This window comes from Desulfovibrio psychrotolerans (assembly GCF_013340305.1).
GTDB lineage: Bacteria > Desulfobacterota > Desulfovibrionia > Desulfovibrionales > Desulfovibrionaceae > Halodesulfovibrio > Halodesulfovibrio psychrotolerans.
On the sequence record NZ_BLVP01000043.1, the window covers coordinates 172,633 to 219,394 of the forward strand.

Annotated in this window: 39 protein-coding genes, 1 tRNA gene and 1 pseudogene (1 of these 41 cut by a window edge); 27 read left to right on the forward strand and 14 right to left on the reverse strand. The window is 59.0% G+C overall.

Going from position 1 to position 46,762, the window contains the following annotated elements:
- A protein-coding gene (locus tag HUV26_RS16420; RefSeq protein WP_174411216.1) for a type II toxin-antitoxin system HipA family toxin crosses the window boundary here: on the forward strand, positions 1–228 show its end. 1,071 nt of this gene lie to the left of the window's left edge; only the last 228 of its 1,299 coding nucleotides appear in the window; its start codon lies beyond the left edge, outside the window; its stop codon occupies positions 226–228.
- On the opposite strand, the gene HUV26_RS17030 is transcribed toward HUV26_RS16420, so the two are convergent.
- The 4 genes from HUV26_RS17030 to HUV26_RS16440 all read right to left on the reverse strand — a co-directional run bounded on the left by HUV26_RS17030 (position 209) and on the right by HUV26_RS16440 (position 6,897).
- Entirely contained in the window at positions 209–1,207 is a 999-nt protein-coding gene (locus HUV26_RS17030) for an ATP-binding protein (RefSeq protein ID WP_174411217.1), read from the reverse strand. The genes HUV26_RS16420 and HUV26_RS17030 overlap by 20 nt on opposite strands.
- Positions 1,208–1,439: 232 nt before the next feature.
- Complete coding sequence (cooS, locus tag HUV26_RS16430; RefSeq protein WP_174411218.1) at positions 1,440–3,335, reverse strand: anaerobic carbon-monoxide dehydrogenase catalytic subunit; 1,896 nt, start codon at positions 3,333–3,335, stop codon at positions 1,440–1,442.
- Positions 3,336–3,872: 537 nt separating this feature from the next.
- Positions 3,873–4,661 carry a Crp/Fnr family transcriptional regulator gene (locus tag HUV26_RS16435; RefSeq protein WP_174411219.1) on the reverse strand — a complete coding sequence of 263 codons (789 nt, stop codon included), beginning with the start codon at positions 4,659–4,661 and terminating at the stop codon, positions 3,873–3,875.
- Between the two features lie 229 nt (positions 4,662–4,890).
- Positions 4,891–6,897 carry a bifunctional lysophospholipid acyltransferase family protein/GNAT family N-acetyltransferase gene (locus HUV26_RS16440; protein ID WP_243451426.1) on the reverse strand — a complete coding sequence of 669 codons (2,007 nt, stop codon included), beginning with the start codon at positions 6,895–6,897 and terminating at the stop codon, positions 4,891–4,893.
- A gap of 263 nt (positions 6,898–7,160) precedes the next feature.
- On the opposite strand from HUV26_RS16440, the gene HUV26_RS16445 reads away from it, so the two are divergent.
- The 3 genes from HUV26_RS16445 (at position 7,161) to HUV26_RS16455 (ending at position 12,397) form a co-directional block, all read left to right on the forward strand.
- Complete coding sequence (locus HUV26_RS16445; RefSeq protein ID WP_174411220.1) at positions 7,161–7,538, forward strand: TraR/DksA family transcriptional regulator; 378 nt, start codon at positions 7,161–7,163, stop codon at positions 7,536–7,538.
- 567 nt (positions 7,539–8,105) lie between these two features.
- Positions 8,106–9,173, forward strand: coding sequence for an ABC transporter substrate-binding protein (locus HUV26_RS16450; RefSeq protein WP_174411221.1), 1,068 nt, complete (start codon positions 8,106–8,108; stop codon positions 9,171–9,173).
- A 20-nt stretch (positions 9,174–9,193) separates the two neighbouring features.
- Entirely contained in the window at positions 9,194–12,397 is a 3,204-nt protein-coding gene (locus HUV26_RS16455) for a hybrid sensor histidine kinase/response regulator (RefSeq protein ID WP_174411222.1), read from the forward strand.
- A 33-nt stretch (positions 12,398–12,430) separates the two neighbouring features.
- On the opposite strand, the gene HUV26_RS16460 is transcribed toward HUV26_RS16455, so the two are convergent.
- Positions 12,431–12,946: a C40 family peptidase gene (locus HUV26_RS16460; protein WP_174411223.1), complete on the reverse strand. Its 516-nt coding sequence runs from the start codon at positions 12,944–12,946 to the stop codon at positions 12,431–12,433.
- A 236-nt stretch (positions 12,947–13,182) separates the two neighbouring features.
- Here HUV26_RS16460 and cysQ point away from each other — a divergent pair, with 236 nt between their 5' ends.
- From cysQ to HUV26_RS16495, 7 genes are all read left to right on the forward strand, one after another.
- On the forward strand, positions 13,183–14,046 hold the full coding sequence (gene cysQ / locus HUV26_RS16465) for a 3'(2'),5'-bisphosphate nucleotidase CysQ (RefSeq protein WP_243451427.1): 864 nt from the start codon (positions 13,183–13,185) through the stop codon (positions 14,044–14,046).
- A gap of 14 nt (positions 14,047–14,060) precedes the next feature.
- Positions 14,061–15,308 carry a MalY/PatB family protein gene (locus HUV26_RS16470; protein ID WP_174411224.1) on the forward strand — a complete coding sequence of 416 codons (1,248 nt, stop codon included), beginning with the start codon at positions 14,061–14,063 and terminating at the stop codon, positions 15,306–15,308.
- 599 nt (positions 15,309–15,907) lie between these two features.
- Positions 15,908–17,458, forward strand: coding sequence for an ABC transporter substrate-binding protein (locus HUV26_RS16475; RefSeq protein WP_174411225.1), 1,551 nt, complete (start codon positions 15,908–15,910; stop codon positions 17,456–17,458).
- Positions 17,459–17,740: 282 nt separating this feature from the next.
- Complete coding sequence (locus HUV26_RS16480) at positions 17,741–18,718, forward strand: ABC transporter permease (RefSeq protein ID WP_174411226.1); 978 nt, start codon at positions 17,741–17,743, stop codon at positions 18,716–18,718.
- A 3-nt stretch (positions 18,719–18,721) separates the two neighbouring features.
- Positions 18,722–19,630, forward strand: a complete 909-nt coding sequence (locus HUV26_RS16485) for an ABC transporter permease (protein WP_174411227.1) — start codon at positions 18,722–18,724, stop codon at positions 19,628–19,630.
- 6 nt (positions 19,631–19,636) lie between these two features.
- Positions 19,637–20,596, forward strand: a complete 960-nt coding sequence (locus HUV26_RS16490) for an ABC transporter ATP-binding protein (protein WP_174411228.1) — start codon at positions 19,637–19,639, stop codon at positions 20,594–20,596.
- 2 nt (positions 20,597–20,598) lie between these two features.
- The gene (locus tag HUV26_RS16495) at positions 20,599–21,609 is read left to right on the forward strand and encodes an ABC transporter ATP-binding protein (protein WP_174411229.1); all 1,011 of its coding nucleotides are present in this window, start codon (positions 20,599–20,601) and stop codon (positions 21,607–21,609) included.
- 72 nt (positions 21,610–21,681) lie between these two features.
- Here the strand turns inward: HUV26_RS16495 and HUV26_RS16500 are convergent, their stop codons facing one another.
- The 6 genes from HUV26_RS16500 to HUV26_RS16525 all read right to left on the reverse strand — a co-directional run bounded on the left by HUV26_RS16500 (position 21,682) and on the right by HUV26_RS16525 (position 29,681).
- Complete coding sequence (locus tag HUV26_RS16500) at positions 21,682–23,052, reverse strand: amidohydrolase family protein (RefSeq protein WP_243451428.1); 1,371 nt, start codon at positions 23,050–23,052, stop codon at positions 21,682–21,684.
- Positions 23,053–23,072: 20 nt separating this feature from the next.
- Positions 23,073–24,014 carry an ABC transporter permease gene (locus HUV26_RS16505; RefSeq protein ID WP_205245170.1) on the reverse strand — a complete coding sequence of 314 codons (942 nt, stop codon included), beginning with the start codon at positions 24,012–24,014 and terminating at the stop codon, positions 23,073–23,075.
- 4 nt (positions 24,015–24,018) lie between these two features.
- Entirely contained in the window at positions 24,019–25,068 is a 1,050-nt protein-coding gene (locus HUV26_RS16510; RefSeq protein ID WP_174411230.1) for an ABC transporter permease, read from the reverse strand.
- The gene (locus HUV26_RS16515) at positions 25,065–26,597 is read right to left on the reverse strand and encodes an ABC transporter ATP-binding protein (RefSeq protein WP_174411231.1); all 1,533 of its coding nucleotides are present in this window, start codon (positions 26,595–26,597) and stop codon (positions 25,065–25,067) included. The genes HUV26_RS16510 and HUV26_RS16515 overlap by 4 nt, the downstream gene beginning before the upstream one ends.
- 200 nt (positions 26,598–26,797) lie before the next feature.
- Entirely contained in the window at positions 26,798–27,787 is a 990-nt protein-coding gene (locus HUV26_RS16520; protein ID WP_174411232.1) for a BMP family protein, read from the reverse strand.
- 529 nt (positions 27,788–28,316) lie between these two features.
- The gene (locus HUV26_RS16525; protein ID WP_205245171.1) at positions 28,317–29,681 is read right to left on the reverse strand and encodes a baeRF3 domain-containing protein; all 1,365 of its coding nucleotides are present in this window, start codon (positions 29,679–29,681) and stop codon (positions 28,317–28,319) included.
- Positions 29,682–29,915: 234 nt separating this feature from the next.
- Between HUV26_RS16525 and HUV26_RS16530 the strand changes: the two genes are divergently transcribed.
- The 10 genes from HUV26_RS16530 (at position 29,916) to HUV26_RS16575 (ending at position 38,333) form a co-directional block, all read left to right on the forward strand.
- Complete coding sequence (locus tag HUV26_RS16530) at positions 29,916–30,212, forward strand: ArsR/SmtB family transcription factor (protein WP_243451429.1); 297 nt, start codon at positions 29,916–29,918, stop codon at positions 30,210–30,212.
- 54 nt (positions 30,213–30,266) lie between these two features.
- Positions 30,267–31,568 (forward strand): permease, encoded by a 1,302-nt coding sequence (locus HUV26_RS16535; protein WP_174411234.1) that lies wholly within the window; start codon positions 30,267–30,269, stop codon positions 31,566–31,568.
- 151 nt (positions 31,569–31,719) lie between these two features.
- On the forward strand, positions 31,720–31,953 hold the full coding sequence (locus tag HUV26_RS16540; RefSeq protein WP_174411235.1) for a thioredoxin family protein: 234 nt from the start codon (positions 31,720–31,722) through the stop codon (positions 31,951–31,953).
- A gap of 22 nt (positions 31,954–31,975) precedes the next feature.
- A complete protein-coding gene (locus tag HUV26_RS16545; RefSeq protein ID WP_174411236.1) occupies positions 31,976–32,350 on the forward strand; it encodes a putative zinc-binding protein in 375 nt (124 codons plus the stop codon).
- Positions 32,351–32,404: 54 nt separating this feature from the next.
- Positions 32,405–32,767, forward strand: coding sequence for a thioredoxin family protein (locus HUV26_RS16550; RefSeq protein WP_205245172.1), 363 nt, complete (start codon positions 32,405–32,407; stop codon positions 32,765–32,767).
- A gap of 135 nt (positions 32,768–32,902) precedes the next feature.
- Positions 32,903–33,604, forward strand: coding sequence for a cytochrome c biogenesis CcdA family protein (locus HUV26_RS16555; RefSeq protein ID WP_174411237.1), 702 nt, complete (start codon positions 32,903–32,905; stop codon positions 33,602–33,604).
- A 138-nt stretch (positions 33,605–33,742) separates the two neighbouring features.
- Positions 33,743–35,266, forward strand: a complete 1,524-nt coding sequence (locus HUV26_RS16560; RefSeq protein WP_174411238.1) for a D-alanyl-D-alanine carboxypeptidase family protein — start codon at positions 33,743–33,745, stop codon at positions 35,264–35,266.
- A 620-nt stretch (positions 35,267–35,886) separates the two neighbouring features.
- Positions 35,887–36,480 (forward strand): hypothetical protein, encoded by a 594-nt coding sequence (locus tag HUV26_RS16565; protein ID WP_174411239.1) that lies wholly within the window; start codon positions 35,887–35,889, stop codon positions 36,478–36,480.
- Between the two features lie 417 nt (positions 36,481–36,897).
- Positions 36,898–38,190 (forward strand): serine--tRNA ligase, encoded by a 1,293-nt coding sequence (serS, locus tag HUV26_RS16570; protein WP_174411240.1) that lies wholly within the window; start codon positions 36,898–36,900, stop codon positions 38,188–38,190.
- 67 nt (positions 38,191–38,257) lie between these two features.
- Positions 38,258–38,333: transfer RNA gene (locus HUV26_RS16575), tRNA-Lys, on the forward strand.
- A 133-nt stretch (positions 38,334–38,466) separates the two neighbouring features.
- Here HUV26_RS16575 and HUV26_RS16580 read toward each other — a convergent pair.
- On the reverse strand, positions 38,467–39,945 hold the full coding sequence (locus HUV26_RS16580) for a hypothetical protein (protein WP_174411241.1): 1,479 nt from the start codon (positions 39,943–39,945) through the stop codon (positions 38,467–38,469).
- Between the two features lie 230 nt (positions 39,946–40,175).
- On the opposite strand from HUV26_RS16580, the gene HUV26_RS17035 reads away from it, so the two are divergent.
- From HUV26_RS17035 to HUV26_RS16605, 5 genes are all read left to right on the forward strand, one after another.
- Positions 40,176–40,421 carry a helix-turn-helix domain-containing protein gene (locus HUV26_RS17035; protein ID WP_174411242.1) on the forward strand — a complete coding sequence of 82 codons (246 nt, stop codon included), beginning with the start codon at positions 40,176–40,178 and terminating at the stop codon, positions 40,419–40,421.
- A 116-nt stretch (positions 40,422–40,537) separates the two neighbouring features.
- Positions 40,538–40,741, forward strand: a complete 204-nt coding sequence (locus HUV26_RS16590; protein ID WP_174411243.1) for a hypothetical protein — start codon at positions 40,538–40,540, stop codon at positions 40,739–40,741.
- A 561-nt stretch (positions 40,742–41,302) separates the two neighbouring features.
- The gene (locus HUV26_RS16595; RefSeq protein ID WP_174411244.1) at positions 41,303–43,219 is read left to right on the forward strand and encodes an AAA family ATPase; all 1,917 of its coding nucleotides are present in this window, start codon (positions 41,303–41,305) and stop codon (positions 43,217–43,219) included.
- 507 nt (positions 43,220–43,726) lie between these two features.
- A complete protein-coding gene (locus HUV26_RS16600) occupies positions 43,727–44,491 on the forward strand; it encodes an ERF family protein (protein ID WP_174411245.1) in 765 nt (254 codons plus the stop codon).
- 80 nt (positions 44,492–44,571) lie between these two features.
- The gene (locus HUV26_RS16605) at positions 44,572–45,831 is read left to right on the forward strand and encodes a hypothetical protein (protein ID WP_174411246.1); all 1,260 of its coding nucleotides are present in this window, start codon (positions 44,572–44,574) and stop codon (positions 45,829–45,831) included.
- A gap of 14 nt (positions 45,832–45,845) precedes the next feature.
- On the opposite strand, the gene HUV26_RS16610 is transcribed toward HUV26_RS16605, so the two are convergent.
- Both HUV26_RS16610 and HUV26_RS16615 read right to left on the reverse strand, forming a co-directional pair.
- The gene (locus tag HUV26_RS16610) at positions 45,846–46,151 is read right to left on the reverse strand and encodes a type II toxin-antitoxin system RelE/ParE family toxin (RefSeq protein ID WP_174411247.1); all 306 of its coding nucleotides are present in this window, start codon (positions 46,149–46,151) and stop codon (positions 45,846–45,848) included.
- Positions 46,148–46,435, reverse strand: coding sequence for a CopG family ribbon-helix-helix protein (locus HUV26_RS16615; protein ID WP_174411248.1), 288 nt, complete (start codon positions 46,433–46,435; stop codon positions 46,148–46,150). The genes HUV26_RS16610 and HUV26_RS16615 overlap by 4 nt, the downstream gene beginning before the upstream one ends.
- A gap of 87 nt (positions 46,436–46,522) precedes the next feature.
- Here HUV26_RS16615 and HUV26_RS16620 point away from each other — a divergent pair.
- Positions 46,523–46,762, forward strand: a pseudogene (locus HUV26_RS16620) (AAA family ATPase); the annotation flags it as partial.

Consider the following 46,762-nt stretch of genomic DNA (forward strand, 5'->3'; position numbering starts at 1 on the left):
GCCCTGGAGGTTGCTCAAGATTTCGGACTTGATCTGAACACTGCCCGGGGAATTGCCAAAGAGGTAGCCAAGGCAACATCCCGCTGGAATGTCTTGGCATCCAGATGCGGGATAACGCCTAACGAGATTGAGTTCATGCGTTCTGCTTTTGTGCACGATGATCTGCGTCTGGGACTCGCGGGCGGAAAAAGCTCCCCGGCCCCATGTTCTACCCCTCCTGCGGTCTGAAGTGAGCGAGGATGCGGGCCAGTATCGCGTCCACATCCGTAGGCGCGCCCGCATGCCCGCCTGAGCCTGAATCGGGGCCTGCTCCGGCGTGCTCATTCCGGTACGGCGCACCAGTCTCCAGCCCCAGAACGCAGGGGGTCTGCAACTGCCGTGCGACAAGGGCGGGCACCACGGGCAGGGCCACATGTGATTGTGGGAGGCCGGGGATGCCGGGAAGCCCGGGAATAGCGGGAAGGCTGTGCAGATTCTGCCGGCCGTGCAGACTGTCCTGCCCGTGCAAGTTGTTCTGCCTGTGTAAGCTGTTCTGCCCGTCTGGATTGCCCGGAGAGGACGGCGGTGCCGCATCATGCTCATCCAGAAACGCCGCCGGTGCCCTGTTCAGCACCAGCAGCTGCTGTTCAAGCCCCAGCCCGGCGGCCATGCGGCCCACCTCGGCGGCGGTTTCCAGTCCGCGGTAGCTCGGCTCGGAAACAACAATCACACCATCGGCATGGGCCACGGTGCCGCGTCCCAGATGTTCCACTCCGGCCTCAAGGTCCACCAGCACCCATTCCCTGCGTTCCAGCACCAGATGCGCCAGCAGTGCCTTGAGCAGGGCGTTTGCCTCGCACGCGCATCCGCCGCCCGCTGCCGTAAGGCCCCCCATGACCAGAAGCCGCTTTTCGCCCGCCGTGCAGCCGGGAAGCGCGGGGCCTCCCAGCGGCACGGGAACAAACAGTGATTCAGGCAGGTCGCCCACGTCCGGATTCAGGTTCAGCATGGTGCCGCCCGCGCGTATGCGCTGCTCAATCAGATCGCGGCGGCCCGCCAGCGGCTCCGGCAACTGGTCGCGTGAAAGGCCGGAAGCCTGCCCCAGCGACAGGGCCGTATCCGCATCCACCATCCAGACCGTCTGCCCGGAGCGGGCCAGATAATCTGCCAGCCACGCCGTCAGGGTGGTCTTGCCCACGCCGCCTTTGCCCGCCACTGCCAATTTCATGAGATACTCCTTGTCCGGTTCGTCTGGCTGCCCAGATACTTCGGTCACCTCGGTCACCTCGGTCACCCCGGTCACCCCGGTCGCCCCGGATGCCGGGATTCTGCGGCGCAACGCGGAATGTTCAGTTATCGCGCGTGGTTCTCTGCGCGTCCCCGGTGGCGGGGCCTGAACATTTCCTGCGCTGCGCCGCGTATGGTGCAGATTGACCCGCAAAAACAGGCAGAACAGCCGGTTACGGCTTCAACCCCAGCGCTTCACGCTTGGCGCGGATACGGGCATCCAGCAGGTCTGCCGCTTTGAGCGGGTCCGGTTCCACCGCAAAGCTTGCGCCCACAAGTCCTTCCAGTCCGTTGAGGGCAAGGTCGGTGACGGTCTGGGAGCCGAGAATGTTGGGCGGCAGGCCCAGATGCGTGTACACGCCGCTGGCCACGGCGTACATGCCTATGGCCGCAGCCTTTTCAGAATACCATTCCGGCGAGGAGGCACCCACGGGCAGGTCAGAGATATCCACCCCCAGCTCGTTGGCGATGAGGCCGCACAGGTGCATGATGCGCGAATTGTCCACGCAGCTGCCCATGTGCAGCACGGGCGGAATGCCCAGCGCGGTGCACACGGCCTTAAGCCCCGGTCCGGCCATGGAGGCGGCTTCCGGCACCAGCAGGCCCGCCTTGCCTGCGGCGGTGGTGACGCAGCCGGTTGCCAGCACCATGATGTCGCGTTCAATAAGGGCCTTGGCCAGCCCCACGTTGGCGGAGTCCTGCTGGATTTTTGGGTTGTTGCAGCCCACAATGGCCACAAACCCCCGGATGGACCCCGCCTTCACGGCGTCCAGCAGCGGGGTAAGGCTGCCGCCCAGTGCGTTGAGGATGGCCTCGTTGGAGAAGCCGGTCATGATGCGCACAGGCTCCACGGGGATTTCCACGCGCTTGGGGTCGCGTTCCGCAAAGGCGTCCACAGCCATCTGCACAATCTTGCGCGCCTCTTCCATGGCGTTGTGCGGGTGGATGTCAAAGTGGATGGCACCGGTAAAGCGTGCCTTGCCGGCAGTGGTTATGAACCGGGTATGGTAGCAGCCCGCTATCTGCACAAGGCTGGGCATGATGCACTGGTAATCCACCACCACGGCTTCCACCGCGCCCGTGACAATGGCCAGTTCCGTCATGAGATGGTTGCCCGCCATGGGAATGCCCTGCCGCATGAGCAGTTCGTTGCCCGTGCAGCACAGCCCGCCCACAGTAATGCCGGAAGCGCCGTGCGCCTTGGCGGCGGCAATAAGCTGCGGCTCGCGCGCGGCGGCAAGAATCATCTCCGAGACCACGGGATTATGCCCGTGTACGAGTATGTTCACGGTGTCCTTTTTCAGGATGCCAAGATTGGCGGTGGACATGGAGGGCGTGGGCACGCCGAAGATGATGTCGGAAAGCTCCGTGCCGATCATGGAGCCGGACCAGCCGTCCGCCAGCGCACAACGGGCGGCGTGGATGAGGGTGTTCGGGGCATCGTTGTCGCAGCCCATGTGGGTGCGGTGCATCATCTCTGCAATTTCGCGGTCCACACCGCGGGGAGTCATGCCCAGCTTTTCCCACAGGGCGCGCCGCTTTTCCGGGGCGCGGGCAAGAAAGCCCACAGATTTGCGGCGGCTGCCGAAGTCGCTGTAGCACTCGTCCACAAGGTCGCGGGCCACATCCATGAGCGGACGCTCCGCCGCGTCTATGCCCAGTTCGGCGGCAATGCGGCGCAGCTTGGCTTCGTCGCGGATGGCGTAGTCTGTGGTTTCGCCCTCCACAATGGCCTCTAGCACCTCTATGAGGTCGCGCCCGTGGTCGGAATGCCCTGCGGAGCCGCCCGCGATGAACCGCCCGAAATTGCGCGCCACAATCACATCGGCATCTGCCCCACACACGCCGCGCTGCAACTTGCCGCTCTTGGTCGCCTTGGGGCTTATGCGGCAGGGGCCCATGACACAGTTGCGGCAGGTGGTGCCCAGTTCACAGAAGGTGCAGTGGGGGGTCTGCTGCTCCAGCCTGTCCCACGCGGTTTCCACGCCTTCTGCCCGCGCCTTGCGGAGCATGCTCCGGGCGTCTTCCCAAATCGAAAGTTCTTCTACGCTACGCTGTTCTCTGGTCATCGCTGTCTCCTGTCTGACCGTTGAAAAGGCATTTTCCAACGGCCGCTATGCTTGGCTTGGTCTTTCGCACCCCCTGCGCCACACGGGCACCACACTCGTCTTTTCCGCAGAACGTGCTCCTGCATGCAGCGTAGGCGGCATTTGCGGTTGTGTCTGTCGGCTGGACGACAAAACTGAACGCCGTACCAATGATTTGGTACGGCGTTCAGCCAGCATGATGACAAAGAGTTCTTTGAGTTTTTTTCGCCTCCGGCGGGCAGGGAGCTGAGCCCGCTCTGCTCTCTTCATCCGTAAAGCTCAAAGATTCGCCAACGGCTGAAGGCCTGCACCCCGCCTTAGCGAGATAAATCCGTTTTTTGACTTCAGACTCGGCTTTACGAAAATCCGTTTTCGAAAAAACACGGTTTGTCAGCTATCTGACTGAACGCCGTACCAATGATTTGGTACGGCGTTCAGCAAGGAGTTCTGTCCGGTGTTCTGCGCGGGATGTACCCGGTGCCATGCCCGGTTTTTTTATTGATTTGTTCGCGCTGGTAGTCAGCCGGTAAGCTCGCGCAGCCGCTCTTCGTCGAGAATGTGATACACGCCCCGCCGCTCACGGTGGAGAATGCCGGAGCGGGTGAAGTCGTTCAGCAGGGTGGAAACGGTCTGCCGTGTGGTGCCCAGATGCTGGGCGAGCAGCTCGCCTGTCATGTTCAGCGTTACCGTGCGCGGTGCGGGTGCAGGGGCACCCGGCAAGCCGGGAACTTCCGCCGTGGCGGCAGGCTCCGCCGAATCGAGCAGAAAGGCGGCAAGCCGTGCGGTTGCATCGCGGAACACCAGCCCGTCTATGATGCCGAAGGCGTTTTTGAGAATGCCGCCCAGCACCCGGACCATGGTCTTGGTAAACTGCGGCACGTCCATCATGCGGCGGTGGAAGGTGGCAATATCCGTGAGCAGCACGGTGCAGTCATCCAGTGCCTGCACAAAAGTGTTGGTGTGGCTGGTGTAGATGTCGCCGGGTTGCAGAATGGCAATGGTGAATTCCTTGTCGTCATAGGCAAGGTACACCCGCACCCTGCCCTTGCGGACAATGAACACGTAGTTGTGCAGCGGCGTTGCCCTGCCTGCCGCCTCTCCCGTGCCATGCGCCTGATGGGGCAGAGAGGGGCGGGCGTCGTGGGGGGCATGCGTGTGCCCGGGTGCGGCGGGCTGGCTTTCATCATCATATTCCGGCTGAAAGATGATGGTGTTGCGCGCGAATGTGCGCTCCCGGAACGCGGAGAGCAGCTCGGCGAATTCCGGTCGGGCCAGTTCCTCCAGCAGATTCATGCTGGTAAATTTCATGCGTGTGGCTCCTGATTGCACGCATCATACATGAGTCGGCAGGGAGAGCAACGGCTCACCTCGCGCCGGAGTCCGGGCGTAAGGGGAAAGATTCGTCAGCCCCAGAAGGAACCCCGGAAGGAGCATGGAAGGGGGCGGACGAAAAGGGGCGGCTCCGCCCGGCGGGATGCGGGTGTGCGCCGGGCGGAGCCTGTGCCGGGTGGGTGAAGCCCGGTCCGGGAGGAAATGGTCAGCGAAGAGGGGCCTGTTCAGCGTCCGGGGTGGCTGTTTGCGGGCGGTTAAAGGCCGCCGCGCCTTCCTTGCCGAGATAGCGCACCAGCATTTTTTCCGGCGCGTCCATGAGGTCTATGAGCAGAAAGGCGTCCAGCGTGCCGAAGGCCGAGTCCACGTGAAACGCGCCAATTCTGCCGCCCAGCTTGAGGTAGTGCTTGAAGAGGATGGGCAGGCTGCGCCCGTCTTCCATGTCCTTGATGAGCCCGTTCAGCCCGCCGAAGCTGAGCCGGGCGATATCTATGTCTTCCGTTACGCCCTTGGGGGTTTTCAGCTTTGGCTGCTTGCGCCCCGTGACCATGGCGGCAAGCTCCGGGTCCGTGTGGTGTGCCTGTAAGTAGCGCACCGTGGTTGCCAGCGTGTACGGGTTGAACACCAGCGGCAGGCTGCACGGGCCGAACAGATACCGCAGGCCGGGACGCCGCAGAATGTAGCGCCCTATGCCCTTCCAGAGCAGCATAAGAGGATTGTAGTCGCGCTGGTAGTCGGGGTGCACAATGGCGCGTCCCAGTTCCACGGACTGGCCGAATGCGCTGAAAAAGTCCTTCTTCAGTTTGAACAGAGTGGAGCAGTACAGCCCCTTGGAACCGGCCGTGGCGGTTATTTTGTCCACCTGTCCCAGCCTGTAGGCGCCGGCAATCTGCCTGTCTGCGTCGTTCCACAGGATAAGGTGGTCATATTCGTAGTCGTAGGGGTCTAGATCAAGGTCGCGGCCCGTACCTTCTCCCACCGGACGGAAGGTGGCCTCGCGCAGTCTGCCCAGTTCGTGGAGCATGTTGGGCATCTGAAAGGCCCGGGCCTCAAACGCGGTGTAGCCGTTTTCGCGCAGCAGCACCTGCTCTGCGGGCAGTTCGTCCAGTTCTATCAGCAGGCTGGCCGCAGGGCGGGGCATGGCAATGGGCATGGGTTGTGCGGGCTTGGGCAGCAGTGCCTTGGGCAGCAGCGACACAGGGAACAGGCTGCGTTTTTCTTCCTGCCGCAGGCTGTAGCTGCGCACCCGCAGGTAGTTGATCACGTCCTCTTCGCTGGCAAGTCCGTTGGCCCCGCTCAGCATGGCGGCGGGAATAATTCTGCCCACGCTCAGCTTTACGGACTGCCCGCGTTTCTTCAGCAGTTCGCGCGGCAAGAGCGCCGTGCGGGCCAGAGGATGCATAAGCCCCATGAGGTTGAACATAAGGCTGTTACGCCCGTGGAAATAGAGGGGCAGCACATCCGCCCCGGTTTTGCGGATGATGCGGGCCACGTTGCGGTTCCATTGCGGGTCCATGATGCCGCGATGGGCGGGCTGCAGGTGCGAGACCTCGCCGGAGGGAAACACCGCAAGGCTGCCCCCTTCTTCTACATGGGCAATGGCCGTGCGCAGGCCGCGTATGTTCTTGTTGCGGGCTTCGCGTGAGTCGAAGGGGTCTACGTCGATAACCACGTTTTTCAGTTCAGGAATGATGCCGAGCAGAAAGTTGGCAAGAAAGCGCATGTCCGGCCGCACGGGCAGCAGGGTTGCCATGAGCACCAGCCCTTCCAGTGCGCCGAAGGGATGGTTGGAAACCACGACCAGCGGGCCGGAACGGGGAATATTTTCAAAGCCCTGCCCTTTAAGCTTTACGCGGACATCCAGAATGTCCAGCGCCTCGCGGGCGAAGTCCAGCGGGTTGGAACGCTGCGTCATGCCATTGTACAGGGTGAAAAGCCTGTGCAGGCGCGAAAGGTGCATCAGCGGCGTTTTGATGGGCGCAAGTACGCGCCGCATGCCGGGTGGGATGAAATCCAGCGAGAGTCCTCCCGTTTGCATGTGTGCCATGCTGTGCGCCATGTCGCTCTGCTGGATGCCCGTGGAGAAGGCAGCGGGACAGTCCGTGGAATATTCCGTGGAAAATTCCGGGGGCATGGGGGTCTGCATGGGGTGCAGTTCTTCGGACGAAGCGGGGGCGTTCTCCGTGGTGTTCCGCCGGAAAGCCTGATGCAGCATACACGTTCCTCGCAGTGACAGGGTGGTGCGGCGGCCGGAAAATCCGTGCGCCGTTCCCTTTCTGTATGGGCGGAATGTGGTTGCCGCGTGAACAACCTGTTACAGTTACGCGGCAAAGGGGCGGGGGGTGCAAATGTAACGCAACCGTCCGAGATGCGTCACCCGTATGCCATGCCGCAGGGTGCGCGGCGTGGCATATGCCGGGAACACCGGAAACCGTAGTCCGTTTCAGCAACCGTTCCCACCCATGCAAGGAGTCTGTCATGACTGAGAGCCAACGCCGGGAAATTGAACGTCATCTGGAAGACACACTCGCCGCGCTGCGGGTGCAGGCTCATATGGATTCAACAGGTGATCTGTGCTGCGCCGACGAAAACGAATTCGCCTCGCGGCTGAGCGAAATGCGGCTCAGCGTGGCCCTGCAGGCGCGCGTCAACGTCCAGATACGGGAAACAGAAGAAGCCCTGCGCCGCCTGGATGTGGCCGATTTCGGAACCTGCCGCGAGTGCGGCGAGGATATCCCCTTGCAGCGGCTGAAGGCCAATCCCACCACGACGCTGTGCGTGCACTGCCGTCAGGAACGGGACAATGCGCCGCGCCATATGGGAATGCCTGTGGCACAGGCGGGACTCAGAGCGTAGGGACTGTTGCGCCTGCATTGTCCGTCCTGCCGGTGTAACTGCCCAAATGGGCAGAACGGGAGAAAGGGCGTTTGTGGGCGCGCTGCATGCCGGTCGTGCCTGTCAAGCCTGTAGAGGCTGTTGTGCTGTTGCGCCTGACGCTGCGGTCACATCAGGCGTATCAGGTGTATTAGGTGTATTAATCGGACCATACGTACCATCCGCATCAGGCGCATAGGCGTATCAGGCTTGCCCATCATGCCTGTCATGCCGGTCATGTCAGTCATGCCGGTCAGGCCAGTCTGTTATGACAGGTGCCGCTCCTGTATGCTTTTGGTGATGCTTTGGGCGCGTGCCACCATGGACGCATAGAGCAATTCTCCGGCATATCCGGGCAAGCCCAGCCTGTCGTTACGCCCGCCATGCCACACGCCGTAAGAGCATTAGACGCAGTATTTTTCGCCCGCCTTGCAGGAAAGGTGGGCTTTTTCATTTGGTGATGAATACCGTATTATGGTAGGGAAAAGCCGTAGGCGTAGTGAGTGTTTATTTCAGTATATCCGGCACTGCTGTTTCAGGGGTGTGGGCATGAAGTCCGGTTGCGCAAGTTCTGTCGGCCTGCTGGCGCTGTGTACAGTGCTGGCATGCTTTTTTGCCTTTGCGTCCCGCGTGGCGGCGGGCGAGAAAAAGGTTTTTATCCTGCACAGCTACGAGCTGGGGCACGTATGCGGCGGGCCGCAGCACGACGGTGCGTTGCGTGCGTTGCGCGAGGCGGGATTTGAGCCGGGCAGAAACCTTGCTGTGCAGGCCTTTGCCATGGACACGCGCAGGGTGAACACCACCCCGGAACGTATGCGCACGCAGGCGCGTCTGGCGCTTGAAGATATTGCGCGCTTCTCCCCCGATGTACTCATCACGCTGGATGACGATGCCTTCCGCACCGTGGGGCTGCAGGTGGCCAATACGCCGCTTCCGGTCGTTTTTTCCGGCCTGAACGGGCGTCCGGAGTCCTATTCGCAGCAGGTGCCGTGGCTGGAGAGCCGCAACCGCCCCGGGCACAATATCACCGGCGTGCTGGAAAAGCTGCATACCCTTACCGCCCTGAAGGTGCACCGCAAGATTCTGGGGCAACTGACCACGGTATACGTTATCGCTGACTCCACCATTACAGGAGCAGCCTCGGTGGAGCAGGTGCGGGAAGAGTTGCAGGCGGAACCCAACGATTTTCTCTGGACTCTTTCTGTCACGGACAGCTGGGAAGACTATCAGCGGCATATTCGCGGCGCATGTGCCAATCCCCGCGTGGATCTGCTGTATCCGCTGGCGTTGCAGCTTAAGGACGCCGCAGGCAGGGTGTACACCGCCCCGGAGATTTTGCGCTGGACAACGCAGGTGTGCCGCAAGCCCGACCTTGCCGTGAACTACTCCTTTGTGGAGCACGGGCTGATGGGTGGCGTGGGGGTGGATTTTGAATATATGGGCTGGCAGGCGGGCAGCATGGCTGCGCGTATTCTGAGCGGGGAATCGGCGGGCGAAATGCCCATGCAGGAAGCGCAACGCTACGCGCTGGTGTTCAATATGGCCCGGGTGCGCGAACTGGGCATAGAAATTCCGCAGGATATTCTGCTGGCCGCTGACCATGTGTACAATGAGTAGACAGTAAGACGATCATCACGATGCCGCTCAGAAATACATTTCGTATTACGGACCGGTCCGTAACCTCCGTGCTGGTGGCGTCCACACTGGGCGTGGTGCTGCTGTGCACCATTGGCGTTCTTGCTGTGCAGCACTTCTCCTACTCCGCATCACTGCAGAGGCAGTTCCGCGACAGGGTGGAGGCGGAAGCCCGCGAAATGGGCCTGCATTACCGGCGCATGATCGGCGAGGCGCAAAGCCAGCTCATGGCGATGACAGAAGACAACGCCATCCGCGTAACCTTGCAGCTGGAGGTAGAATACCAGTTGCAGGAGCGCATGGCTCATTTTTCTGCCCACGCGCCGCACCTCGGCTTTTACATCCGCTCCGCCGAAAAGGAACGCCTGTATAGTGCCAGCCCGGAACCCGTGCCTGTGGAGGCGTTTGAGCTGTTCGCCCTTCCCGCCCCGCACGTGGGCAAGCTTTCTCTCGCTCCCGATGGCAGGTTCTATGTGGCCCTTACGCGCTACATCCGCAGCCGCACAGGTATTCTGGGTACGGCCGTGGCCATCTGCTATCTGGGCAAGGCTGCGGAAAGCCCCTACCAGCCGGATCGCTCCGGCACGGTGCTTGTGAACCATTACGGCGTGTTCCGGGAGCTCAGCACAGGCAACCCGGTTTCCCTGGAACTGCGCACCGCCATGCCGGACAGCAGCGGTCCCGCACTTTCCTCCGTTGCCGGGCAGGCGGGACTGCTGACTGAAACAGGCTTTCCCGACATGCTGTACCTTGCCCCCCTCAGCCCCCTGGAAGACGCGCGGCGCACCAGCCTGTATGTGAGCGCGGCGTTGCTGCTCACCACGGCGCTGCTCTGCGTTTTGCTGGCCTATTTTCTGGGGCGCAGAATAACCAGACCTCTCAGGGAGCTTGCCGAATCTGCCCGGAAGATAACGCTGGGCGAAAACCCGCCCCTGCTGCAGGGGGCCTCTTCCCTGCGGGAGGTGAACGATGTTCTGCATGCCATGGATGCCATGCTGGACAACCTGCGCAAGGCGGAGGAGCTAACGCGCTACCGTACCCTGTTTGAGGAGGTGGTGGACGCCATCTATATCTTTGATATGGACGGGCGCCTGCTGGAATGCAACTCGCAGGCGCTGGCGCAGGTGGGCTGCGACAGGGAACGGCTGATGAAAATGGGTATTCTGGACCTGACAGGGCCGGAGTACCGCCGCAAAGTCTTGCAGGTGCTGGATGCCATGCGCAAGGCCCCTGCGGGCACCCGGCTGGCAAGCCGGCGGTTCGAGATACGCATACTCCCCGTGCAGGGTGCCCCCTTTCCGGCCGAGATACACAACCGCAAGATGCTCTATATGGGGCAGGAGGCCGTGCTGAGCGTGGTGCGCGATATATCCACGCGGCTGGCGGTGGAAGAAACCCTGCACAAGGCGCGCAAGGCGGCGGAAGATGCCAGCCGGGCCAAAAGCGGGTTTCTGGCTTCCATGAGCCATGAGATACGCACGCCCATGCACTCCGTGCTGGGGTTTGTGGACATGCTGGAGGCGACGCAGCTTACTGAAGAGCAGTCCGGCTATCTGGAGATGCTGCGCAATTCCGGCTTGCTGCTCATGGACCTTATCAACGATATTCTGGACTTTTCCAAGATTGAGGCGGGGCATCTGGAACTGGAGCATATCGAGTTCAGCCCCGAAGCCCTGCTGGAGCGCGTGCACGGTATGGTGGGCACGCAGGCTTCCCGCAAGGGGCTGGAGGTGATTCTCTATATTGCGCCGGATGTTCCCCGGAGAGTGGTGGGCGACCCGACCCGGCTGCAACAGATTCTGGTGAACCTGCTCAGCAATGCGCTTAAGTTCACCGCGCTGGGGCATGTGGTAACGCAGGTGCTTGTCCGTTCCAGAACAGAGCGCGAGGTTGTGTTGGAAATTTCTGTCAAAGACACGGGTGTGGGTATCCCGGAAACCAAACAGGATGTTATTTTTGACATCTTTACGCAGGCTGATGTGTCTACGTCGCGCCAGTACGGCGGCACGGGGCTGGGCCTTGCCATTACCAGGCGGTTGGTGGAGCACCTTGGCGGCAGCATAGGGGTGGACAGCAAGCCGGGGCAGGGGGCCACCTTTACCTTTACCGTGGTGCTGCCCCTGCCGGGTGGACACCGTGCTTTTCTTGATACGCTGGATGGGTCGCGTGAGCTGGCGGAGCATCGTGAACTGGCGGCACCGGAGGGGTTGACGGAATCGGGTGAACAGCCCGAATCACCCGAATCACCCGAATCACCCGAAGAAGCATGTACCCTGCCGCTGGCGGGTCTGCATTTCCTGCTGGTGGACGGCAACGCCGTGACTCTGCGTTATCTGGCCCAGACCGTTTCAGATATGGGCGGCAGCAGTGCTTGTGCCTCGTCCATGGAGCAGGCCTACCGCCTGCTGGAAGACCATGTGCGGTATGCCAGAGTTCAGCATGATGCGGAACGCCCCGGAGTCAGGGACGAGGCCGCCATGCCGGACAGGTACGCTTCCCCTCCGCAGCAAATGCACCCCGTGCCGGAGCGCTTTGACGTGTTGGTCATGGGAACCAACATGCCGGAACTGGATGCACTCTCCGCCCTGCGGCACCTTGCCAGAATGGCGGGAGAGCACCTGCCGCCCGCCCTGCATCTGGCAGACCCCGGCGGCGATGCGCCGGGTGGAAACGCATTCCCTGCCACGCTGCCGGTGCTTATCAAGCCCGTCACACCGGGTCGGCTTGCCGCCACGGTGGAGGCGCTTTTCGCAAAATCCTCTGCGGAAGATGAGGACGCCGTCTGCGCAGCAGCGGAACCGGAAGACGCAACGCGGCGCAGGGTGCTTGTGGCTGAAGATTCTCAGGCCAACCGTATGCTCATGGGCTTTTTCCTCAAAGACTCCCCCTTCATCCCGGACTATGCGGAAGACGGCAGGCAGGCCGTGCGTATGTTCCGCAGCCGCAGCTATGATGCTGTGATCATGGATATTCAGATGCCGGGCATGGACGGCTATGCGGCAACGCAGGCCATCCGGGCGTATGAGAAGGAGCGGGGGCGTGCTCCGGTGCCCGTTATCGCCCTTACCGCCAACGCCTATGCGGAAGATAAGGAAAAAAGCCTTGCGGCAGGCTGCACAGACTATCTGGCCAAGCCCGCCAAGAAGCGGCAGGTGCTGGATTTGCTGAACAGGCATCTGGCGGGAACAGGCGCAGGCGCAGCATAGCTGGCTGCCGTTTCTCACGGCCCGTTCACGGCGTTAGCGGAGTATCCGGCGGCAGGTATACAGGCGCGACTGCCAGTACTGCTTGTCCAGCGACTCTTCCCGGACCACCGAGCCGGATTTGGGGCTGTGCACAAAGTGCCCATTGCCGGAATAGATGCCCGCGTGCAGTCCGAGCCCTTTGTCCGCAATGCGGAAAACGACCACATCGCCCAGTCTTGGGGCATTGCAGTTCACGCTTGTGCCCATGGCGGCCTGTTCACGTGTAGTACGGGGAATATCGTGCCCGTGCGTGCTGTAGGCCCACCAGATGAGCCCGGAGCAGTCAAACCCCTGCGCGGGGTCGCATCCGCCGTATCTGTATGGTGTGCCTATGACGGTGCGGGCGGTGTTCACCACGGCGGCCTCCTGTCTGGTAGGCGGCGGGTCGGCCCTGCGGGGGGCATAGCCGCCCGTGTGCGCACTGCCGCAGCCTGCCAGCAGAACGGCAAGGCACAGCAGCAACCCTAATCGGCGTCCTGTTGCAACGGATATGCGAATGTGGTTGTGCACTGAAGAACCCCCGGTGGTTTGGCCCCTGCCCTGCCGGATTTGTGCGCGGGTGTATGCAGGGGCTTAACAGACTCCCGCGATAGGCGTACAGGTATGCAAGGCCATGTCGTTTGTCGTTTCGGCTTACGATGAGCGTCTGCGGTTCTGCAATTCCCGCTGCGCAGCAGCAACGGAGTCCGCCACAGTATGCCTGAGAATACACCATAACCCTGCTGACCGCAAAGGGGATACCCCGCATGGCCCGTGGCCGAACCCGCTCCCGTCTTCCGGCTCAGGAAAAGAACCGCGCCGCGTCTGTCTTCCGCCTGCCGGATTCCATGCAGGCAACACTGCCGTCCATGCTTGCGGAGGTGTTTCCGCAACTGCTTGCGCTTGCGGTTTCGGCCGGAGACACCATTCTGCAATGGTATGGTACCCCGATGCCTGTACAGATGAAGGAAGATGAAACCCCTGTCACCCCGGCGGACGAAGCCGCCCACGCGTTGCTGGCGGAAGGGCTGGCGCGTCTGCTGCCGGGCATTCCCGTCATTTCGGAAGAAGGCGGGCTGCCCCCGGCCCAAGAGCGTGCCGCGTGGAGCAGGTATCTTCTGGTAGACCCGCTGGACGGCACCAAGGGCTTTCTGCGGCAGAACGGGCAGTTTACCGTAAACGTGGCCTATATGGATAACCATGTGCCTGTGGCGGGCATTGTCCATGTTCCTTTGCAGGGGTGTACTTACTGCGGCGTGGCAGACGGCGGCGGGGCGTTCCGGTATGAGGGTGGCCGGGCGGAACCGCAGCGTATACATACAAACCGCAGCGTGCCCGCAACCGGGCCGGTGGTGTTGCAGAGCAATGTGGATAAAACTCCGCGGCTGGACGCCTATCTGCACGGCACGCCGCACACGCGGCTGCGGGCGGGCAGTGCGTACAAGTTTTGCCTGCTGGCAGAAGGGGCGGCCCAGCTTTTTCCCTGCCTGCACCCCACATGGGAATGGGATACCGCCGCAGGGCATGTTCTTGTGGCGGCGGCAGGTGGAACGGTAACAGGTATGCGCGGCGCACCGCTTGTCTACGGCAAGCCCACGCTGCTTAACGACTGGTTTCTCGCAAAAGCGTGACAGGAGAGGCACACATGCCGCAACAGGCCGTATTTGATTTTGATACCGTGCTGGACCGCCGCAATACCCATTGCGAGAAATGGGACGGCATGCGTGAGCATTTTGGCGTTTCACTGGAAAACGGTATTGCGCTGTGGGTGGCGGACATGGAGTTCGCCCCGCCGCCCGCGGTGCGCGCGGCATTGCGCACCATGCTGGACGGGGTGCTGGGATACCCCGCTGACTACGGCGACTATCACGCCGCCATAACGGAATGGATGCGGCGCAGGCACGGATGGCATGTGCAGCCGGAATGGATATCCGCCACCCACGGCATAGTGGTGGCGCTGAATATCATCGTGCAGGCGTTCTGCCGCCCCGGTGACACGGTGGTGGTGCAGCCCCCTGTGTACTATCCGTTCTTCGGGGCGGTGCGCAACAACGGCTGCCGGGTTGCCGCCAACCGGCTGGTGCGTGGTGCCGACGGGCTGTACGCCATGGATTTTGATGCGCTGGAGGAGCAGCTGGATGACAGCGTGCGCATGTTCATTCTGTGCAGCCCGCATAACCCCGGCGGCAGGGTGTGGTCGCGTGCCGAACTGGAACGGCTGGCGGAGTTATGCCTTGCGCGTGACGTGCTCATTGTGGCGGATGAAATCCATCACGACCTCGTGTACCCGGATGCGCCGCACCCGCATACCGTGCTCGCCTCCATCGCACCGGAGGTGGCAGCCCGCACCATCACCTGCACATCTGCCACCAAGACCTTCAATCTGGCGGGCACGCTGACCGGGAATGTCATCATCTCCGACCCGCACCTGCGGCGGCAGTTTGAGCGGCAGATGTACCGGGCGGGCATGTATCTGCCCAATGCCTTCGGCATGGCTGCCGCCACGGCGGCATACACCCACGGCGAGCCGTGGCTTGAGGCGCTTCTGCCCTATCTTGCGTCAAACCGAGACCGGGTGGCGGAGGTGGTTGGCACCCTGTCCGGAGTGGAAGGTACGCCCTTGCAGGGAACCTATCTGGCGTGGCTGGATTTTTCCGGGTTTTGCACCGCATGGGCTGCGGAACACGGTACTGTGCAGGAAAAGGGCGGCACCGTGACCGGAGCGGTAGCCATGGACGAGGTGGTGCGCCGCATAGAGCAGCAGGCGCGGCTTGCCCTGAACCACGGGCATACCTTCGGTCCCGGCGGAGAGCGGTTCATGCGGCTGAACTTTGCCTGCGCCCGTCCACAGTTGGAGGAGGCTCTTGCAAGGCTTGCGGGAGCATTCGGATAACGCTGCACAGGCTGCCCGCAGCGTACGGGTATGGCACATGTGGGCTCCCGGATGTCCCTGATTGCCCCCGGTAGCCCCCCCCAGATGAGGGCGGATGAGGGCGGATGCGGCCCGGATGGGTTTTCCGGCAACGGGGAAGTGACGCAACGCAAATTCCGCTGCCCGATTTTGCAAAATAGAGGGGTGCAGTTACGCAATCGGCCCGCCCGCCCAACTTTTTTTGCCCATGAGGAAACGGCAGATTACAGCCCTGAAAGCGCGGGACGGGTGCGCGTTCATGCAGACGCAACCCCGCGTGGACGCAAACAAAACAGTTACGTGAGAGTGACGTTCTCGTTTTGGAATGTGCAAAAATGTACGTATCAATTCGGCAATATTGACATTTTGTAGAGAAAAAGGACTTGACGAAAACCCGTTTCATGGGTTGCATAGGGTGTTTTCCTGTTGTTTGAAATGGGCCGGGGCAGCAGTGTCCGGGTGTGACCGAGGGTTTGTGCGGAATGCCTTTAGCGGTTTTCCGCCGGGCGCGCGGGCGGCTTTCCGCAGGTCCTGTGTTGAGGTAGGTTAAAACCTGTTTGACTGAGTACTGGAGGTACTGGATGAAACGCTTCGCTTACGCGTTGGTGCTGGCTTTTGTGCTGGCCCTGTTTGCCGCTCCCGCAATGGCCAAGACCCTGCGCCTTGCCATGGACGCCGACCCGGAATCGCTGGACCCGCATGTGCAGCTTTCCGGCGGCATGTTGCAGTATTCCCACATGGTGTACGATCCCCTCATCCGCTGGACCAAGGACATGCAGTTCGAAGGCCGCCTTGCAGAGAAGTGGGAACGTATTGACCCCCTGACCGTGCGCTTCCACCTGCGCAAGGGCGTGAAGTTCCACAGCGGCAACGACTTCACCGCCAAGGACGTTGCATGGACCATGGCCCGTCTGAAGGATTCTCCGGACTTCAAGGGTCTGTTCGAAATCTTCGAGCCGGTAGTCGTTGTGGACGACTTTACCGTGGACCTGAAGACCAAGGTTCCCTATCCCCTGCTGCTGAACATGGCGACCTACATCTTCCCCATGGACAGCGTGTTCTACACCGGCACCGATGATCAGGGCCGCGACAAGGCTGCCGTGGTCAAGGCCGGCACCTCCTTTGCCAACGAAAATGTTTCCGGCACCGGCCCCTTTGTGGTCACCTCGCGTGAACACGGCGTTCGTGTTGTCTTTACCGCGTTCAAGGATTACTGGGGCCCCCGCGGTAACGTGGAAGTGATTGAGTTCAAGCCCATTGCCAACGAAGCAACCCGCGTTGCCTCCCTGCTTTCCGGCGGCGTGGACTGGATTCAGCCCGTGCCCCCGCAGGACTACGACCGTCTTGAAGAAGCCAAGGACGTGGACCTGATCACCCTTTCCGGTACCCGTATCATTACCCTGCAGCTTAACCAGAAGCGTCGTCCCGAGTTTGCGGACAAGCGCGTGCGTGAAGCCATTATCTATGCCACCAACAACGACGGCATTGTGCAGAAGATACTGAAGGGCCGCGCTACCACCGCCGAACAGCAGAGCCCCAAGGGCTACCTTGGCTACGTGCCCGAGCTGACCCCCCGCTACGACCTTGAAAAGGCCAAGCAGCTGATGAAGGAAGCCGGTTACGAAAAGGGCTTTGAAGTAACCATGATCGCTCCCAACAACCGTTACGTGAAGGACGAAGCCATTGCGCAGGCCTTTGCGTCCATGATGGAGCGCATCAACATCAAGGTGCACCTGAAGACCATGCCCAAGGCCCAGTACTGGGATGAGTTTGACGCGCAGGTGGCTGACATCCAGATGGTGGGCTGGCACTCTGATACCGAAGACTCCGCCAACTTCACCGAATATCTGGCCATGTGCCCCAACAAGGAAACCGGCATGGGTCAGTACAACTCCGGCAACTACTGCAACCCGGAAGTGGACAAGCTGATCACCGATTCCAATGCTGAGACCGACGTTGCCAAGCGCACCGCCGCCCTCCAGCAGGTTGAGCGTATCCTCCACGATGACGCTGCTTACGTTCCCCTGCACTGGCAGGACCTTTCCTGGGCAACGTCCCTGAATCTGGTCAACGCCCGTGACATAGTGAACGTGATGGACTTCCCCTACTTCGGCGACCTGGTCATGAAGTAGTGATTGTGTAGTAATGCCGGGGCGGCCCTTGCCGCCCCGGCTTCCGCTTTTTCCGGGGTGTTTCCGGGCGGCCCATAGCGGGCGGCGGGCGTCCGCCGTCGCAAACGGGCAGCCGGGAAAAGATGCAGGCCCACCGTGAGGCCGACTGGCAGGCCGATCGGCACAGGCCATTCCACCATTCCGAACCGGCCACGGGCCGGTTCTCCCTTGTCCGGCAGGAAGCGGCCCTGAAAAGACCCCTGCCGCCGGACGGGCAGAAACATATAACGAAACAGAAGTCTTATGTTCGCGTTCATACTACGACGCCTGACGCAGGCCATCCTCGTCATGTTTGTCATCTCCATCATCGGCTTCGCCATCAAGTATTCCTTCGGGGATCCTGTGCGCGAAATGGTAGGCATGTCCGTTTCCTACGAGGAGCGGCAGGCCCTGAGAGATCAGCTCGGCTTGAACGACCCCATGGTCGTGCAGTGGACGCGGTTTGTGAAGAACGCGCTGAAGGGCGATCTCGGCATCTCGTTCTTCCACCGCAAGCCCGCGGCGGAAGTCATCATCAAAAAGGCTCCGGCCACGCTGGAACTTGTGTTCGCCAGCGCGCTCATCATCCTTGCGGTATCCATTCCGGCGGGAATATATGCGGCGGTCAAGCCCAAGGCTGTGCTCTCGCGATGTATCATGGGTTTCAGCATCGTTGGGGTTTCCATCCCAGTGTTCCTCACGGCCATTCTGCTCATCTACCTTTTTGCGGTGGAATTGCGCTGGCTGCCCTCTTACGGGCGCGGCCAGACCGTGCAGCTATGGGGCTTCTGGGACACGGGCTTTCTTACGCTGGACGGCCTCAAGCATCTTATCCTGCCCTCCATTGCGCTTTCCTCCATCATGCTGCCGCTGTTCATCCGGCTTATCCGTGCGGAAATGAAGGAGACGCTGCAGACGGAATACGTCAAGTTCGCCCGCGCCAAGGGGCTTAAGCCGTGGCGGGTGCTCATGGTGCACGGATTCAAGAACACGCTTCTTCCTGTCATCACCGTGGGCGGCGTGCAGATAGGCATCATGATCGCCTACACCATCCTCACCGAAACCGTGTTCCAGTGGCAGGGCATGGGCTTTATGTTCATTGAGGCGGTGGAGCGGTCTGACACCTCGCTGCTGGTGGCCTACCTCATTTTTGTGGGCGCGCTCTTTGTCACCGTGAACACGGTGGTGGATATCATCTACGGGCTGGTGAACCCCATGGTCCGCATATCGGGGAGGAAATAGGGCATGTGGAAGAAGTTCCGGGATTCATATTTCCTCTACAGCTTCCTGCGCGACCCCGTGGCGCTGGGCAGCTTTCTTATACTGGCCGTACTGGTGTTTATGGCGGTTTTTGCGCCGCTGCTGGCACCCCAGAACCCCTATGACGGGGCATCCATAGACATTATGGACGCGGAAATTGCGCCCAGCTGGGTTTCCGGTGAAACCCGGTTCTTGCTCGGCACCGATGCGCAGGGGCGCGACATCTGGTCCACCATTCTGTATGGCGCGCGTGTTTCGCTGCTCATCGGCATAGGTGCGGTGATATTGCAGGCTGCGCTGGGCATTATTGTGGGGCTGGTTTCCGGCTACAGGGGCGGCCGGGTGGATGCCATTCTCATGCGCATTGCCGACGTGCAGCTTTCTTTTTCTTCCTACATGGTGGCCATATTCTTCGGTGCGGTGCTGCAAACCGCCGTGGGGGTGGGGGGCTATGCCAATATCGCCCTGCCGTTCCTTATTCTGGTCATAGGCATTTCAGAATGGCCCCAGTACGCGCGCACGGTGCGTGCCTCTGTGCTGGCGGAGAAGAAAAAGGAATATGTGGAAGCCGCGCGCGTTATCGGGCTTAAGCCCCGGCGCATCATGTGGCGTCATATTCTGCCCAATACGCTCACACCCGTGCTGGTTATCTCCACCGTGCAGGTGGCAAACGCCGTAATGAGTGAGGCAGCCCTTTCCTTTCTGGGGCTGGGCATGCCTGCCAACCAGCCTTCGCTGGGCTCGCTCATCAAATCCGGCTTTACCTACGTGCTGAGCGGCAGCTGGTGGATTACGCTGTTCCCCGGCGTGGTGCTTGTGCTGCTTGTGCTTTCCATAAACCTGCTGGGCGACTGGCTGCGGGATTTCCTGAATCCCAAACTCTACAAGGACTAGGGGAACATGGAACATCTGCTTGACGTACGGAACCTGACCGTCAAGTTTGCCCTGCGCGACAGCGCGCTCACCGCCGTGAACAACGTTTCCTTTGTGCTGGACAGGGGGGAACGCATGGGGCTGGTGGGCGAATCTGGCGCGGGCAAGTCCGTGACGGGGTTTTCCATAATAAATCTTATCTCCAAGCCCGGTTTTCTGGCGGGGGGGTCTGTGTGGTTTGACGGGCGCGATCTTGCGTCCCTTTCCGAAGAAGAGATGCGGCAGGTGCGGGGCAACCGCATAAGCATGATCTTTCAGGACCCCATGATGACCCTGAACCCGGTGCTCACCATAGGCTCCCAGATGGTGGAAACCGTGCTCGCGCACAAGGACGTGAGCCGGGCAGAGGCAGAAGCCCTTGCCATGGACAAGCTGCGCAAGGTGTACATAAACTCGCCTGAAAAGCGGCTTAAGCAGTACCCGCACGAGTTTTCGGGCGGTATGCGCCAGCGCATCGTCATTGCCATTGCGCTGCTCACCAGCCCCGGGCTGATTATTGCGGACGAGCCCACCACCGCGCTGGATGTGACCATTCAGGCAGAGATTATGGACCTGCTGCTGGAGCTGTGCAAGACAGAGAACATGGGGCTTATCCTCATCACCCACGATCTGGGCGTGGTCTCGCAGGTAACGCAGAAGGTGGCGGTCATGTACGCCGGCAGCATTGTGGAACTGGGAGAGACTGCGCAGGTGTGCGGCAACCCCCAGCATCCGTACACGCGGGGGCTTATCGCCGCGCTGCCGTCCGGTGCCACGGGCAAGCGACTGAACCAGATTCCCGGCAGCATGCCCAGCCTTACGGAAATTCCCAAGGGCTGTGCCTTCAACAACCGTTGCGACAGGGTACAGGACGTGTGCTACCAAAGGGTGCCTGTTCTGGAACGCAAGCAATCGGGCGTGTTCGCCGCCTGCCACGTACTGGAGTAGCCATGGCTGATACGCCACTTGTATCCATAAGAAACATCGTCAAATATTTTGATATATCCGGCGGCATGCTGGACCAGATATCCTTTTCCGGCGGCAAGTTCACGCGTAACCGCACCGTGGTGCATGCCGTGAACAACGTGAGTCTGGACATCCGGCAGGGAGAGACCCTTTCCGTGGTGGGTGAGTCCGGCTGCGGCAAATCCACGCTGGCGCGTGTGGTCATTGGCCTGTATCCGCCCACATCCGGCGAAATCCATTACGCCGATCAGCGGGTGGACAACCTGCAGGGTAATGCGCGGCGTCCGTTCCGCACCAAGGCGCAGATGGTCTTCCAGGACCCCTACGCCTCGCTGAATCCCCGCATGCGTGTGCGGCAGATTCTGGAAGAGCCTGTGCGCTTTCACAAGCCTGAGCTTTCCGATGACGCGGTACGCGCCAAGATTGCCGAGGTGATGCAGCAGGTGGGCATAAACCCGGAGTGGGCAGAACGCTATCCCCACGAATTTTCCGGCGGGCAGCGGCAGCGTATCTCCATTGCCCGTGCACTGGTGCTGGACCCGGAATTTATCGTGGCGGACGAGCCCATCTCGGCACTGGACGTGTCCATTCAGGCGCAGGTGCTGAACCTGATGATGGATTTGCAGGAGCAGCGCAAGCTCACCTATCTGTTCATCAGCCACGACCTTTCGGTGGTGGAGCACATCTCCGACCGCGTGGCCGTGCTCTATCTGGGCAGCCTGTGCGAGCTTGCCTCTGCCAAGGAGATGTTCAGCCGCCCGCAGCACCCTTATACCAAGGCGCTGCTTTCTGCCATTCCGCGCATTGGCAAGGGGTTTCAGCACATCAAGCTTTCCGGCGATGTGCCCACCCCCATACGCCTGCCCTCCGGCTGCGTGTTCCATGGGCGATGCCCCCACGCCGCCTCACGCTGCAGGCACGAGGTGCCCAAGGCGCGCACCCTGGAGAGCGGCACCGTGGTTGCCTGCCACGGGGTGGAAGAAGGACGCATATAACACAAACGCGGCCGGACATGATGCCCGGCCGCGTTTTTTACAAACTAAGCCTGTCGCTTCCCGCCCCAAAACCTACCGGAAATCCACCCTCTGCGTGCTGCCGTTCATGGTAACGGTGGCCTGCACTTCCGGGGTGGTGCTGATAACAGCGCCCCGGCGGATGACGAAGAGGCGGGCGGGGTGCAGGCGCAGGGCTTCCATCTTGGATGCGGCCTGCACGATGACCATGTCCGCGTTGCAGCCGGGGGCAAGGCCGTAATCCTTAAGGTTCAGGGTGCGCGCCCCGTGGGTGGTCACGGCGTCAAACAGGGTGTTCTGCTGTTCCACTCCGGTCATGTGCAGGGCGTGTGCGCCCATGTGGGCCACTTCCAGCATGTCGTGCGTCCCCATGGGATACCACGGGTCCATCACGTCATCGTGGCCCAGCGAAACATTTATGCCCATGGCAAGCAGTTCCGGCACACGCATCAGCCCGCGCCGTTTGGGGTAGGTGTCGTGGCGTCCTTGCAGGTTCATGTTCACCAGCGGGTTGCACACACAGTGCATTTGCGCCTCCGCCATAAGCGGCAGCAGCTTGGAAACGTAGTAGTTGTCCATGGAATGCATGCTGGTCAGGTGCGAACCGGCCACCCGCCCTTGCAGACCCAGCCGCTGGGTCTGGTAGGTCAGGGACTCTATGTGGCGGGAATGGGGGTCGTCTGATTCGTCACAGTGCATGTCCACCATCAGGCCGCGTTCCGCCGCAATCTCGCACAGCAGTTCCACGGAGCGCCTTCCTTCATCCATGGTACGCTCAAAGTGCGGAATGCCGCCCACCACGTCCACGCCCTTGTCCAGCGCGCGCTTCAGCAGCGCTATGCCGTCCTTGCAGCGCAGCACGCCGTCCTGCGGAAAGGCCACCAGCTGAATATCCACATAGTCCCGCATCTCCTCGCGCACTTCCAGCAGCACGTCCACAGCCATCAGCGAGGGGTCGGTGGTGTCCACATGGGTGCGGATGGCAAGGTTGCCCTTGGCCACTGCCCACGAAACAAGCTTCAGCGCGCGCTCCTTCAGCCCCTGCGCGGTGAGGTCCGGCTTCAATTCTCCCCATATGCGTATGCCTTCCAGCAGGGTTCCGGAACTGTTCAGGCGGGGCATTCCCATGGAGAGCGTGGCGTCCATGTGGAAATGAGAATCCACAAACGGCGGGGTTACCAGATACCCCTTTGCGTCCACCGTGGCGTCCGCCTGCGCCTGCAACGCGGGGCCTACTTCCACAATGCGCCCGTTGCGGCAGGATATGTCCACAAGTTCCTTGTGCCCGTCTATGCGGGCATTGCGTACAATAAGGTCCAGCATGGAGGCTCCTGTCTGTGCTGTTATCCTGTTCCGGTTTGGCTGGCGGACGCCGTCGTCATCATCATCCTGATGCGGCCTTCCGGGGTTCGTCGTGGTTGGCATAACGTGCCGCAGCGTGCGCCTCAGCGTTCCCCCTTGCGGAAGGGCACGAGCAGCGCCCTTGGGTAGGCTGCCCGGCGCGACATCACAATAAGGGCGATGATGGAGAAAATATAGGGCATCATCAAGTAGAATTGATACGGAACAGTCATGCCGGACTGCTGCTGCACCCGCATCTGCACAGCGTCAAAGGCGGCAAAGAGCATGCAGCCCAGCAGGGCCTTGCCCGGTTTCCACGAGGCGAACACCACCAGCGCAATACATATCCAGCCGCGCCCGTTCACCATGCCTATATAAAAGGCGTCAAAGGCAGACATGGTGAGAAACGCCCCGCCCACTGCCATAAGCGCGGAACCGGCCATTACCGTCCATGTGCGGATGGCAAAGACGGAAAGCCCCTGCGCCTCTACCGCCATGGGGTTCTCGCCGGTCATGCGTATGGCAAGCCCCACCGGGGTGCGAAAGAGCACAAAGGCCACCACGATAACGGCCGCAAAGGCCAGATAGGTAAGCGCGGATTGGTTGAACAGCACGTTGCCCACGTAGGGAATGTCGGAGAGCACGGGTATGGCAAAGGCCTTGAACGGCACAATCTTGGGCGGGGTGGTGGCCTTGGGCAGCAGCATGCGGAACACGTAGGAAGAAAGCGCCGCCGCCAGCATGGTTATGCCAAGCCCTGTCACATGCTGCGACAGGCCCAGATGCACCGTGAACAGGGCGTGCAGCAGCCCGAACAATGCACCGACGAAGGCGGCAAAGCATACGCCCGTCCACAGGTCGCCGCCGAAGTACACCCACGTCCAGCCCGCCATGCTCCCGGCGGCCATAATGCCCTCTATGCCCAGATTCAGCACACCCGCGCGTTCGCACAGCAATTCGCCCAGCGTGCCGAAGATAAGCGGCGTGGCCATGCGGACGGTGGCGACCCAGAATCCGGCTTCCAGAATGAAGTTCAGAATCTCCACGGCGCTACCTCCAGCGGATGCGGTATTTTGTCAGGAACATGGAAAAAAGCACCGCCAGCAGGCAGACAGCCGTTGTCACGTCCGCGATGTAGTTGGAAATGTTAATGGCACGGCTCATGGAGTCTGCCCCGATATACACCACCGCCACGAATACGGCAGAGGCAATGACACCCAGCGGGTGCAGCGCGGCAAGCATGGCAACCACGATGCCGGAGTAGCCGAACCCCGGCGAAAGATCGAGGGTGAGGTAGCCCTTGACCCCGCACAGCTCGGAAACGCCTGCCATGGCGGCAAGCCCGCCGGAGAGCAGGGCCGTGCGCACGGTGACGGCATTGACCGGCATGCCCGCAAACCGGCTGGCCTTGGGGCTTGCACCCACGGCCCGGATTTCAAAGCCCCATACGGTGGAGCGCATGAACCACCATGTGGCGGCGGCAAACAGAACGGCAAACACAAAGCCCAGATGCAGCCGCGACTTGGCAAAAAGCTGGGGCAGCACGGCGCTGTCCACCACGGGGGCGGCCTGCGGCCAGCCCATGGCCATGGGGTCTTTCCACGGGCCGAAGACCAGCCAGTTGACAAAGAGCAGCACCACAAAGTTGAGCAGCAGCGTGGTAACTACCTCATCCACCTGCAATCTGGTCTTGAGCAGGGTGGGGGCGAGCAGCAAAAGCCCACCGCCTGCGGCCCCGGCAAGGAACAGGAACGGAATCATAAGATAGGGCGGCAGGGAAAGGGCGCCTGTGCCCAGCCATGTGGCCAGCACCGCCCCCATGTAAAACTGCCCTTCTCCGCCTATGTTCCACAGCTTGGCGCGAAAGGCCACGGCGGCGGCAAGCCCGGTAAAGATGAGCGGGGTGGCGCGGGTGAGCGTTTCCGTAATGGCAAAACGCGACCCCAGCGCGCCCTTGAGCATGAGCGCCCAGCCTTCCAGCGGAGAGGCACCGCCCCAGAGCAGCAGCACGGAACACACGGCCATGGCCGCCGCCACGGCAATCAAGGGGGCAAGGGCGCGCACGGCCACGGAAACGTTTTCGCGGGGCTCCATTCTCATGCCGCCACCTCGCAGCCGCCCGTGGCGGAAGAATCGTTGCCGGACATGAGCAGCCCCACCTGTTCGCGCGTGGTGTCGCGGGTGGGCAGCGGGGCGGACAATCCGCCCTGATACATGACCTGAATACGGTCAGAAAGCTGAAAAACCTCGTCCAGATCTTCGGATATGAGCACCACCCCGGCCCCGCGTGCGGCGGCGTCCAGCAACTGCTGGTGCACATAGGCCGTGGCGCCCACGTCCAGCCCCCACGTGGGCTGGTTCACCACGATGATGGAAGGCGCGTTGGAGAGCACCCGGGCCAGAATAAGCTTTTGCATGTTGCCGCCGGAAAGCTTGCGCACGGGTGTGTCCGTGCCGGGGCATCGCACGTCGAACGCCGCAACGAGTTGCCGCGCGCGGGATGCCAGCGCCTTGAAATTGAGAATGCCGCGTCTGGAGAAGCCGGGCAGGCGGTAAACCTCCGTGGAGAGGTTTTCCTCCACGGTCATGTCGGCCACAAGGCCCGTGCCTGTGCGGTCGTCGGGCACACGGCCCACGCCGCGCGCCACCATGGCGGAAGGGGTGGGCCGCTCCAGCGTCTCCCCGGCAATGATGATCTCTCCGGCATCGGGAACCGCAAGGCCGGAAAGCACTTCGGCCAGCAGCCCCTGCCCGTTGCCGGAAACACCGGCAATGCCCAGAATCTCGTGCGCCCTGAGCGAGAGGGAAAGGTCGCGCAGGTGCCCGCCGCCGGTGGAAAGGCTCAGACAGGCAAGCCGCAGTATCTCATCGCCTTCCCTGTGCTCCGTGCGCCGGGCTCTGGGAATGTCGCTGCCCACCATGGCGCGGGCCAGTTCCGCCGCCGTGGTGTCTGCCGTCTGCCGTTCAAACACCACCTCGCCGTGGCGCAGCACCACGCACCGGTCAGAGGCGGCCATAACCTCGCGCATCTTGTGCGTGATGAAGATGACGGAAAGCCCCTGGCGCACCAGTTGCCGCAGGGTGGCAAACAGGTGGTCCGCCTCCTGCGGGGTGAGCACGGAGGTGGGCTCGTCCAGTATGAGGATGCGCGCATCGCGGTAGAGCACCTTGAGAATCTCCACCCGCTGCCGTTCACTCACGGAAAGGTTCCGCACCATGGCCTGCGGGTCAACGGCAAGGCAGAACCGCTCCATAAGCTCACTGAGCCTGCGCAGGGCCGTTGCCTTGTCGTGCCGTGTGCGGGTGAGCCGTTCGGTGCCGAGGATGATGTTCTCCAGCACCGTCATGTTGCCCGCAAGGGTGAAGTGCTGGTGCACCATGCCCACGCCCGCGCTCAGGGCTGCGCGGGGCGATCCTTGAGGCAGGGCGGAGCCGAAGACCTCCACCGTGCCGGAATCCGCCACATAGTGCCCGAACAGGATGGACATGAGCGTGGTCTTGCCCGCGCCGTTTTCTCCCAGCAGGGCAAGCATCTCGCCCTGCCTGAGCTCCAGCGACACATCGCGGTTAGCGATAACGGGGCCAAAGGTTTTGGTTATCCCGTGTAGTTTGAGAACGCTTGCTGTCATGGCCTTGAAAAGGCCCGCCCCGTGCCGCAGGCAGGGGGGGCGGGCCCGTTTAACGGTTTAGCGATGTAACTAATGGTGCGTGGGCCGTTGCGGCAGGGGCGCTGCCGAGCGGAATTCCCGTTCGTGCATGGGCCGCATCCCCATGCTTTCCGGGCCATGCGGGCCATGCGGTCCATGTGTTCCGGGCGTTCCGTATTCAGCTAGAACGTAGACTTGGGTTCGTCGTCGTTGATATCCACCACAAAGGAACCGTTCAAAATGGCGGCAGAGGTTTCCGCCACCTTGGCCTTTATTTCGGCAGAGATTTTGTCTTCAAACTCATAGTAGGGGGCAAGCGAGGCGCCGCCTTTGGCCATCATGGTGAACTCGCGGTAGTCCTCGGCGGCAAAGGTGCCGGCCTTCACGCGCTCAATGGCGTGGCCAATGGCGGCATCCATGTCCCACAGGGCAGAGGTCACCACCACATCGGTGCCGTTCTCTTCCTTGTTCATGTCGTTCACGTTGCCAAAGGCCACAAGGCCCTTTTCACGGGCAGCGTCCACCACGCCCGCGCGTTCGGCGTACAGCACGTCCACGCCCGCTTCAATCTGGGCAAAGGCAAATTCCTTGGCCTTGGGCGGATCATACCACGAACCGATGAAGGAAACCTTGAACTCCACAGCGGGATTCACAGACTTGGCTCCGGCCATGAAGGCGTGGAAAAGGCGGTTCACCTCGCCTATGGGATAGCCGCCCACCATGCCTATCTTGTTGTTCTTGGTCATGGTGCCCGCGATCATGCCCATAAGGTAGCAGGGCTCATGGATGTAGTTGTCAAACACGGAAAGGTTGGTGCCGCGCGGTCCCATGGTGTCGCCCATCAGGTAGGCTACATTGGGGTAATCTTCCGCCACCTTGGTCACGTCGCGGGAAATGCCGAAGGCCTCACCCACGATAAGCTGCACACCCTGCTCGGAGTATTCGCGCATAACGCGGATATAGTCGGTGTTGGAGACCTTTTCGGAATAGACGTACTCAATCTCTCCGGCTTCGGCGGCCTTGACGAGGGCCTTGTGCAGGCAGGCGTCCCACTTTTGCTGGATGGGCTGGGTGTAGATGCCGGCGACCTTGATTTTGCCTTCGGCCATGGCGACTGTTGCCAGCAGGGCCATGCTCAGGCAGAGCGCAATGGTGGTGAGGATGCGTTTCATCAGGACTTTCTCCAAAGGATGAATGGTGGATGAATGGTGGATGAATGGTCTGCGGCCTATTGCGATCGGTTGCAACGGGTTGCAATCGTTTGTAACGGGCAGCCCGCTTGCATACCGCACTTTCCGCAGTGCCTTGCAGGGCGTGACACACCGAAATGCATGCCGGTGCCAAAGGACAGTCGCCAACCCCCTTGTTGCAAACATGCGTAATTTCGTATAGTTGCCACGCAAAGCACCGGGTGTTCTCCCGCTGTTTTCCCTTTGCCGAGCAGGTGACCTGAACATTATTGCAACAAACCACCGGGAAACATGCTTTATCTTGACAAATTTGTCAATCAAACTCGTGCTGCGGCGACTGCCTCTCGGGCAAGAAGAAAGGGCGCGCCCATGGCACGCCCTTTTGTTTGATGACAAAGATTTTTTTTTACGTCTCTTCGCTTCCGGCGGGCAGGGACCGTTTGCCCTGCCTGCCGGACCTAAGAAGGAAGCCCTCTCAAGGTGGAGTTTGCTGTATCCACCGAAGGCTGCATCAATAACGGAAGATGGCGGCGAGCCCGGTTTTGCCGGGCAGTTGCTCGGCGGGAACCACCAAAACCTCTCCGCCCATCCGCTCCACCAGTTCTCCCAAATCGTCCAGCAGATCGTCTGCCATTGCACTTGCCGCGGCACACGCTGCAACACCCGTTGCGGTATCCGAGAGTCCGTGGTTGCGGTTGCCTGCCATGTTGTCTGCTCCGTTGTTTGCCGATCCTTCCGGCGCGCCGTTTCCCGTGCCGGGGGCAGCCGGTTCCGGGAGGCCGGTTTCCGGGTTGAGCCGCCCCGGAATGTACCGGCCGTACTCAATGAACAGCGTTGCCACCTTGCCTGCTGCTGCCGCTGCCGCAACGTCTGTGAGGTTGTCGCTCCCTGCCCCGCGTGCCCGGGCGGTTTCAAAGGCTTCGGCAAGGTCTTTCAGGCGTGCATCATGCTGCGGAGCAAGGCACTCCCATGCCCTGTCCCGCAAGTCTTCCGGTGACAGGGCTTCCGGGTTGGCAGCAATAGCCGCAGGCACAAGATTGGGGTTGTGGCTCACTTTGCGGAACAGGTTATGGTATTCCGGCAATGCGGCCAGAATGAGCGGAAGGCCGGAAGGTCTGGAGCAATGTTCCAGTACGGCGCGGTCCACGGCGCGGAAGAAGCGTTCCGCATCCGCGTCGAGTTCGTCCTTTTTGCCGCCGCTGCCGTGACGCATGGGAGCCGACGGGCCGCCTACGCCGCCATAAGAGGCAACGGTCTGGTGCGGCTCGGTCAGTTCATCGCCCAGGGCTTCGGCGATGGTGCCGGGAACACCGGCAGGCAGGTCTATTCTGTCCACATGATGCCGGTTGCCCTCGTACAGGCGCACCCGGTCACGGCTGAGGCCGAGTATCTGGTAGCGGTCCGTGGCCTGCATGAACCGCCGCAGGGGCTTGGTATGAAAACTGTCCGCCACCAGCGCCATTTCCTGCACCGCCTGCTGCAGGGTGAATACCTCAAACAGGCCGGGGGCAGCCATAACCGCCAGTCCGTCCAGCGAATGGTTCCAGAATTCACGATCCTGCCCGAGGCGGTCAAACGGCTCAAGAAGCCACCGGGCCTCTTCTTCGGAGCAGTGGCTGCGCAGAGCGGTGCCGAGGCGCTTGACAAGGTTGACGAAGCGAATGGTGTCCTGCTGGTTGTCCGGGTGGTGCCGGTGGGTGGGCTGATACAGGGTGAGGCAGGGAATACCCGAGTATCCCGCAAGGCGGGCCATTGCTTCGGCGGTGGGAAAATAGCGGGTGTGGGGCATGGAATACTCCTTTGGTCTTGCGTCGTGCAGCACGGGTGCTCCTGTGCACATAATGACGGTGCGTTCGTATTGTGTAGCCTCCAGCATAGCACAAACTCCCCTCCTGCGCCAAGCTGTTGCGCAGAAAGTGAGATCTCTCTTTTTCCGTTTGGGGAAATCGAAGGTGCCGCTTGACCAGTTTTTCATTTGGCCTTATTGCCAAATGAATAGAACGCGGGTCAGGCTGGGGATACGGTGCACAAGTGCCGCCCCGGAATCCCCTACGGTAATTTGTACCAAAGAACTGCACACGGAACGGACGGACCCATGCCGGAAGAAATTATGTTGCCCAAGACGCCTGAGAGCTATCAGGAACGCGCCAAGGTGATGAAGGCCATGGCACATCCTTCACGCCTGATGATTGTAGACGCTCTTGAGCAGGGCGAGCACTGCGTCTGCGAACTGACCGAATTGGTGGGGTACGATATATCCACCGTTTCCAAGCATCTTTCCGTGCTGCGTGCCGCCGGGATAGTGGAGGACCAGCGGCGGGGGAAGCTTGTGTATTACAGGCTTAAGGTGCCGTGTGTTCTTAACTTTTTCCATTGTGTGGAATCGGTTCTCCGCGCGCGCGGGTAATTTTTTTTATTTTAACAGTTGGCGAAAAAGCCAAATGAAGATGGGAGCCGTGTCATGGACTGGAAGCGGGAATGGAAAACCCTTGCAGGTATCATCGGAGTGTTTCTGGCGTTCTTCTATCTGCCTGTCGGCTGGCAAAGGTTTGACAACGCGGTGCTTGAGGCTTTTCATCTGGCTAAGTGGTACGCACAGGAGCACGTTATTCTCTGCCTTGTGCCCGCGTTTTTCATCGCCGGTGCCATAGCGGTATTCATCAGTCAGGCTTCGGTGATGAAGTATCTGGGACCTGCCGCCAACAAGGCGGTGGCTTACGGAGTGGCTTCCTGCTCCGGCACCATTCTGGCGGTCTGTTCCTGCACCATACTGCCGCTTTTTGCGGGCATTTACCGCATGGGCGCAGGGCTGGGACCCGCCACGGCATTTCTCTATTCCGGCCCGGCCATTAACATTCTTGCCATTGTCATGACCGCGCGGATTCTGGGCACACAGCTGGGCATTGCCAGAGCGGTGGGGGCCATTGTGTTCAGCGTGGTCATAGGGCTTGCCATGCACTTCATCTACCGGAAGGAGGAAGGGGAAAAGGCGGCGCACGCCATGCTTCTTCCGGAGGCGGAAGTGACCCGTCCGCTTTGGAAAAACGCCCTGTACTTCGGCGCCATGATAGGCGTGCTGGTTTTTGCCAACTGGGGGCAACCGGCAGAGAGCGAAGGTCTGTGGGCGGCCATTTATTCCGCAAAGTGGATGCTCACGTCCCTATTTGCTCTGGGCGTAGGCGCATCGCTGGTGGCGTGGTTCGGTGTGCGGCCCGGGCAGGCCTTTATGGCTGCGGTGCCTGTTGCGGCACTGGCCCTGCTGTTTCCGGAAACCCCCATGATTGCGTTTATCGCCGGGATGATCGGCCTTTCGTGGGTCACGAGCACGCGGGAAGGGGAGCTGGGTGAGTGGTTCGGGCAGAGCTGGGGATTTGCCAAGCAGATTCTTCCGCTGCTGCTCTTTGGCGTGCTCATTGCCGGGGCTTTGCTGGGCAGACCCGGCAACGAGGGGCTTATTCCCTCGGAGTGGGTCAGCGCGGCGGTGGGTGGCAATTCGCTTCTGTCCAACTTTGTGGCCGCCTTTGCCGGAGCGTTTATGTATTTTGCAACCCTGACGGAAGTACCCATTCTTCAGGGGCTAATCGGTAACGGCATGGGGCAGGGGCCCGCGCTGGCGCTGCTGCTTGCAGGGCCTGCGCTCAGCCTGCCGAATATGCTGGTTATCCGCAGCGTTATGGGTACGCAGAAGACAATTGTTTTTGTTTCGCTGGTCGTGGTTATGGCCACCGTAAGCGGCCTTATTTACGGAGCGATTGCCTCCTGACGGTGTGCGGCACAGGTAGCCTGCGGCGCGCTGTGCGCAGGAAGGTCCTGAGCATGCCGATGGTGTTTGGAGTGTATTGTTTATTGCCTGTAACCCAGCTGTTTTCTCAAACGGCAAAAAGCGTTCCCGACAACCCGAAAGGAAGTGTGACATGAAAAAGATTCTGGTTCTGGGGCCGGGGTGCCCCAAGTGCGAACAGCTGAAGAATGATGCAGAAGCAGCAGCCAAGGAGCTTGGCATTGCCTATGAGATTGAAAAGATAGGCGACATTTCCAAGATGCTGAGCTTCGGGGTGATGACCACGCCCGCCCTTGTGGTGGACGGTGAGGTTAAGGTGGTGGGTAAGGTGCCTTCTATGGCGGAACTTAAAAAGATGCTAGCGTAAGGCCGGTTGCAGAGGTGGAGTCATGAGTGTGCAGTGTGCATGTAGTGCCGCGCCCAAGCTTGTTTTTTCTTGTTCCGGCGCGGCAGATGTGGGTGAGATTGCCGATCAGGCTGTTCGACTGGTCTCCCGCGAAGGGCGGGGCAAGATGTTTTGTCTTGCAGGCATCGGGGGCAGAGTGTCCGGCATTATGCGGAGCACTGAGGCGGCTTCCGGCATCGTTGCCGTGGACGGCTGCCCGTTGAACTGCGCCCGCAAGTCGCTGGAGGAAGCAGGATTTACCGAGTTCAAGCATGTGCAGCTTGCCGCCTTGGGTCTGAACAAAGGCCAGTCTGCCGTGACGCAGGAGAGTATCCGGCTGGTGGCGGACAGTGTGAACGCCATGCTGGACGCGGTGTAGCCCTTTCTATCAATGCCGGGTGCTCCGGAGAAACATGATTTGTGGAGATTCAGCATGATGTTCCGCTGCGCGTTACTGGTTCTGACCCTGCTGCTTGCAGGTATTCCCGGTGTATCCAACGCTGAGGATTTGCCTGTGCCCGGCATGGTCACAATGATAGATCTTGGAGCAAAGAACTGCATACCATGCAAGATGATGGCTCCCATTCTGGTGAAACTGGAAAAAGAATATGCGGGAAGGGCTGCCATACGGTTTATTGATGTATGGGAGAATCCCGACCAGACACCAAAATACGGCATACGGGCCATTCCCACGCAGATTTTTTACGACAAGAACGGTAAGGAACGGGAACGCCACGTGGGTTTTTTGGATGAAGCAAGCATACGCCAAAAGGTGGATGCCCTGATGCAGGAATAGGATGAAAACGGATGTGTTTACCATCTGCACCGTGCGCTGTTTTCCGGAAATGGCGCTGCGGTGCAGATGGGCGCTGTGCGGCGGGGCATTGCCCCGCGCCGTAAGCGGATAAGGATGTGAAGCAAAGGAGTGGCGGTGTTCGACGAATTTTTGCTCACCATCAATATGTGGATGACCGGTGCCTTTGGACTCGCGGTGCTGGGATGTTTTTTGTGGGGCGTGGTGAGCATTCTGTTCAGCCCCTGCCATCTTGCATCCATTCCCCTTATGGTCGGCTATGTGGCAGGGCAGGGGCGTGTGGTGCAGGGCAGAGAGGCTGTGGGCTATGCCGGGCTGTTCAGCTTTGGGCTGTTTGTTTCCATAACCGCCGTGGGGGTGCTGTGCTCCCTGCTTGGACGCATGCTGGGAGACGTCTCGCCGTTGTGGGGCGTGCCTGTGGGGTTGCTTTTTTTCTGGCTGGGGCTTGATATGATGGGGGTTGCCGTGTGCCGCCTGCCGGGAGGCGGATTGAGTCGCTTTGCTCTGCGTGGTCATTTGGGGGCATGGGTTCTGGGGCTTTCGTACGGCATTCTTTCCGGCGCGTGCACCTTCGGCTTTATTGCGCCCATTCTCGCCATTATCACAGTACAGGAAAGAGTGGCAGAGGGTGTAATACTCATACTCGCGTTCGCTTTGGGGCATTGTCTGCCCATTGTCATCGCAGGCAGTTCTGTGGCGTTCAGTCAGCGCATGGCAGAGGGCAGGGGCATGGCGGTTGTCACAAAGTGGGGACGCAAGGTCGCCGGTGTGATTGTGTCTGCCATAGGTGGCTATTTTGTCGTCAATGCGTTTGTGTAAGGTTTTGAGGCACTGGAATTTTTCTAGAAATTATCTATTTATGGAGGTAGAGTAGTTCCGGTGGGTTATGGAACTGTTGCGGGAAGGGCCGCTCTGATTTACTTGACGGCGGGCAACTTCATCCGTAAGGCAAATTCCATGAAGCAAAGGGTTTATCGGGCATTGGCGGGGTGCGTGCTGGTCATTTTCCTGCTCTCCGGGCTGGGGGGGCAGGCTGTGCCTGTGTTCGGCGATGCACATGCCGTAGCGGCCCAGCCCGACAAAACAGCGGCAGGCGGAGCGTCTGCTAAGTCGTCCGGTGCCAGCAAGAGCAAGGCCGCTAAGAAGAAGTCCGGAAGCAAGGCGCAGAAAGCGGGCGCCAAATCCGCTAAAAAAGCCGGGGACCAGTCTGCGAAAAAATCCGTTCAAACGGTTGCCAGCCTTCAGAATACAAAGCAGCCTGCCAAGGCTGAGAAGGTGCATAAGGCTGTTGAGGCGGTGGCTGCGGGAGTGGTGGCATCGGGAACTGCGTCCGGCACTGCTCAGACGTTTGGAAATCGGTTCACCGTAAAGCCGCTGGTAGTCTCTTCCGGTGATGCTTCATTGGCCCCCGCTCCGCAGCAGGAATTTCAGGTTACCGCAGACGTTCTTCAGGCCGCACTGGAAGAGGTTCGGGCGGCGGTGGAAGACAACGGCTATGCTCTGCCTGTTGAGGCTGCTGCGGCATTGCCCCGCAGGGGCACACCGATTGCGCTGATACCTGTGCAGGAAAAGGCGGAGGTTGCCGCACTTGTCCCCATGCAGGAAGTCCGGCAACCTAAGGCTCCCCAGATTTCCCCTGCGCCATCAGGTTCCCCCGCCCCCAAGGCTGTCAAGGACCTTAAGCTTAACGTCCGGTCCGCCATTCTTATTAATATGACCACCGGCGATGTCTACTACGAACAGAACCCGGACGCTGTTATCGCCCCTGCATCCATCACCAAGCTGCTTACCCTGTATCTGGTCCGCGAGGCCATGGCGCAGGGAACATTGTCTCCCAAGACACTCATTCCCGTCAGTGCCAAGGCGGTGAATACGGGCGGCTCGCGTATGGCGTTGAAGAAAGGCGAAAAGGTGGCTCTGGAAGATCTAATCAAGGGCATAAGTGTGGTTTCTGCCAACAACGCCTGCGTGGCTGTGGCAGAATACATGTCCAAGGGCGATACTGCTAAATTCGTGGCTCAGATGAACGCCAAGGCCAAGAAGCTGGGCATGACCAAGAGCACGTTCAAGAATCCCAACGGGTTGCCCGCCAAGGGGCAGCTTTCTACAGCCAGAGACCTTGCCAAGCTTTCCATCAGCTACCTGCGTAAGTTCCCGGAATCGCTGCCTGTGCATTCCATGACATCTTTCACCTATCACGGCTCCACCCGCCGCAACGCCAACTCGCTGCTCCGCACCTATGATGGGGTGGACGGCCTGAAAACCGGGTTTGTGAACGCCTCCGGCTTCAATATCACGGTAACGGCAAAGCGCGGCAAAACTCGCCTGCTGGCAGTGGTTCTGGGCGCGGATAATCCGGTCATCCGTCAGGTGGAGACAGCCAAGCTGCTGGATTACGGCTTCACTATCGTGGAGGGCGGACCGCAGAAGTCCAGACAAGCTGCATCCGGGTTCAAGCCTTTTGCCGAGAACGATGTGTAGCCGGACCGTCTAGCCGCCGGTATCCCCCTCTGCCCGCCTCTGATCCGTTTCACGAAACTGCCCCGCACGTCAGCCGCACATCAGGCCCGTAAAGTGCCTGTGAAGCGGCTTCACGCATCGGCCCTGTCACCGGTGCCGCGCCCGCGTATTCTTTCGCAGCCCTTTAAAACGGCTAAACGGTCCAAGGAGCCACCCTTGAACCGTATTATTTCGTTTAGCCGTAAAAGAAAGAAGGTAAACAGAATATAGCATGGATCGTGCCAAGGCGCTGGTTTGGGAAGATGTAATTTTTAATACAATAAAATCAAGAGCGTGTGACAGGAGGTGGGTTGCTCGCCCGTCAGGGTGTCCGGCTGGTTGGTTCAGAAAATTTTACTCAGGGCATTGCCTGCGGCAGGTTGGCCGGGGGGTGTTTAATATTTTGAACAATTCGTCCATCAAGAATATGTTTTTATAACATGCGGTTATGGGTGTGGCTTTGTGCGGTTGCCTTTTCGGCGCGGTGCAGACAGAGGCACGAAGGCGGCGGACTGCGCGGGGTACAAGAAATTTTACAGCATTATTTCCTGCGGGGGCAGGGCTGCCCTGTGGTGTTGACACCTGCCGGAGACTCCCGCATAGTGCGAGAATCAGTAAAGGTGTATCGAGCAATCCTGTACTGCGGATGCGGCATAAAGGCCATGCGTGCGGTCAGGGAGCGGGCCGTGGGTGTGGCCTGCATTGTTGCGGTAGACCGGAGAAAGGCTCTCTTCGCGGCCACAGACAGGGCATGTGCTCCCCACAGGGTGCGAAGGGAAAGCCGGGAGGTGGATATGGCAAATGTGCAGACCAAACAGGCGGCACAGCATAACGGTCTTACGGAACTCTTCCGGGACAAGCTGCGCAAGGTCACAGACAGCGGCGGTGCGCAGGACAGGGTGCAGCGCATTATGCTGGCGCTTGGCTACGCCATGGCACTGACGCCGACAGGCAATCCGGGGTTTACACGGATTACCGACTACAAGGGCATGCCGGTGAACGTGTGGGTGGGCGATGCCGGATTAACGGCCTGGCCGCGCACGCTGCTTTCTCCCGTGTGGGTGGGCTATTACTCCCTTGAGGAGCCTGCGGAGATGGTGCAGTACGAGGAGCATGAGCGTCTTATGGATTATCTGCGCGACCGGCATCCGGAAGCGTTTCAGACACCTTCTGCATTCGGAGAGGGTGAGGGGTAGTCGAAGGTTGCCACGGATATCCTGAGATGCCCGTATATGCCCGTAGATAGCCGGGGATAGCTTCAGGGATAGCCGGGAGATCATCGGGCACTTTGCGCGATCCGCTCTGCCGATGCGGGCTGTTATGGCCGCGCGTGCGTCTTCTCTTTTCCGGTGATGTGTTAGCCGGGTGAAATTGATCGGCCTGTCTGCCGGTTGCGCGGGCAGGCTCTCGGCCCCGTTCTATTCCGTGTCGCCCGTGTAGTCCGTGTCATTCCATGCCGATGTTTCCGGCGGGAGCAGGGGCCGGGGTTGCTGCGCACGGCACAAGGATTTATCCCCTCCTCTCCTGCCCGCTGTTTCCGCGTATTGACGCACACCTGTGCGGCGGCTATCTTCGGGCGTTGCTTACCAATACGCCAAGGAGATGCGTTTTTTATGCTCGACCTCAAGCTTTTGCAGAGAGACCCCGATATTGTTGTTACCGCCCTTGCCAAGCGGCATTCCAAAATAGATGTGAGCGAGTTTCTGGAACTGGATGCCCGTCGCCGTGCCTTGCTGAACGAGGTAGAGGGCCTGAAGAGCGAGCGCAATAAGGCCTCGGAAGAGGTTGCCAAGCTCAAGCGGGCCGGGCAGGACGCCTCCGGGCGCATTGCGGAGCTGGGCGAGCTTGCGGAGCGCATCAAGCTGCTGGACGTAGAAGCGGAAGCCGTAGTGGCCAAAGTGAGTGAGTGGCTGGTTGCCGTGCCCAACGTTCCCCACGAATCCGTGCCCGTGGGAGCAGACGAGAACGACAATGTGGAACTGCACCGCTGGGGCAGTGCGCCCGCCTTTGATTTTTCGCCTAAGGAGCACTGGGAGCTTGCGGAGCAGCTGGGCGGGCTGGATTTTGAACGCGGTGCCAAGCTTGCGGGGTCGCGCTTTACCGTGCTCTGGGGCTGGGCGGCGCGGCTGGAGCGGGCACTGGTGAACTTGTTCCTTGATATCCAGACCCGTGAACACGGGTATACAGAAATGTTCCCTCCGGCCATTGTAAACAGCGGTGCCATGACCGGCACCGGGCAGCTTCCCAAGTTTGAGGAAGACCTGTTCAAGCTCAACTACAAGGATTTTTACCTTATTCCCACCGCAGAGGTGCCCCTGACCAACCTGCTCTCCGGCGAGATGCTCTCCGAGGCGGAGCTGCCCATGGCCTTTACCGCCCAGACGCAGTGCTTCCGGTCAGAGGCAGGCAGCTACGGCAAGGACACCAAGGGGCTTATCCGGCAGCATCAGTTCACCAAGGTGGAGATGGTGCGGCTTTCGCACCCCGATACCTCCTATGAACAACTGGAGCTTATGCGTCAGCATGCGGAAAATCTGCTGCAACGCCTTGGCTTGCATTACAGGGTGGTTACATTGTGTTCGGGTGATATGGGGTTCGCGTCTTCCAAAACCTATGACATAGAGGTGTGGTTGCCCGGACAGGGCAAGTTTCGCGAGATATCGTCCTGCTCCAACTGCACCGATTTTCAGGCCCGGCGCGCCAACCTGCGCTTTAAGCGCGAAGGTGCAAAAAAGCCGGAATATGTGCACACCCTGAACGGCTCCGGGCTTCCCACAGGGCGCACCATGGTGGCGATACTGGAGAACTACCAGCAGGCAGACGGCTCCATAGCCATACCGGAAGCGCTGCGCCCCTATCTTGATGGCCTTGAGGTTATTACGCCAGCCATGGCCAAAGGCAGGTAAAATTGGCCTGAAAGCGGTTTAGGGGTTGACAATCAAGGGCCGAAGTCTTTATACAGCCCCCTCGCATGGGTCGTTAACTCAGTCGGTAGAGTATCTGCCTTTTAAGCAGAGAGTCGCAGGTTCGAGCCCCGCACGACCCACCAGAAAATCAAGGACTTGAAGGTTTGCCTTCAAGTCCTTTTTCTTTTTCCCCACACCATTCCCCACACGAAAAATGAAAACCAAAAGCGTGCAATGAAAATAGCTGCATGGATTTACCCTGCGATGGTCAAAATCTTACTGGCTTGCCGTGGATTTGGCTTCATTTTTTTTGGTTCTTTCACGTCTTCGGGTGAGGGCCTCTTCGGTACTAAGGAGGATGCCTGAGCGAATGCTCTCGTCAACACGGTAATAGTCATATCTATGTTCCCTAGTTATGTCTTTAAGTATGCTCTCTGCGTCTATGTTTTTATTGCCACTAGTGTATTCTTTGAGAACATGCGCATACTTTCTAGCGGTAGAAAATTTTCTATACCAAACCTCTTCGGTTATTAGTTTTTTTATGTGTCCCGAAACATTATTGTCACTTTTGAGTATATTTACTGTGTCCCAAATCCACAATCCTACTGTGTTTGATTCATCGTTTATTATATGTCTTTCATTCACGATATCTTTTTTTTGTTTCTTGATATATTCTATGGCTGCAGTCTCATGTTTTCCGTTTGTTTTTGGCATGTTGATTCCACCAATACTTTTCGTGTATAAATTTCCTATTTCCTCATCTTTTATGAAATCATTTATATTGCCATAAAAAGGAATGCTCTTGCCTTCATTTATATGCTCGGCAATAAGTGTGGGATATTCTTTGAAAGATAAGTCTGTGAACATCATTTTGTATTTTTTAAATATTTTACAAAGTACGACATGCTCTTCTTTGTTAATAATGCTATCTTTATCTAATTCAAAGTTCAATGTTTCTATGGCAATCTTTTTATTAATAAAACACATCCTTCCATAACATCCGATCTTGTGTGGAACATATGAATCAAAATAAATCCAGAATAGCTTGTCATTCTCAAATAGACATTTAAAGCAGTCGTGTGGGTGGTTCTCAAAATCTTTTGCAAGTGAACAAATATGTTTCAATATTTTAGAAACACCATATTTCAATTTAGAATCTTTGTGAACGTCTATGTAAAATTTTCTTTTAACAAACTCGCGATGCCAAAAAAGAGAATTATAATACATCATATAATTTACAGATATATTTGACCCAATTTCGCTTGCTTCATCGATAGTGATTGATTCTAATCCTAAGTTTTTTTGCTTAAATGTTTTCCTTATAAAAAATTCTGAAACATTGATGTAAACAGAAGATGCAAGCTTAGATATTTTTCTTGATTGCTTATGTGGTATTTTATTCGATTTCAGAATAAAAACAGAATCTTTTTGAACTCCTTTGCATTTTGAAATTAAATATGCTGAAAATTTTGTAATTTCTAATTCTTCTTCTGTTACTGTCAATAGATCAGTGTTTGCATCTCTCTCTATTTTTTTCATTGAAGACAAAATCATAATCCACAAACTCATATAGTGATCATCGTCAGCTTCTTTTCTTAAATCTAGACCCTTTTTGCTATTCTGCACTGCTCTGCCGACTTCACGCAAAAAAAAGTTCACTTCTTGTCGCAACCTTGCAGGTGCAAGCGCAGTTATTTCCAGAATTTTTTGGAACTGGGGTGCTTGCTTATGCAATACAATTAACATTTTCTCCACAGCTTCCTCCAAAAAATACAAAAAAATCAGGATGTTGTCCATTTTTTGCGCAAGATTTCGCTTATTCTTCCCTACCTCCCTCGCAGTTCACGATCTAGTTTCATCTCCACGAGTGCAATCAACAGGAAGGCCTTCCGATGAATCAAGCGCTCTGAACGGCTAGTGTGTGCTGAATCACAAATCTTTGGGTTCAGTATGCCATCTCAAACATTCACTTCGCTGGAGTATGTATGGTTTCGAACAGTATCGCCAAGGGCAGCGAGCCTCGAGCAGAAGCAATTTTGGTCCGCTGGCTCACGGAAAAGGAGGTGGCGGCCATTACCCGCTTGAGCCTCTCTACCCTCCGGGCGCACCGGTTTGCCGGAAGGGGAATACCCTACGCAAAAATCGGACGCTCAGTACGTTACTCGGCCACCGAGGTCCAACGGTACATGACCGAACGCCAAATTGTCCCGCACAAGGTAGTGTCATGCTGACCCTGTCTAGCGGCCTGTCCGAAGGAACGCACAGCATAACAGTCGCTGTGGGGGCAGAGGCCCCTACGGCAAACGGAACAAACCAAACTACCCGTGAAACGGGAAAGGATCTCTCCATGAGCAATGACGGAGACCCCAAAAACAATGTTGCACTCGTGCACACTCCGGACCAGTCCGCCATGGCTGAAATGGGGCAAAAGCTCGGTGCTGTACTTCAGGCAGCAAGTGCAGGAGACCTTGAAGGCATAGACCGCGTGGACATTGAGCTAGTCCCGCAGGTGCTCTACGGCATAAAGGTCTGCGTCTACCCCAAGAAGTAACCTAAACTTGCCATGGGGTCGAGTATCCACCGACCCCATGGCCACTGGAGATTAACTATGACAAATCGTAGAATTATAAAGAACCTCGCTGAACAAGCCAGGACTACGGGCGAAGTCGCATCATACGAAGCCCCGCCCAAAGGTGTAGCCCCTTTATCCTCCTCGGCCCCGAATCCTACACCCGCGCAAAATGGCACGGTTATTGATGTGCCGTTCCGTACTGTTTGTGCACCGTGCTACAGCCCCCAGCTGATTCCGATGCTCATTAACCCGCCGCTCCGCAATGAACACGGCATTCCACTCAAAGCAAAGTTGGAAACGCTTGTACAAAGATATGACCGAACCGGACTACCAGCCTTGTTAAGGTGTCCACTACGGGCAGAGTTTTTTGCGGCCCTTGTCGCCTATGAAGTCTGCACCACCGATGAACCGGACAAGCGCGAGCTCTGCATCCGTGCCCTTGGAGGGGAAGATAATGATATGCGCACATGGCGTACTGCTCCTCCGCCCCCCGCTGATATCGTATCTTGGGCTGTAGGCAAGCTGAACCGGAGCCGCGTCATGACAGCCCTCGTGCTGGGCGAAGTGTTTGGTCTGAAGCCGGAACACTGCTTTTCCAGCTTCCCCACGTCCAGCATTCACAACGCAGCCATTAGCACTGCTGCCGTTGAAAAAATTCCACACCACCTTCACGGCAATGGCATTGACTTCACACTCAAGGCGAAATTCAGGGTGCGTAACCTTGACGGCACGGACTCGTTGGTGCTCTGCATGTACACGACCGGCGACCAAGATCTGTTTGTTGTCGCGATACGCAAAGTAACAGAGACTGGCACCCCTATCGTATCTCTGGGAGCCGCCCCAGCACCAGCCCACCTGTTCGCGCGGGACTTGATCTTGAAAAATCCTGCGGCAGAAGTATGGCTCTGCACGGACATTCGCGTGGCTATGCGGCTTACAGACCTTGCCAAGGAAGGGCGCGTGATTGAGCGCACCGGGGTTGTCGTCTCTGGCTTCTTCGGAGGCGATGATGCGGTCAAAGCCCTTATTGCCAGCGACTTGGCTGGGCACAACGTGACCATCCTCTCCTCCCCAGGACAGGACGGATGGGAAAGTGTACCTGTGCTTGCGAAAACCTGCATGGACTACGGCGCATTTCAGGTCTCCCTCTTTCCCTGGCCCCTTGTTCCCGAACGCGGGCTGACCTACAAGGAGCCACTGAAGCCTGAGGTGGCAAGATGTTTATACGATAGGCAAATCCACATTGGTGACGTCGAGTTGCCTTCGCGACTTGCGGAACAAGTGCGGACAATGGCTATTCCTTTGGAGAACCTGCAAGCATGGAAGCGACAAGTCGGGCTCGTAAGCCCGGCAGAGCGAGAAAGCGAAGGCAAGCACGAACCAGACTTTGCTCTTGTGACCTTTGGTGCGCTTCCTGATAAAGTATCAGCAGCACCGAACAGCGCAATGAGCATAAGCAGCATGCTTACGCCCAGTTACACAACAATGATCTGGGGCTTCTCCAACGCTGGAAAGAGTTGGTTCGCCATTGAAATCGCCTTAGCCCTCGCCACGGGAACACCCTGTTTCTTCCTTACAGCCTCCCCACCCACAAAGGTGGTATACCTTGACGGCGAAGTAGGCGAGGCCGACTTCAAGCAACGATGCGTGCAACTGATGGGGAACAGGGAAGGACGCCGAGCGCTGCTCGACACCAACCTTGGCGTTGTCTCTCTTCGGGGAGGGCAAAGCCTTCTTGATGGGAAAAGGCAGGATGAGGTACTTGCAACCCTCAAAGAGGCGGAAACACAGGTCGTCTTTATTGACAACCTGTTCTCTCTGGCTCCCAATGCGGCAAAAGCCAATGCCACGCCTTTTTTTGAATTCATCAAGAGGATCCAAGCTGAGGGCATAGCCGTCATCATCATTCACCATGCAAGGAAAACGGCTACGGACTTCAAGGGCCCTGTGGAACTTGTGAGCCTGTGCCAGAACGTACTGCACATAGAAGGTCGGGACCAAATCCATGCGGACGATCGGGATCTGTTGTGTAAAGCCGTACATGATGCCCTTGCCACAGATGGTCCTGTCGCCCGTGTTTACGTAGACAAATGTAAGGTTGCTCCTCACTTTGAACGTCGCCATGGCACCTACAAGCTGCCGGTTGGGCAACCTTGGGAATGGGTGGAAGGCGATCTCTGCCCTGTTGATGACAACCACGAAATCTCGGCGTCAACGGCTTCCTCCACGCCTGTGCATGACGAGACGAACTATCACCGCTCACTCTCTGACCTCACTCCAGATCAGCAAAGAGTTCTTGAGGTTATGGAGAAGGGGAAGTCCTACTACCGAAAGAACATTGAAGAAATCTCAGGCCTCAAAGAGGACAGGGTCCGCAAGGCCCTGAATGCTCTTCGGGAAGCCGGTCTTATAAGCCGAGAAGGCAATGGCAAAGACACACACTACCGGCGCGTATAACAAGAGTGCCAAACGCCCCCTCCCAAGTCCGGGAGGGGGCATTCCACACCTTTACGCGGCAGGGCACTGTTCCCCGTGCATCATGGCGTTGTCGTTATCCAAACCCCACGGCTCCAATACCTGCCGATTTCGTTACCCCCCCCCCCGGAACGACGACGAAACAGGAAAGTAGGAATTTCCTGTGCGTTGCAGGCTCGTTTCCCCGTTATGCATGGGAGATACTCCGCATGCTTCGCCTTTTTCCGTCTTGTTTCCGTCGGGAATACCCTGCTTTTACGCAGCGAAAATCAGCATATCGAATAAAAGCACTACATTAGCTAGCAAGGGAAATGAGCTCTCGCCTTTGATTCCGCGTCTTCCTAGTCCTGAAAGGCGTCCACCGCGCCGACCTAGTGTCGATCATCAAATTCCACCTATATATTACCTCCATGAGCAGGCCATATCTTTGCCTCTGCCGCCCAGCGCGGCGGAGGCATTTCCATTTCACACGCCTACAAGGAGGTAACCATGACCGAAGCCCCTTTATCCCATCCCGCCCCTGGCGCATCCCCGACCATCACCGAATTGGCTAAGGCCATGCTGCGGGTGCAGCAGTCCCTGTCTCCGGCGTCCAAGGATGCCGAAAACCCTTTCGTCAACAAGCGTTACGCCACGCTGAACTCCGTCATGGATGCCTGCCGTGAGGGGCTCATCGCCAACGGCATCTGGGTTGCGCAGTATCCCGTGCCGGTGGAGACCGGCCATCTCGGCCTTGTCACGAAGCTTGTCCACGCAGAATCTGGCCAGTGGCAATCTTCCCTCATGGTCATGCCGCTTCCGAAGGCCGACCCGCAAGGATACGGCTCCGCACTGACCTACGCACGGCGCTATGGCCTCGCCACCATGGTGGGTCTGGTCACTGAGGCGGACGATGACGCCGAAGGGGCCATGCCCAGAAGCGGAAACCGTCCGGCCAAGGCACAGGCGGCCACAGGGGCACGAAAGGAATCTACACAGGCATCTCCTGCCCGTAGCGGGACGATGGCGACAGTCGCACCACAACCACCGGCGCAGCGCAATGAGAAGCAGGGTGAACGTCCAAGGGCAGCATTGGCCGCATTGCCCCGCATAGACGGCATCACCTACCAGACCATTCAGGCACAGGACGGACGCACCTGCGTCACGGCTTCCGGCGACACCCGGAGCAAGAAGGCACTGTTGCAGGAGGCTGGTTTTCGTTGGGATGCTACCCGCAAAGTCTGGTGGCGGTACGCCGATGCTCAAGCCGCCTGACCCTGCTGGCATACTCGCAACAAGCAACGCTACGAAAAGTCCCCCACATCGGGGGCTTTTCCGTTTCACGGGAGGAATTCATGGACAACAACGAAAGCAACACGCATCAGGACAAGGGCCTTGCGCTCTTGGCGCAGGTCGCACGAGGGCTCATTGCCCACGATAACCATCATACCGCCGCACAGCTTGGGGACCGCTCCGCGTACGTGGGCATGTCCGACATCGGCAAAGGAGCGGAATGCCTGCGGGCTGCCGTGGCGGGGAAACTGCACATGGCCCGCACGCCCAGCACGCAGGATATTGGGGAATGGTACCGGGCAGGAGAGCATGAACGCATCCGAACGGCCCTGCGACGTCATCTTATCTTGCAGCGCGGGCACTGGATGGAAGCGGGGCTTGCCAAGGTGCTGCACGCCAACGGCGCAAACCTTCTGCATCAGCTGGAAGTCGCCGTGGAGCATGACGGTACCCCCATCCGGGCCCATCTGGACTTCACGCTGGTCTGGGGCTGGCCAAGACCCGCCATACGGATTCTGGAACTGAAGAGCACTGAGCGTATTCCGGACACCCTGTACACGGCTTACGAAACCCAGCTTTACGGACAACTGGGCCTGCTCAAGACCCACTGGTCGGAACCGGTCTTTGCCATGCGGGATGCGGACGGCAACACCGTCTTCGAGCACCTGACCTTCCCGCAGGTAGCCAAGCTTCTGTTCGGCATTTCCCTGCCGCGTCAGGCGGACAGCATGGACATTGAAGGCTGGGTGCTCTGCCTGTCCATGTCCGATGCCCGTGCCTTTGGGCCATACCAGCCCGACGCCACCATGCTCGGCATGTGCCAGCGCATTGCCGGGGACATCTGGACCACTGCCCGGCGGGTCTGGGACGGAACTGAATCCATCGACGCCGTGGACTACTGCAAGGGGTTTCATCCCCTGTGTGACTGGTGTGACCATTCAGAGGGCTGTCCCAAGTTCACGGTGCAGGAACTGGATGACCCGGCATATGACCACGCCTTGCAGAAACTCGCTGACCTAAAATCCTGCAGGAATGATCTGGAGGATTCCATTGCCGCAGAAGAAGACCGGCTGCGTTCGTTCTATGTTTCTGTGGGGGGTATGGACACCACTACAGAGTGGCTTGCAACGGCAGGATTCCGCTTCAAAATCTCCAGCCAGGCTGGCCGTAAAACCATCGATTCCGCAAAACTGGATATGGAACTGCGCGGCACTCTTGGCGATGAAGAAGCCGAAGAACTGCTCGCACGGGTGACCAGGACCGGAAAGCCTTCGCAGCGGCTGTGGGTGAGCAGAAGGCTTAATGCAGTGGCAGCGGGCTAAAGATGACCAAAGCGCTATGGTCTATCAGGCACAACCGGTTCAGGAGGATATTGCAAGGCGGCATGAACAACCGCTTTGATATAAAGCGTAGCCCGGAGCGCATCGTGCCCGTACACAAGGATATAGTTCTTGTGCACGACCAGTTCCCGCGTGTCCGCCACCCGTCCTATGCGCCCTCTGAAGGGTAGCGCGGCCAAAGAGTCTGCTGCAGCGGTAAAAAGTGCGTCCAGTTCGATGGCGGCGTGTGGATTATCCGCAGCGATGAACAGGACTATGCGCTCACGGTCCGTGTCCGCTGCCTCAGTCCAGACCACCTTCATAGGGTGTCGTGCTGGCTGAGGATCGCGGCCTTACGCTGGGCAGCCTTGGCCGTGGCTTCTTCCTGAGAAATCAAACGTCCTGCACGGTAGTCCCGTTCCCCGGCCTCAGCCTTTCTGTGCAGCCAGGCGTCATAGGCGGGATCAGAACTCTGGGTTTCCACCACATAGCTACGCATAAAATCTCGCAACAACTGGGCAGCGGTTCGATCCCGTTGCTTGGCCGCATCGGCAAACGCCGCCTTCAGGGTGTCTTCCACCCGAAATGTAAAGGTGCTTTCAGGCATTACGTTACTCCTCTCTATGTACACGAAAAGTACAGCGTAACACATGGCCTGTCAATTTCCTCTCACCACAACAAGGAGCCCACACTCATGCAGAACGATCTTGACCACCTTACCGTCATCGACATGGATGCCGGAGACCTCTTCAGCGGCAGTCCTTCGGGCCGTATGATCAAGGGGTTTAGCGCCCCGTGCAGCTTCACACCTCGTCTGGACCCGGACTATCTGTTCCATGATTCCATGCGTGAAATCGTGGTCTGGCTGCTCACCGCCCCGGCAGAACGCGCCGATCCCCTGTACATCTTCGGGCCCACGGGCAGCGGCAAGACA

Bases quoted from the DNA above. Each gene is read 5' to 3' on its own strand.
- HUV26_RS16550 (WP_205245172.1), top strand. From the start codon at position 32,405: ATGATGTTCCGCTGCGCGTTACTGGTTCTGACCCTGCTGCTTGCAGGT.
- HUV26_RS16600 (WP_174411245.1), top strand. From the start codon at position 43,727: ATGACCGAAGCCCCTTTATCCCATCCCGCCCCTGGCGCATCCCCGACC.
- HUV26_RS16470 (WP_174411224.1), top strand. From the start codon at position 14,061: ATGCCGCAACAGGCCGTATTTGATTTTGATACCGTGCTGGACCGCCGC.
- HUV26_RS16440 (WP_243451426.1), bottom strand. From the start codon at position 6,897: ATGCTGCATCAGGCTTTCCGGCGGAACACCACGGAGAACGCCCCCGCT.
- HUV26_RS16495 (WP_174411229.1), top strand. From the start codon at position 20,599: ATGGCTGATACGCCACTTGTATCCATAAGAAACATCGTCAAATATTTT.
- cysQ (WP_243451427.1), top strand. From the start codon at position 13,183: ATGGCCCGTGGCCGAACCCGCTCCCGTCTTCCGGCTCAGGAAAAGAAC.
- HUV26_RS16485 (WP_174411227.1), top strand. From the start codon at position 18,722: ATGTGGAAGAAGTTCCGGGATTCATATTTCCTCTACAGCTTCCTGCGC.
- HUV26_RS16490 (WP_174411228.1), top strand. From the start codon at position 19,637: ATGGAACATCTGCTTGACGTACGGAACCTGACCGTCAAGTTTGCCCTG.
- HUV26_RS16450 (WP_174411221.1), top strand. From the start codon at position 8,106: ATGAAGTCCGGTTGCGCAAGTTCTGTCGGCCTGCTGGCGCTGTGTACA.
- HUV26_RS16530 (WP_243451429.1), top strand. From the start codon at position 29,916: ATGTTGCCCAAGACGCCTGAGAGCTATCAGGAACGCGCCAAGGTGATG.
- HUV26_RS16615 (WP_174411248.1), bottom strand. From the start codon at position 46,435: ATGCCTGAAAGCACCTTTACATTTCGGGTGGAAGACACCCTGAAGGCG.
- HUV26_RS16480 (WP_174411226.1), top strand. From the start codon at position 17,741: ATGTTCGCGTTCATACTACGACGCCTGACGCAGGCCATCCTCGTCATG.
- serS (WP_174411240.1), top strand. From the start codon at position 36,898: ATGCTCGACCTCAAGCTTTTGCAGAGAGACCCCGATATTGTTGTTACC.
- HUV26_RS16535 (WP_174411234.1), top strand. From the start codon at position 30,267: ATGGACTGGAAGCGGGAATGGAAAACCCTTGCAGGTATCATCGGAGTG.
- HUV26_RS16590 (WP_174411243.1), top strand. From the start codon at position 40,538: ATGAGCAATGACGGAGACCCCAAAAACAATGTTGCACTCGTGCACACT.
- HUV26_RS17035 (WP_174411242.1), top strand. From the start codon at position 40,176: ATGGTTTCGAACAGTATCGCCAAGGGCAGCGAGCCTCGAGCAGAAGCA.
- cooS (WP_174411218.1), bottom strand. From the start codon at position 3,335: ATGACCAGAGAACAGCGTAGCGTAGAAGAACTTTCGATTTGGGAAGAC.
- HUV26_RS16515 (WP_174411231.1), bottom strand. From the start codon at position 26,597: ATGACAGCAAGCGTTCTCAAACTACACGGGATAACCAAAACCTTTGGC.
- HUV26_RS16445 (WP_174411220.1), top strand. From the start codon at position 7,161: ATGACTGAGAGCCAACGCCGGGAAATTGAACGTCATCTGGAAGACACA.
- HUV26_RS16560 (WP_174411238.1), top strand. From the start codon at position 33,743: ATGAAGCAAAGGGTTTATCGGGCATTGGCGGGGTGCGTGCTGGTCATT.
- HUV26_RS16520 (WP_174411232.1), bottom strand. From the start codon at position 27,787: ATGAAACGCATCCTCACCACCATTGCGCTCTGCCTGAGCATGGCCCTG.
- HUV26_RS16610 (WP_174411247.1), bottom strand. From the start codon at position 46,151: ATGAAGGTGGTCTGGACTGAGGCAGCGGACACGGACCGTGAGCGCATA.
- HUV26_RS16545 (WP_174411236.1), top strand. From the start codon at position 31,976: ATGAGTGTGCAGTGTGCATGTAGTGCCGCGCCCAAGCTTGTTTTTTCT.
- HUV26_RS16475 (WP_174411225.1), top strand. From the start codon at position 15,908: ATGAAACGCTTCGCTTACGCGTTGGTGCTGGCTTTTGTGCTGGCCCTG.
- HUV26_RS16500 (WP_243451428.1), bottom strand. From the start codon at position 23,052: ATGCCAACCACGACGAACCCCGGAAGGCCGCATCAGGATGATGATGAC.
- HUV26_RS16455 (WP_174411222.1), top strand. From the start codon at position 9,194: ATGCCGCTCAGAAATACATTTCGTATTACGGACCGGTCCGTAACCTCC.
- HUV26_RS16595 (WP_174411244.1), top strand. From the start codon at position 41,303: ATGACAGCCCTCGTGCTGGGCGAAGTGTTTGGTCTGAAGCCGGAACAC.
- HUV26_RS17030 (WP_174411217.1), bottom strand. From the start codon at position 1,207: ATGAAATTGGCAGTGGCGGGCAAAGGCGGCGTGGGCAAGACCACCCTG.
- HUV26_RS16435 (WP_174411219.1), bottom strand. From the start codon at position 4,661: ATGAAATTTACCAGCATGAATCTGCTGGAGGAACTGGCCCGACCGGAA.
- HUV26_RS16510 (WP_174411230.1), bottom strand. From the start codon at position 25,068: ATGAGAATGGAGCCCCGCGAAAACGTTTCCGTGGCCGTGCGCGCCCTT.
- HUV26_RS16605 (WP_174411246.1), top strand. From the start codon at position 44,572: ATGGACAACAACGAAAGCAACACGCATCAGGACAAGGGCCTTGCGCTC.
- HUV26_RS16525 (WP_205245171.1), bottom strand. From the start codon at position 29,681: ATGCTGGAGGCTACACAATACGAACGCACCGTCATTATGTGCACAGGA.
- HUV26_RS16540 (WP_174411235.1), top strand. From the start codon at position 31,720: ATGAAAAAGATTCTGGTTCTGGGGCCGGGGTGCCCCAAGTGCGAACAG.